The 57,671-nt window shown below is 27.7% G+C and carries 57 protein-coding genes (1 of these 57 running past the window's edge); 27 read left to right on the top strand and 30 right to left on the bottom strand.

Annotation, left to right across the window (positions count from 1 at the left end; translation table 11 throughout):
- The 4 genes in view from dapA to ACPKM0_RS08450 are tightly spaced (at most 7 nt apart) and all read left to right on the top strand, a layout consistent with a single transcriptional unit that may run on beyond the window.
- Window positions 1-80 carry the end of a 4-hydroxy-tetrahydrodipicolinate synthase gene (gene dapA, locus ACPKM0_RS08465; protein WP_472475108.1) on the top strand. It extends 844 nt beyond the left edge of the window, so only the last 80 of its 924 coding nucleotides appear in the window; the start codon falls outside the window, past its left edge; the stop codon is at window positions 78-80.
- Window positions 81-87: 7 nt separating this feature from the next.
- On the top strand, window positions 88-1,323 hold the full coding sequence (locus tag ACPKM0_RS08460; protein ID WP_472475106.1) for an LL-diaminopimelate aminotransferase: 1,236 nt from the start codon (window positions 88-90) through the stop codon (window positions 1,321-1,323).
- Window positions 1,313-2,572 carry a diaminopimelate decarboxylase family protein gene (locus ACPKM0_RS08455; protein WP_472475104.1) on the top strand — a complete coding sequence of 420 codons (1,260 nt, stop codon included), beginning with the start codon at window positions 1,313-1,315 and terminating at the stop codon, window positions 2,570-2,572. The genes ACPKM0_RS08460 and ACPKM0_RS08455 overlap by 11 nt, the downstream gene beginning before the upstream one ends.
- Window positions 2,572-2,949 (top strand): YbgC/FadM family acyl-CoA thioesterase, encoded by a 378-nt coding sequence (locus tag ACPKM0_RS08450; RefSeq protein WP_472475102.1) that lies wholly within the window; start codon window positions 2,572-2,574, stop codon window positions 2,947-2,949. The genes ACPKM0_RS08455 and ACPKM0_RS08450 overlap by 1 nt, the downstream gene beginning before the upstream one ends.
- 521 nt (window positions 2,950-3,470) lie before the next feature.
- Here ACPKM0_RS08450 and ACPKM0_RS08445 read toward each other — a convergent pair.
- The 3 genes from ACPKM0_RS08445 to ACPKM0_RS08435 are packed head-to-tail and all read right to left on the bottom strand — an operon-like array spanning window position 3,471 to window position 6,181.
- Entirely contained in the window at window positions 3,471-4,709 is a 1,239-nt protein-coding gene (locus ACPKM0_RS08445) for a Y-family DNA polymerase (protein ID WP_472475101.1), read from the bottom strand.
- Entirely contained in the window at window positions 4,709-5,107 is a 399-nt protein-coding gene (locus ACPKM0_RS08440) for a LexA family protein (protein WP_472475099.1), read from the bottom strand. The genes ACPKM0_RS08445 and ACPKM0_RS08440 overlap by 1 nt, the downstream gene beginning before the upstream one ends.
- Window positions 5,108-5,167: 60 nt before the next feature.
- Window positions 5,168-6,181, bottom strand: coding sequence for a hypothetical protein (locus tag ACPKM0_RS08435; protein ID WP_472475097.1), 1,014 nt, complete (start codon window positions 6,179-6,181; stop codon window positions 5,168-5,170).
- A gap of 249 nt (window positions 6,182-6,430) precedes the next feature.
- Here ACPKM0_RS08435 and ACPKM0_RS08430 point away from each other — a divergent pair, with 249 nt between their 5' ends.
- Window positions 6,431-7,105 carry a Sir2 family NAD-dependent protein deacetylase gene (locus ACPKM0_RS08430; protein WP_472475175.1) on the top strand — a complete coding sequence of 225 codons (675 nt, stop codon included), beginning with the start codon at window positions 6,431-6,433 and terminating at the stop codon, window positions 7,103-7,105.
- Between the two features lie 36 nt (window positions 7,106-7,141).
- Window positions 7,142-7,726: a carbohydrate-binding family 9-like protein gene (locus tag ACPKM0_RS08425; RefSeq protein ID WP_472475096.1), complete on the top strand. Its 585-nt coding sequence runs from the start codon at window positions 7,142-7,144 to the stop codon at window positions 7,724-7,726.
- On the opposite strand, the gene ACPKM0_RS08420 is transcribed toward ACPKM0_RS08425, so the two are convergent.
- The 4 genes from ACPKM0_RS08420 to ACPKM0_RS08405 are packed head-to-tail and all read right to left on the bottom strand — an operon-like array spanning window position 7,712 to window position 10,168.
- Window positions 7,712-8,536, bottom strand: a complete 825-nt coding sequence (locus ACPKM0_RS08420) for a tRNA threonylcarbamoyladenosine dehydratase (protein ID WP_472475094.1) — start codon at window positions 8,534-8,536, stop codon at window positions 7,712-7,714. The two genes, ACPKM0_RS08425 and ACPKM0_RS08420, sit on opposite strands and share 15 nt — an antisense overlap.
- Complete coding sequence (locus ACPKM0_RS08415; RefSeq protein WP_472475092.1) at window positions 8,505-9,158, bottom strand: TatD family hydrolase; 654 nt, start codon at window positions 9,156-9,158, stop codon at window positions 8,505-8,507. Before ACPKM0_RS08415 ends, ACPKM0_RS08420 begins: the two co-directional genes overlap by 32 nt.
- Before the next feature lie 4 nt (window positions 9,159-9,162).
- Window positions 9,163-9,480: an AzlD domain-containing protein gene (locus ACPKM0_RS08410; protein WP_472475091.1), complete on the bottom strand. Its 318-nt coding sequence runs from the start codon at window positions 9,478-9,480 to the stop codon at window positions 9,163-9,165.
- Window positions 9,473-10,168 carry an AzlC family ABC transporter permease gene (locus ACPKM0_RS08405; RefSeq protein ID WP_472475089.1) on the bottom strand — a complete coding sequence of 232 codons (696 nt, stop codon included), beginning with the start codon at window positions 10,166-10,168 and terminating at the stop codon, window positions 9,473-9,475. The genes ACPKM0_RS08410 and ACPKM0_RS08405 overlap by 8 nt, the downstream gene beginning before the upstream one ends.
- Before the next feature lie 74 nt (window positions 10,169-10,242).
- On the opposite strand from ACPKM0_RS08405, the gene ACPKM0_RS08400 reads away from it, so the two are divergent.
- Window positions 10,243-10,989, top strand: a complete 747-nt coding sequence (locus tag ACPKM0_RS08400) for a hypothetical protein (RefSeq protein ID WP_472475088.1) — start codon at window positions 10,243-10,245, stop codon at window positions 10,987-10,989.
- Window positions 10,990-11,004: 15 nt separating this feature from the next.
- Window positions 11,005-11,568: a TetR family transcriptional regulator gene (locus ACPKM0_RS08395; RefSeq protein WP_472475087.1), complete on the top strand. Its 564-nt coding sequence runs from the start codon at window positions 11,005-11,007 to the stop codon at window positions 11,566-11,568.
- A 62-nt stretch (window positions 11,569-11,630) separates the two neighbouring features.
- Here ACPKM0_RS08395 and ACPKM0_RS08390 read toward each other — a convergent pair whose 3' ends face one another.
- Window positions 11,631-13,001 carry a sodium-dependent transporter gene (locus tag ACPKM0_RS08390; RefSeq protein WP_472475085.1) on the bottom strand — a complete coding sequence of 457 codons (1,371 nt, stop codon included), beginning with the start codon at window positions 12,999-13,001 and terminating at the stop codon, window positions 11,631-11,633.
- A 277-nt stretch (window positions 13,002-13,278) separates the two neighbouring features.
- Between ACPKM0_RS08390 and ACPKM0_RS08385 the strand changes: the two genes are divergently transcribed.
- Window positions 13,279-14,292, top strand: a complete 1,014-nt coding sequence (locus ACPKM0_RS08385; protein WP_472475083.1) for an SDR family oxidoreductase — start codon at window positions 13,279-13,281, stop codon at window positions 14,290-14,292.
- A gap of 65 nt (window positions 14,293-14,357) precedes the next feature.
- On the opposite strand, the gene ACPKM0_RS08380 is transcribed toward ACPKM0_RS08385, so the two are convergent.
- The 14 genes from ACPKM0_RS08380 to ACPKM0_RS08315 form a co-directional block, all read right to left on the bottom strand.
- Complete coding sequence (locus ACPKM0_RS08380; RefSeq protein WP_472475081.1) at window positions 14,358-15,107, bottom strand: SDR family NAD(P)-dependent oxidoreductase; 750 nt, start codon at window positions 15,105-15,107, stop codon at window positions 14,358-14,360.
- A 14-nt stretch (window positions 15,108-15,121) separates the two neighbouring features.
- Entirely contained in the window at window positions 15,122-15,457 is a 336-nt protein-coding gene (locus tag ACPKM0_RS08375) for a cupin domain-containing protein (RefSeq protein WP_472475080.1), read from the bottom strand.
- On the bottom strand, window positions 15,454-17,418 hold the full coding sequence (locus tag ACPKM0_RS08370) for a heparinase II/III domain-containing protein (RefSeq protein ID WP_472475079.1): 1,965 nt from the start codon (window positions 17,416-17,418) through the stop codon (window positions 15,454-15,456). The genes ACPKM0_RS08375 and ACPKM0_RS08370 overlap by 4 nt, the downstream gene beginning before the upstream one ends.
- Before the next feature lie 13 nt (window positions 17,419-17,431).
- On the bottom strand, window positions 17,432-19,351 hold the full coding sequence (locus ACPKM0_RS08365; RefSeq protein ID WP_472475077.1) for a hypothetical protein: 1,920 nt from the start codon (window positions 19,349-19,351) through the stop codon (window positions 17,432-17,434).
- Window positions 19,352-19,356: 5 nt separating this feature from the next.
- Window positions 19,357-19,869 (bottom strand): hypothetical protein, encoded by a 513-nt coding sequence (locus tag ACPKM0_RS08360; protein ID WP_472475075.1) that lies wholly within the window; start codon window positions 19,867-19,869, stop codon window positions 19,357-19,359.
- 16 nt (window positions 19,870-19,885) lie between these two features.
- A complete protein-coding gene (locus ACPKM0_RS08355; RefSeq protein WP_472475073.1) occupies window positions 19,886-20,338 on the bottom strand; it encodes a hypothetical protein in 453 nt (150 codons plus the stop codon).
- A 1-nt stretch (window position 20,339) separates the two neighbouring features.
- Window positions 20,340-21,410, bottom strand: coding sequence for an ABC transporter ATP-binding protein (locus ACPKM0_RS08350; protein WP_472475072.1), 1,071 nt, complete (start codon window positions 21,408-21,410; stop codon window positions 20,340-20,342).
- A complete protein-coding gene (locus ACPKM0_RS08345) occupies window positions 21,403-21,846 on the bottom strand; it encodes a hypothetical protein (protein WP_472475071.1) in 444 nt (147 codons plus the stop codon). The genes ACPKM0_RS08350 and ACPKM0_RS08345 overlap by 8 nt, the downstream gene beginning before the upstream one ends.
- Window positions 21,839-22,381, bottom strand: a complete 543-nt coding sequence (locus tag ACPKM0_RS08340) for a hypothetical protein (RefSeq protein WP_472475070.1) — start codon at window positions 22,379-22,381, stop codon at window positions 21,839-21,841. Before ACPKM0_RS08340 ends, ACPKM0_RS08345 begins: the two co-directional genes overlap by 8 nt.
- A gap of 72 nt (window positions 22,382-22,453) precedes the next feature.
- Entirely contained in the window at window positions 22,454-24,532 is a 2,079-nt protein-coding gene (locus ACPKM0_RS08335; protein WP_472475068.1) for a type 2 periplasmic-binding domain-containing protein, read from the bottom strand.
- Window positions 24,533-24,574: 42 nt separating this feature from the next.
- Window positions 24,575-25,444, bottom strand: a complete 870-nt coding sequence (locus tag ACPKM0_RS08330; RefSeq protein WP_472475066.1) for a carbohydrate ABC transporter permease — start codon at window positions 25,442-25,444, stop codon at window positions 24,575-24,577.
- Window positions 25,445-25,453: 9 nt separating this feature from the next.
- On the bottom strand, window positions 25,454-26,419 hold the full coding sequence (locus ACPKM0_RS08325) for an ABC transporter permease (protein WP_472475064.1): 966 nt from the start codon (window positions 26,417-26,419) through the stop codon (window positions 25,454-25,456).
- A 252-nt stretch (window positions 26,420-26,671) separates the two neighbouring features.
- Window positions 26,672-27,460 (bottom strand): IclR family transcriptional regulator, encoded by a 789-nt coding sequence (locus ACPKM0_RS08320; RefSeq protein WP_472475062.1) that lies wholly within the window; start codon window positions 27,458-27,460, stop codon window positions 26,672-26,674.
- A gap of 337 nt (window positions 27,461-27,797) precedes the next feature.
- Window positions 27,798-29,282 carry an Lcl C-terminal domain-containing protein gene (locus ACPKM0_RS08315; protein ID WP_472475061.1) on the bottom strand — a complete coding sequence of 495 codons (1,485 nt, stop codon included), beginning with the start codon at window positions 29,280-29,282 and terminating at the stop codon, window positions 27,798-27,800.
- 218 nt (window positions 29,283-29,500) lie between these two features.
- Between ACPKM0_RS08315 and ACPKM0_RS08310 the strand changes: the two genes are divergently transcribed.
- Window positions 29,501-30,172, top strand: coding sequence for a response regulator transcription factor (locus ACPKM0_RS08310; RefSeq protein ID WP_472475059.1), 672 nt, complete (start codon window positions 29,501-29,503; stop codon window positions 30,170-30,172).
- Window positions 30,129-31,706, top strand: a complete 1,578-nt coding sequence (locus ACPKM0_RS08305; RefSeq protein ID WP_472475057.1) for a sensor histidine kinase — start codon at window positions 30,129-30,131, stop codon at window positions 31,704-31,706. The genes ACPKM0_RS08310 and ACPKM0_RS08305 overlap by 44 nt, the downstream gene beginning before the upstream one ends.
- Before the next feature lie 31 nt (window positions 31,707-31,737).
- Here ACPKM0_RS08305 and ACPKM0_RS08300 read toward each other — a convergent pair whose 3' ends face one another.
- The 8 genes from ACPKM0_RS08300 to ACPKM0_RS08265 all read right to left on the bottom strand — a co-directional run bounded on the left by ACPKM0_RS08300 (window position 31,738) and on the right by ACPKM0_RS08265 (window position 38,778).
- Entirely contained in the window at window positions 31,738-32,547 is an 810-nt protein-coding gene (locus ACPKM0_RS08300; protein WP_472475055.1) for a helix-turn-helix domain-containing protein, read from the bottom strand.
- Between the two features lie 495 nt (window positions 32,548-33,042).
- A complete protein-coding gene (locus ACPKM0_RS08295) occupies window positions 33,043-33,246 on the bottom strand; it encodes a twin-arginine translocase TatA/TatE family subunit (protein WP_472475053.1) in 204 nt (67 codons plus the stop codon).
- A 45-nt stretch (window positions 33,247-33,291) separates the two neighbouring features.
- Window positions 33,292-33,519 (bottom strand): Sec-independent protein translocase subunit TatA/TatB, encoded by a 228-nt coding sequence (locus ACPKM0_RS08290; protein WP_472475052.1) that lies wholly within the window; start codon window positions 33,517-33,519, stop codon window positions 33,292-33,294.
- Complete coding sequence (tatC, locus tag ACPKM0_RS08285; protein ID WP_472475050.1) at window positions 33,520-34,266, bottom strand: twin-arginine translocase subunit TatC; 747 nt, start codon at window positions 34,264-34,266, stop codon at window positions 33,520-33,522. It lies immediately after the preceding gene.
- Window positions 34,267-34,287: 21 nt separating this feature from the next.
- Window positions 34,288-36,090, bottom strand: coding sequence for an FAD-binding protein (locus ACPKM0_RS08280; protein WP_472475048.1), 1,803 nt, complete (start codon window positions 36,088-36,090; stop codon window positions 34,288-34,290).
- Window positions 36,087-36,725: a ferric reductase-like transmembrane domain-containing protein gene (locus ACPKM0_RS08275; RefSeq protein ID WP_472475046.1), complete on the bottom strand. Its 639-nt coding sequence runs from the start codon at window positions 36,723-36,725 to the stop codon at window positions 36,087-36,089. The genes ACPKM0_RS08280 and ACPKM0_RS08275 overlap by 4 nt, the downstream gene beginning before the upstream one ends.
- A gap of 1 nt (window position 36,726) precedes the next feature.
- Entirely contained in the window at window positions 36,727-36,942 is a 216-nt protein-coding gene (locus tag ACPKM0_RS08270) for a 4Fe-4S dicluster domain-containing protein (RefSeq protein ID WP_472475044.1), read from the bottom strand.
- A gap of 135 nt (window positions 36,943-37,077) precedes the next feature.
- On the bottom strand, window positions 37,078-38,778 hold the full coding sequence (locus ACPKM0_RS08265; protein ID WP_472475043.1) for a GGDEF domain-containing protein: 1,701 nt from the start codon (window positions 38,776-38,778) through the stop codon (window positions 37,078-37,080).
- Window positions 38,779-39,227: 449 nt separating this feature from the next.
- On the opposite strand from ACPKM0_RS08265, the gene ACPKM0_RS08260 reads away from it, so the two are divergent.
- The 16 genes from ACPKM0_RS08260 (at window position 39,228) to ACPKM0_RS08185 (ending at window position 57,273) form a co-directional block, all read left to right on the top strand.
- On the top strand, window positions 39,228-40,016 hold the full coding sequence (locus tag ACPKM0_RS08260) for a fimbria/pilus periplasmic chaperone (protein WP_472475042.1): 789 nt from the start codon (window positions 39,228-39,230) through the stop codon (window positions 40,014-40,016).
- A 16-nt stretch (window positions 40,017-40,032) separates the two neighbouring features.
- Complete coding sequence (locus ACPKM0_RS08255; protein WP_472475040.1) at window positions 40,033-43,581, top strand: hypothetical protein; 3,549 nt, start codon at window positions 40,033-40,035, stop codon at window positions 43,579-43,581.
- 126 nt (window positions 43,582-43,707) lie between these two features.
- Entirely contained in the window at window positions 43,708-44,025 is a 318-nt protein-coding gene (locus tag ACPKM0_RS08250; RefSeq protein WP_472475039.1) for a hypothetical protein, read from the top strand.
- Window positions 44,022-45,101, top strand: a complete 1,080-nt coding sequence (locus ACPKM0_RS08245) for a V-type ATPase subunit (protein ID WP_472475037.1) — start codon at window positions 44,022-44,024, stop codon at window positions 45,099-45,101. The genes ACPKM0_RS08250 and ACPKM0_RS08245 overlap by 4 nt, the downstream gene beginning before the upstream one ends.
- Window positions 45,101-47,083: a V-type ATP synthase subunit I gene (locus ACPKM0_RS08240; protein ID WP_472475034.1), complete on the top strand. Its 1,983-nt coding sequence runs from the start codon at window positions 45,101-45,103 to the stop codon at window positions 47,081-47,083. Before ACPKM0_RS08245 ends, ACPKM0_RS08240 begins: the two co-directional genes overlap by 1 nt.
- 26 nt (window positions 47,084-47,109) lie before the next feature.
- The gene (locus tag ACPKM0_RS08235) at window positions 47,110-47,451 is read left to right on the top strand and encodes an ATP synthase subunit C (protein ID WP_472475032.1); all 342 of its coding nucleotides are present in this window, start codon (window positions 47,110-47,112) and stop codon (window positions 47,449-47,451) included.
- Between the two features lies 1 nt (window position 47,452).
- On the top strand, window positions 47,453-47,752 hold the full coding sequence (locus ACPKM0_RS08230) for a V-type ATP synthase subunit F (RefSeq protein WP_472475030.1): 300 nt from the start codon (window positions 47,453-47,455) through the stop codon (window positions 47,750-47,752).
- 15 nt (window positions 47,753-47,767) lie between these two features.
- Window positions 47,768-48,379: a V-type ATP synthase subunit E family protein gene (locus ACPKM0_RS08225; RefSeq protein WP_472475029.1), complete on the top strand. Its 612-nt coding sequence runs from the start codon at window positions 47,768-47,770 to the stop codon at window positions 48,377-48,379.
- Complete coding sequence (locus tag ACPKM0_RS08220) at window positions 48,370-50,148, top strand: V-type ATP synthase subunit A (RefSeq protein ID WP_472475027.1); 1,779 nt, start codon at window positions 48,370-48,372, stop codon at window positions 50,146-50,148. Before ACPKM0_RS08225 ends, ACPKM0_RS08220 begins: the two co-directional genes overlap by 10 nt.
- Complete coding sequence (locus ACPKM0_RS08215; protein ID WP_472475026.1) at window positions 50,138-51,559, top strand: V-type ATP synthase subunit B; 1,422 nt, start codon at window positions 50,138-50,140, stop codon at window positions 51,557-51,559. Before ACPKM0_RS08220 ends, ACPKM0_RS08215 begins: the two co-directional genes overlap by 11 nt.
- Window positions 51,556-52,200, top strand: coding sequence for a V-type ATP synthase subunit D (locus ACPKM0_RS08210; RefSeq protein ID WP_472475024.1), 645 nt, complete (start codon window positions 51,556-51,558; stop codon window positions 52,198-52,200). Before ACPKM0_RS08215 ends, ACPKM0_RS08210 begins: the two co-directional genes overlap by 4 nt.
- Before the next feature lie 36 nt (window positions 52,201-52,236).
- Window positions 52,237-52,716, top strand: coding sequence for a universal stress protein (locus tag ACPKM0_RS08205; RefSeq protein ID WP_472475022.1), 480 nt, complete (start codon window positions 52,237-52,239; stop codon window positions 52,714-52,716).
- 135 nt (window positions 52,717-52,851) lie between these two features.
- Window positions 52,852-53,304, top strand: a complete 453-nt coding sequence (locus tag ACPKM0_RS08200) for a PTS sugar transporter subunit IIA (RefSeq protein ID WP_472475020.1) — start codon at window positions 52,852-52,854, stop codon at window positions 53,302-53,304.
- 17 nt (window positions 53,305-53,321) lie between these two features.
- Window positions 53,322-54,476 (top strand): leucine-rich repeat domain-containing protein, encoded by a 1,155-nt coding sequence (locus ACPKM0_RS08195; protein ID WP_472475018.1) that lies wholly within the window; start codon window positions 53,322-53,324, stop codon window positions 54,474-54,476.
- 138 nt (window positions 54,477-54,614) lie between these two features.
- The gene (locus ACPKM0_RS08190; RefSeq protein WP_472475016.1) at window positions 54,615-55,511 is read left to right on the top strand and encodes a DMT family transporter; all 897 of its coding nucleotides are present in this window, start codon (window positions 54,615-54,617) and stop codon (window positions 55,509-55,511) included.
- Between the two features lie 85 nt (window positions 55,512-55,596).
- Entirely contained in the window at window positions 55,597-57,273 is a 1,677-nt protein-coding gene (locus ACPKM0_RS08185) for an MBL fold metallo-hydrolase RNA specificity domain-containing protein (RefSeq protein ID WP_472475015.1), read from the top strand.
- The last annotated feature ends 398 nt before the right edge of the window (window positions 57,274-57,671 follow it).

The raw sequence follows: 57,671 nt of genomic DNA, 5'->3' as shown, positions 1-57,671 counted from the left end.
ATAATAGACATAAATTATATAGTGTTCTAGAAGAATTAGAAAAAAATCCAAGTTTTAATTATTGCTTATCAAGGAGATAGTAAAAAAATGGCGAAAATAAATAATAGTTTTAGCAAATTAGCAGCAGGGTATTTATTCCCAGAAATTGCAAGAAGAACAAATGCATTTTTAAGTGAAAATCCAAATGCTAATATAATGAGATTAGGTATTGGTAATACAACAGAAGCTCTTCCTCCAGCCTTAGTTAAAGCTATGAAAGATAAATTAGATTTACTTTCTAATAGAGAGACATATTCCGGTTACGGTGATGAACAAGGTGATACTCCATTAAGAGAAGCTTTAGTTAAATATTATAAGAATTATGGTGTTGAATTAGAATCAACTGAATTTTTTATCAGTGATGGTGCAAAAGCAGATGCAGCAAATATTCAACAATTATTTAGTAATGATAGTGTTGTAGCTTTTCAAGATCCAGCTTACCCAGTTTATGTTGATTCTAATGTAGTTGGAGGAAGAACTCCAGGTTATAGCGAAGAAATGCAAGGTTATCATAATTTTGTTTATCTTCCATGTACTGAAGAAAATGGTTTTGTTCCTGATATTCCAAATCAAAAAGTTGATTTAATATATTTATGCTCTCCAAACAATCCAACAGGTGCTGTAATGACTCATGAGCAATTAAAAGATTTTGTCGATTATGCTAATAAAAACGACGCAGTTATCATTTTTGATAGTGCATACAGTGAGTATATAAAAGATGAAAATTTACCTAGAAGCATTTATGAAGTAGAAGGTGCAAAAAGTTGTGCAATTGAAATAAATAGTTTTAGTAAAAATGCAGGTTTTACTGGTGTTAGACTAGGATGGACAATTGTTCCAAAAGAGTTATCTTGCCAAGATGGGGATGCTGGTGTTTTGAATTCTATGTGGAATAGAAGACAATGTACTTTCTTTAATGGTGCATCTAATGTTGCTCAAGCTGGTGGTATAAGTGCTTTATCCGGTGAAGGCTTAAAGCAATGTAGAGCTTTAGTTGATTATTATTTAGGTAATGCTGAAATAATTAAAGAAGGTTTAGAGAGTTTAGGTCTTGTTTGTTATGGTGGTGGTAATTCACCTTACATTTGGGCTAAAACACCTAATGGATTAACAAGTTGGGAGTTTTTTGATTACTTATTAAAAGAGTGTCATGTAGTTATTACTCCTGGTAGTGGATTTGGTCCAGCTGGTGAAGGTTATGTAAGAATTTCTTCTTATGGCCATAGAGAAAATGTAATACAAGCAATGAACTCAATTAAGGAGAATTTTAAAAATGTCAAATAAGAATATACCATTAGGTGAAGAAAAATTTTCACAATTAATTAAAGATATTGAAACACCTTTTTATATCTATGATGAAAAAGCAATTTTAGATAATGCTAAAAAGTTTAATGATTTATTTTCTTGGGCACCTAATTTTATAAACTATTTTGCTGTAAAAGCTTGTCCTAATCCAAGTATATTAAAAAGATTATTTGAATTAGGTTATGGTGCAGATTGTTCATCTCTTCCTGAATTAATGCTTTCTAAAGCTTGTGGGCTGGAAGGTAATAAAATTATGATGACTAGTAACGATACTCCAAGTGAAGAATTTAAATATGCTTATGATATAGATGCAATAATTAATTTAGATGATATTACTCATATTCAAGCTTTAGAACAATCTGTTGAAAAAGTTCCTGAAACTATTTGTTTTAGATATAACCCAGGGAGTGAAAGAACTGGTAATGCAATTATTGGTAATCCTGTTGAAGCGAAATATGGAGTTACTTCAGATCAGATTGTTGATTGTTATAGAATTATGAAAGAAAAAGGTTCAAAAAGATTTGGGCTTCATACAATGGTTGCATCTAATGAATTAGAAGCAGATTATATAGTTGAAACAGCTAGAATGTTATTTGAACTTTGCAACAAAATTTATAAAGAAGCAGGTATTAAAATTGATTTTGTAGATTTAGGTGGTGGCGTTGGAATTCCATATTCCCCAGATCAACAACCTATGGATTTACAATATGTAAGTGATGAAATTAAAAAATTATATCAAAGTCTTATTGTTGAAAATGGATTAGATCCTCTTCAAGTTTCTTTTGAATTAGGAAGATATATTCTAGGCCCTTACGGTTATTTAGTTTCATCAGTTAGACACGTTACAAAAAAATATAAAGATTATGTTGGACTTGATGCTTCTATGGCTGATTTGATGAGACCAGCTCTTTATGGTGCATATCATCATATTACTGTTTTAAATAAAACTGGGGAAAAACATATTTATGATGTTACAGGTAGTCTTTGTGAAAACAATGATAAATTTGCCATCGATAGAGAGTTAGTTGAAATTGAAAAAGGTGATAAACTTGTGATTCATGATGCTGGTGCTCATGGTCATGCAATGGGTTTTAACTATAATGCAAAGTTAAGACCTGCTGAATATTTATTAACTGTAAATAATGAAATTAAATTAATTAGAAGAAAACAAACTATCGAAGATTATTTTGAAACATTAAGATTTGAAGGTGCTGAGGTAGAATTATAATGGAACATAAATATTCTCAAAGGGTATATTTTTCTGATACAGATTGTCAAGGAATTGTTTATCATGCGAAGTATTTAGATTTTGCAGAACATGCTAGATCTGAAATGATTAGATTTGAAGTTGATCAAACTAAATTGCTTGAGGATAAAGTAGGTTTTGTTTTAAAAGAAATAAATGTTGTCTACAATATACCAGCAAAATTAGATGATATATTAGATGTTTATACTAGTGTTGAGAGTATGAAATTATTTAGCATTACATTAAAACAAGATATAAAAAGAGAAGAAGAGTTAATCTGCTCTATAAAAATAAAAATAGCTTGTATTAATTTAGAATCTAATAAAATATTAAAAGTTAAAGATTATTTTGGTAATTAATAAACAAACGGTAGGATTTTTATTATCCTACCGTTTTGTTGTCCCATAGGTTTAATATTTTTTTATTAGTTTATTAAATATTTTATTTGAAAATAATAGTACAAATAAAATACAACTTATCCAAAAATATGAATAGTTTAAATTATAAGCGTCTATATTTCGAATACTTAAAACACTTATAATTATTAATAAAAATAAAGCGAAATTTGATAAAATATTATGTTTTAATCTCTTATCAATTATTAACAATATACTTGAAATTAAAAAACAAATACTAATAAAAACAGAATTAGAAAAATTTATTTCTAAATAAATTACATTATCAGCGTATGTCTTTAAAATCAACAATTGTACACAAATAAGCATAGTAAAGAAGATGTCTAATAGACCTATGAGGTAGTTTATTTTTTTCATAATAGTTCCCTTCTTTATATTTAATGATAAGCTATCTAATAAACCATAGCAAGTTTTATTAGTGTGAATTGCAAGAAATATAACAAAGAATTACAAAAAAAATAAAATTAGCATTTAACTTTTGGTAAATCTTCCCATTTTGTTGTAAAAGAAGGTGATAATTTTGATCTAGTTTGTAAATCATTTTTAACTAAATTATTTGTTGCTGCACTAGAAATTTTGTTTCTACCATAGGTTTGTGAAATTTCATTTACAACTTTTGCAAGTTTATCTTGTTTTTCGATTAATTCATTTTCATGTTCTTCTTTGAATAAGTCTAATTGTCTATAACCATCATTAATTAAATCGTTAGCCCAAATTCTACAACCTTTATATTTACAGTTTTCTCTAAAAATTTTATATAATATTGTATTTGTAGCCTTAATTAAATTTGGAATATAATTAGTTGTTTCTTCAAGGTATATTGTTGAAATAGGGGCAATATAATTTTCTTCAAATCTATTTGTGAATATATTCAAACTTATTGTTTTTGTAGTTAATCCCTTATCAATTAATTTTTCACCAATTATAGTACAATGACAAGCTATTGCTTCTTCTAATTCTTTGATAGTTGATTTAGGTTTTGAAAATGTAATTCCACTACATATATTTTTATTTTTTGGCATTTCAACATTGATACAAGGAATCCCTTTTAACTCTTTCATAGTTTCAAGAGTAGTAACACTTAAATTTTTTCTAATCCATAATTCATTTTGCTGTATTAAATCATATGCTGTTAAGATATTATGAGTTTTTAAAAATTTTGCTTTTTGTCTTCCTATTCCCCATATATTTTCAACTTTAGTTTGACATAAAGCTTTTTTTTCCCATTCTTTTTTTAAATATAAACAATTAGAATCTAAATTTTTACCAATTTTATTTGCTATTTTTGCCAATGTTTTAGTTCTTGCAACTCCGACTGAAACATCTATTCCAATATTTTGTTTAATTTTATCTTTAATTTGCTCAGCACTAAGATGGCTTGGCATTCTAAAAAATGCTTCATCAATAGAATATGGAGTAATAAGGCCTACAAGTTCTCTTAAATAATCCATTACTCTATCTGAAATATCTTGATAAAGTGCATAGTTGGATGAAAAAACTTCAACATTGTTTTTTTCAATTATATTTTTACATTTAAAATATGGCGTTCCTCTTTTGATGTTTAAAGCTTTAGCTTCTTTTGAGAGCGCAACAATACACCCATCATTATTTGATAAAATAACAACGGGTTTATTTTTTAAATCAGGTCTAAATATTTTTTCGCATGAAGCATAAAAGCTATTACAATCACAAAGACCTATCATTAGCGAAGTGTCCTTACTACTGCTGTAATTACTCCAAAAAGAGAAAAATCATCTAAATTATTAATTTCTATATCATCAAAATCATTATTTTCTGGATGAAGATATATTTTATCATTTTTTATTTTTAATCGTTTTGCAGTAAATTCGCCTTCATATTCAGCAACAACTAAATCATTGTTTTTAGCATTTACGCTTTTATCAACAACTAATATATCCCCGTCATATATTCCACTTTTTTCTAAAGAATTACCACTTGCTTTTAAACAATAAGTTGAAGCTTTGTGCTTTAATAATAGTTCATTAAAGTCTAGAGGTGTTTCTCTACTATCTGCAGCAGGGGATGGAAAACCACACTTAATAGGGATTTCCATCAATACTGTTGGTTTATCGTTTTTCATATTGTTACTATGAATTGCTTTTTCCTATTTGTCAATGAAGCAGATAGTTGAAAAATAAATTTAACTTTCAGAACAAGTGATTATAATTTTTGTACTTCCAAGAGTTCCAGAAATTCCATCTATGTAAGAAAATAAGTCATATCTATGATCACCTTTGACAGGTAAAATTGTAAGAGTATTTGTAGTCTCATCTTCTACTAAACTTCCTTCATAATACCAAGCATATCTAATATCTGCTTCAGTATATCCATCTGGAATACTTGTAGGTGTAAATGTTAATGTCATATTTTGACCTTCAATAATTACTTCAGGGATTGATGTTATTACCCCTTGAATTGGAAGATGTGTATTACAAGTGAAGTTAATACCATAGTCTAATGTTGTATCTCCAATTACATATGTATTAGATCCAGTTGTAGTATGATTTGCAATTACTCTAATTTCTTCTGCAAAGCCAGATAATTCAGTAGAACCTGTAAATAGTTTTGAGGCTAATAGATAGTTACCAGCCGGTAGAGATGTTTTAACATTTGCATGACCTGCTTCATATGAAATGTTATCGATTATTTCATATTCACTAAAAGTGTTATTTTCTAATTTATAATAGGTCGTAATAATTCCTGTATTTTCTGGATCTACTTGGTTAGTATTCCAATATAAATCTATATCAATATCACCATTACCAACGATATAATCTAAAGTTATATTGACAACTGATTGAGAATTAAAAAGGTAATAAATTCCACTTCCTTCTACAATTGCTTCATTATTTACATTATATCCTGTTACACTAATATTCCATTTACCTTTAACTAAATTAGAAAGTTCTGTAGATTCCTTATCTGTCTCAAGTGTAAATGTTTTCTCATTTGGTCCAACACCTTCTACAATAAAGCTATATACAGTTAATTCCTCATTGCTAGGTGTAATACTTCTTGATGTATTTGTTTTAGCTTTACTATTAAATGCTAGTTTTAAATTAATTAAATCAGAACCATTTCCGTCTTGACATGATGGGAAAAATATTATTGAGAATAATATAGTAATAATTGATATTTTATTAAATTTTTTCATTTGCTCCTCCTAAAAAACAAATCTTATGTTTCTTTATTTATTAATTGAATAAATTACACTTTTGCTTGAAGTTTGGATAAATTAAATGCTAAAAAATATAAAAACATATATTATTTTAGAGGAAAATATTATATTTTATTGCTATTTTTTTATTAGGAGATCACATGAATAATGTTGAACAAGACTATAATAAGATATTGACTTAAATTAAAAAAAAGTAACAAAACTGTAGTTTTTTTATCTGAAGGAATTTCTAGAAAAAGTGGAGTTCCCAATTATAAACTCCCTCATGGAAAATTTGATGAAAAGTGGCAGGGTATAGATAATTCTAGACTTTTAACGTTTGATTTTTTATTAGCTAATACCACTTTATTTTATCAATGGTCACAAGATGTTTGGTTTAATATGCATAAATATCAGATTAATAGAGTTCATTCTTTTGTGAAAAAACTTCAAGATAATAATTTAGTAAATAAAGTATATACTGAATCAATTGATAATCTTTGCACTAAGGCTAAAATTAATGATGTTGAGGAGCTTAATGGAAATCTTTCAGCATGCTGTTTAAAATGTGGGAAACTTTTCCCATATGAAACAATATCCAATTTCGTAAATAAAGATGTGGTCCCATTTTGTGATAGGTGTGGTGCTTTATTAAAACCTTCAGTACTTCTAGATGAAGAGAAAATAAATCCTTTACTGCTTAGAAAATGGGAAAGTGATTTGAAAAGTAGTAATTTATGTATTTTTTTTGGTGAGCCTTCAACAAGAGAGGAGTATAATTCTTTCTTAAAATTAATTAATCCAGAAAAATTAGTAATAATTAGTGATAAAAATTTTTCTAAAGAAACTTCTGCTTTCTTGAAAATTGAAGGAATTGATGAGTGTATTGACTTTTTGGGTTTAAATATATTAAAGAATTAACTAAATTAAAAAATATAATAGGGCATATAAATAATAATGAAGATATATAATCAAAATAATAAAAGAGAGATTAAAGAACTAAAATTAGAACAGCGTTGGTCTAAAGAAGATGGAGTATTAGTTAATTTAAAACTATCTCATGACGATAAACATTTAATAGCTACTTTTGATATTTTTGAAAACGAAATTAGGAAAGATGCAACTTCTCATAATGATAAAGTATATGAAGATAGCTGTGTTGAATGTTTTTTACAAAACATAAATAGTAAAAATTATATTAATTTTGAATTTAGTGTTTCTTCCTTTATTTTAGCGGGGTATGGAAAAGATAGATATGAGAGAAAATTATTTGATCCTAATTTAATTGAAACTATTTTTAAAGATGTAAAAATATATAGCGAAGAAATAAATAATGCTCATTGGGGTATTGTTATATATATTGATTTATATAAATGGGGATTAGTTGATGAGAAAAAATTAACAAATCAAAAAATAAAGGCTAATTTTAATGAATGTGGTCATAAATTAAAATCAACCCATTATTTTAGTTTATTTGAAATAGATAGTGAAGTTCCGAATTTTCATATTTCAGATAGTTTTAAAGAACTATTTTTTGTTTAATTTTTTATATTGTTTAAATTTTTCTTTTGAATCAAATGCAGGTTCACCCCTAAATTCCTCATCTCCTAGAAGTTTTTTTAGTGCTAAATGAGCTAAGTTAAGCGCAAAAATACCAGTAATAGTAGGTAAAGAACCTAATACATTTCTAACTCTACCTCTCTCTAATATTTGTTCATTAAAATCAACATGTTCTTCTTCTTCAGGATTTTTATATTCAAACCGTATTACTTCAGGTGAATATATTACTTCTATTCCTCTATCTACACCTCTTCTTCTAAGTCTTTTTCTAACAAGTTTAGCAAGAGGACACCCATAAGTATCGAACAAATCTCCACTTTGAATAAGAATTGGATCGCGTCTTAATGCTGCTCCCATTGAGCTTATTATTGGAATATTATTTAAATAGCAATAAGAAAGAAGTGAACATTTTGGATTTAATGAGTCTATAGCATCAATTACTAAATCACAATCATTATCAATTAATGATGAAGCATTATCTTCACTAAAAAAACTTTTAATAGCTTTTACTTCACAATCTCTGTTGATGGATAAAACTCTCTCTTTAGCTACTTCAACTTTTACTCTTTCTAAAGTATCCCATGTTGCAATTATTTGTCTATTTATATTAGTTACACCTATTTCATCAAAGTCTATAATTGTGAAATGGCCAACACCACTTCTAGCTAATGCTTCTAAACATAAGCTACCAACAGCACCCATTCCGACAATAGTAACCTTTTTAGTATGTAGTTCTTCTACTGTTTTATCACCAATAAATCTAGAAATCCTCAAGAATTGATCTGAATTCATTATTTACATCCTTAAAATATGAAGCTCCATTTTCTTCTAGTAAATTAACAAAAGAAGAAAAATATTTATTATATCCTATGTCGCTTTTTTTATCCCAATCACTTTCTACTAAAAATCCAATTTTATCAAGTTCTTTAATGTTATTTATTAGCTTTGTATTAATTATTTTAGGATTAATACTAACTGTTGTATTAAATTGTTGTAAATCTTTAGCTAATTCAATGCTTTTGTTAAATCCATGATAGATAATATGTTTGGGTAATTGGCTTTTATTATCTCTTAATATTTTTAATAACAAATCATTGTTTTTTACTATGTGGATAGTAAATATACGATCATATTTATATGCTAGTTTAAGTGTCTGTATAAAAAAATCAGTTTGTTTTTTAATATTTTCAAATCTATTATCTAGGCCAATTTCACCAATATGAAGGGCTTTGTTATTTAATAAATACTCTTCCATTTTATCTAAATAAAAATTGTTTTTTTCATTTAGATTGTTAGCTAAAATTCCAATACTAAAATATTTTGCGCTATAATCCCATTCTTCAATTGAAGAAGTGTTATAGAGTGCATTATCTATTTTAGTTGAACTAGATATGTGGCGATGAAAATCAAACATATTTTTATAATAACATTAGTAATAAATATGTTGCAACAACACTTAATATAATTGATATAATCATATTAAATCTTAGATAACCAAAAATAAAAGCAATTAATACTCCTATTAATCCAGCTATCCACAAAGGATTAAAATCAATTAAGCAAAAAGGAAATATTAATGCTCCTAAAGCAGCTATCGGTAGTATTTTTAACATTTCTTTTATGGAGTTAGGTATTTTATCAATTAAAGGAGTAAAATAAGGAATAAATCTTGGGATCATAGTTGCAATTGAAGCTATTAAAATTATTGTTATCATGGGTAGATTAATATTAAACATTTTCACCTCTCAAAATAAAAGAACCTATTATTGTTGCACTAATCATTGCTATTACAAAAGACCAACCTATTGCAAGATTAATAATTAGTATTAAAAACGAATTAATAATAGCTGATATCATTCCAACAATAATAATCTTATATCCATGTTTTCTTGTTTCAGCACCCCACAAAGATGCAAACATTGCATATAATGTTATTGCCATAGCTAATTGTAAATTATGAGGTAAAGCAATACCTATGATATAGCCTGTAATAGTTCCTAATACCCATCCACTATAACTAGTTAATTCAAGTGAAAATAAATAATTAAAATTTAATTCTTGAGGTTTTAATATTGCAACAGAGAATATCTCATCAGTTGTTGAAAAAGCAACAATTACTTTTTGAAGCATAGTTATATTGTTAGGTAATTTTTGATTAAGGGAAGCTCCCATAAAAACATATCTCAGATTAATTAGTAATATTGAAATAAATAATTCGAAGATTAATGCACCATTAGAAAGCAAATTAACCATTAAAAATTGTCCACTTCCAGCAAAACTTGTTAAACTTATTAGAGTTGAATGAAGTAATGAAATATTTATATTTCTACATACAAGACCAAAAGCTATTGCTGTAGAAAAATATCCAAGGAATATTGGAAATCCATCTAAAAAACCATCTTTTTTTGTCAATTTTTTGTTCATGAAATTTATACTATTGGGTTATGCACTTTTCATCAATAGAAATTGTTGATATTATGGAGGCAAGTGGAGGAAATATGGCATTTTTTTTAGATAGTTTAGGTTTAAGTGAGCTTTCAAAGAATCAAAATGATATTATTGAATTATTCAATAATGTTAACAAAATTAGTGGTGAAGATTATGATTATAAAACTTATACCTATGATGAAGGTCTTGAACTTGTTGCACGTATTAATAGAGATAGTAAAGATTACGATTTTGTAGGTGTTGATTCACATTTTATAAATTCAAATAAATATATATGTAAACCAGTAATTAGTTTGGGACAAACTGCAGAAATTCCTGCTGTGCTTTTTTCATCATTAGATGAAAAGACAGCTTTTTTAGTGAATTTAGTACATGCAGGATTAGTAAAAGGTGAAATGAATGAAAACTCGATTGTAAGTTTACAATTATGTGCTTATCCATCATCTTTAGAGGTGTATGAAAATCGAGAATCTTATGAGTCAGCTGTTAATGATGCTGTTTTAAGAGATAAATCAGTTTTACCTTATTATTATATAAAAAGCTTAGAAAAAGATTTGACTGAGGAAGAGAAAAATAGATTTTTAGATAATATCTTATTTAATTTAATTGCTGCAAAAGTTATTGAAACTAAAGAATATAAGTTTGGAGAAAATCCTTGTTTTATATCTACCTTAGATACCGATTTAGGTAATTTAGATATTATCTATAGTAAAAATATTATAAGTAATCCTTTGACGAAAGACGCTTATGTGGTTGGAGCTTTTTATTTAAGTGCTGAATTTTCATTAACAAATTAAATAAAGAGTAAAATAATGGCAAATAATAATTTAACAAAAATAGCAATTGCGACATCAATTAAGAAACTAATGAAAAGCAAAAGTATAAGTAAAATTTCTGTATCAGATATTTGTCGTGATTGTAATATAAATAGAAAAACTTTTTATTATCATTTTGGTGATAAATATGAATTACTAATTTGGATTTTTAAAGAAGAAGTAATTGATTATACATTTGAAAAATGTGAATCTATTCACAGTTATGAAGGTGCTTTATGTTTTTTAACTTGTTTATATAATGATGCAAATTTTTATAGAAAAGCTTTTCAAGAAATGGGGCCACATAGTTTAAGAGATTATTTTGGTCAGATTATAAAACCTATAGTTGAAGATGTTATAGAAGCAGATGATTATGATATAGAAATAATAACATTATCTGAATCTTTTTCTGATTTTTTAGTTTCATCGTTTTTAAGATGGTTAACAGGATATCCTGTTCTACCACCTGATGAATATTTAGAACAGTTAATTAGTGTTGGATCTGTACTGTCTATAAAATTAGCTAAACTTTTTTATGATGTAATCAATAAAGATAATTAATAAAATTTATAAAAGTATTAAGAAAGAATCTATCAAGATTCTTTCTTAATCTTTGTTTTATATTATAATTTTATCCAACCGAAAACATTAGCAATTGAACTTACTAATATTACAATTAAACAAATTCCTGCTAGATATTTCATAAAGAAATTATAGACTTTTTTTCTTTTAAATTTTGAAGAAATTTCAACTTCTTCTGCAATTTTATCTAAACCAACAACTTTAAGTATTAATATAAGGGTAGCTAATGCTGCTATTGGCATCATTATTGAATTAGTAATAAAATCAAAGAAGTCTAAGAAAGTCATATTAATTATCTTGATAAACTCTAAATAACTAAATCCTAGTGCAGATAAAGTTCCGAGTCCAATTATAATTAATGCGACAATTATAGTACTTTTCTTTCTACTTAAATTAAATTGATCTTCGAAAGTTGAAGCACAAGTTTCTGCAAGTGAAATAGAAGATGTGATTGCTGCAACAAAAACTAGTAAAAAGAATATAAAACCAATAATTGATCCAAATCCCATGCTAGCAAATATTTTAGGAATTGTTATAAACATTAATGAAGGTCCAGCGTGTAAAGTTTCTAATTGACCATTAGAAAAAGCAAAAACTGCTGGAATAATCATTAGTCCTGCTAGAACAGCAACACCTGTATCAAATAATTCTATCTGTGAGGTAGAAGCATCAATATCTACATCTTTTTCTAAGTAAGAACCATATGTATATAAAATACCCATTGCTAGAGACAGAGAATAGAATAATTGTCCCATTGCTGCTACAAATGTCATCAAAGATAATTTGCTTAAATCAGGAATTAAAAAATATTTTACTCCTTCTAATGCACCTTCTCTTGTAATTGAATAAACACTTACAAAAATTGCTAACAGTAGTAATAAAGGCATCGCTATTTTAGAAACTCTTTCTATTCCTTTTTTTACTCCAAATAGTATTATTAATGCAGTAGCTAATGCAAAAATTACAAAATAAAGTTCAACTGATACTCCGTTAGTAATAAAAGAGGTAAAATAACCATCATCTGCGATAGAGAGAGTATTTCCTTTTATATAAGAAACAAGATATTTTAATACCCATCCACCAATTACACAATAATAAGGGGCTATTAACATAGGAACTATTGCATTAATCCATCCACCTACTTTAAAAGATGAGGTCTTTCCAAAACTTTGAAAAGCTCCAACTGGACTTTTTTTTGTCATTCTTCCTAATGCTGTTTCCGAAATTATTAATGCATATCCAAAAGTAACCATTAATATTAGATATACTAATAAAAAAGTTCCACCACCATATTTTGCTGCTAAGTATGGAAATCTCCAAATATTTCCAAGTCCTACAGCAGATCCTGCTACTGATAAAACATAACCCATTTTCCCAGAGAAAGATGCTCTAGTTTGTCCTTTTGTATTCATTTTAACCTTCTATATATAAAAATTTTGCAACATAACACTATCACTATAATGAATAGTTAATCAAGAGTATAATAATTAAATAGATTTAAACTTATTGTTTTGTGTTATATGGTAAAAAATAAGTTAATAATTTATTAAAAGCTAATTTTATATTTTAGAATACAGAAAGCTAAAGGTAAAAAGATAATAAACTATAGAGAAGAAATTTATGTTATATTATGCATTAGGTATTAAGTGAAACAATATTTATGCAATTAACTAATTTAGAGGAGAGTGTATGAAAATATTATTTATTGGAGGAACTGGAACTATAAGTTCTGCTATCTCAAAAAAATTAATTTCTATGAAAGAAGAATTATATATATTAAATAGAGGTTCTAAAAATAAAGAATTAGGTTCTGATGGTGTTACTTATTTAACTTGTGATATTAATGATGAAAAAAAAGTTAGTGAGTTAATTAGAGAATTAAATTTTGATGTAGTTGCTGATTTTATAGCTTTTAATCCAAGTGCTATTGAAAGAGATTATCGTTTATTTAAAGATAAAACAAAACAATATATTTTTATAAGTTCTGCTTCAGCATATCAAAAACCTCTTGTAGATTATAAAATTACTGAATCAACTCCTCTATCTAATCCTTATTGGCAATATTCGAGAAGTAAAATTGAATGTGAAAATTTATTGATGAAATTATATAGAGATGAGGGTTTCCCAATTACAATAGTTAGGCCTAGTCATACTTATAGTAATAAAAGTATACCTTTAGGTGTTCATGGTGATAATGGTAGTTGGCAAGTAGCAAAAAGAATGTTGGAGGGAAAGAGAGTTATTATTCATGGTGATGGTACATCATTGTGGACAATGACATCAAATAAAGATTTTGCGAATGCTTTTGTAGGCCTATTATCTAATGTACATGCAATTGGCCAAGCTGTTCAAATTACAAGTGATGAATCATTAACTTGGAATCAAATATATCAAGCAATAGCAGATGCCCTAAATGTTGAATTAAAACCTTATTATGTTGCATCTGATTTTTTAGATTCTGTTTCATCATATGATTTCAAAGGTGGTTTAATTGGAGATAAAGCTAATAGTGTTGTTTTTGATAATTCAAAACTAAAAAGGCTTGTTCCATCTTTCTGTAGTCAAATTAGATTTGACGAAGGTATAAAAGAATGTGTTTCTTATATTTTATCTCATCCTGAGTTACAAAAAGAAGACCCTGAATTTGATAGTTGGTGTGATTCTGTAATAAATGTATTAGAGAGTGCAAAAAAAAATATATAAATATGATATAAATCACCCTTGTTTAAATTAAAACAAGGGTGAAGTTTTGCTACTATAGTTTTGATTTATAGAAAATCTTGACCACCATTTACTTGAATAATTTCACCAGTAATGAAAGATGCATCTTCACTACATAAGAATTTAATTACTGAAGCTACTTCATCAGGTTGTCCAAATCTACCTAATAAAATGTTGTTTTTCCATGATTCGAAAACTTGAGGATTAGTTTGTTTGATATTGTCATGGAAATGAGTATCAATAGTACCTGGGCTTACTGCATTAACTCTAATGTTGAAAGGAGCTAGTTCTTTAGACATAGCACGTGTTGCAGTAACAATAGCTGCTTTACTAGCACCATATATTCCAGCACCAGGGCCACCACCATTATAAGCTGCGTTACTTGCATAGTTAATTATGCTTGCATTTTCACCTTTTTTTAATAGAGGGATGCATTCTTTAGTAATGAATACAGCACTATCAAAATTTAAAGCCATTACAAATCTGAAGAATTCCATATCCATTTCTTCAAATTTCTTTCTTCCACCAAGACCACCTGCGTTATTAATTAATACATCTAAATGATCATATTTTGCTTTGATTTTAACAAAAGCTTCTTTGATTTCTTCTTCTTTTGTTACATCAAAATGATAATAATCATTTTTAATATTTAGTGCATCTAAAGCTTTTTGAGCTTCAGCAGCTTGATCATCCATTATACCGTTAATAATAACAGTATATCCGTTTTTTCCAAATAGTTTAGCACATGCTAAACCCATTCCATCGGTTGCACCTGTAATTAATGCAATTTTTTCCATAATAAACTCCTTGTTTATTTATCGTTGATAAAATCTTCTCGCATAGGTGTGAAGATATCTATTAATTTGCCAGTTTCTAAACATACACATCCGTGCATGACATCAGGTTGTTTGTAAGTTGAATCTCCCGCTTTAAGTATTTTTTTAACGCCATCAATTTCGAATTCAAATACACCTGAAACTATATAAGAACATTGAGAGTGGAAATGTTTATGTAAGACTCCAATTGATCCTTTTTTAAATTCAATTTCACACACCATTAATTCTTTATTATGTGCTAGTACTTTTCTTGTGATTCCTTTTCCAACTGTTTCAGCTGCAATGTCATGATTGTAAAAGAATGATTTCATTTTTTTGTCTCCTTACATGTTAATTTCATTTCAAATTTAGGGTTTTCTATTTTGCTTCTAATTAAGAAACTTATTCGTTTAGTTGATACAGGATTATCCATTGTTTTCATTACATATAACTTTCCATCAATGGGTAAAGTAAATGATAAGTTAATGAATAATGAGCCATTTGATAGTAGTATCTCATTAGTATTTAATTCAAAAATATTTTCTAAATATTGGTAGCCATTATCTTCATATCCAAGATTATTAACTTTTTCTTTAAAGTAATTATCGCTTGAAATTTTGAATGGAGATTCTATATGAAAGATATAATCTTTAGTTAAAGTGTTTTTTGATTCAACAAAAAATTTATCTATAAAACCATTTTTAATTATTTCAATATTCCTTTTATAATTTATATCTTTATATATATCTGAGTGTTGTTTTATTTTTTCAGTATGATCAATTTGACTTGTGTAATTTATATTTTCATACATATCTTTATGTGAAGCTTCGATTTTATTGTTACTAATTTTAGCTATTCCTAGTGTTCTACTAGTGATGTTTTCACCACCACAAATTACTGTATTATGGCAAAATGTATTTCTGTGCCATTTATTACATAAAGTTGATTGATATCCAGCATTAGAAATATCTCTTGAAATCATAATATCTTTATAAGCTACTTCAATGTTTAAAATATCAGGATGAGCATGGCTTGGTCCATTTAGTCCATATTTAACAAATAGGTTTATGTTTTCATTTCTAAGCATTGCAAAATTACTTGTTTCATAATTGTAATTAGATTTATCGATTGGTTTAACTTTTGAATAATTATAATCTGTATTAAATAATAATCTTTCTAAGGCTATTTGATTTGTACTATATATAGATTCAGAAAGTGGTAAAGTAGTTCTAACATTATGTTTATTTTCAATTAGTTTAACTATATTTTTTATGCTATTTTCATCATCAAATACTCTAGCTGCCATATGATATATGTAGCTAAATGTTTTTAAATTTAAATTTGGCCATCCATCATTAGGGTTTGGAAGGATATCATTATCAAAAGAATAATTATAAGCTCTTTCAAGCATATGATTAATTATTCTTTTCTCACTAATCATAAATGGATGATTATGCACTTCACTTAAGAGCATTAAAGTTACAATACCTTCTAACAAAAAGAAATTATAATGAATAGAACCTTCAAACCAAAATCCATCTTTAGTAACACCTTTGTTGAGTTGATTTTTAACTCCAAATTCAGAATTATAACACCAATCATAAATTTTCGAATCATTGCAATAGAGTGCAATTGTTCCAATTGCAGCAATATTCCAAACTCTAATATTGTGAATCATATTTACCTGTGGAGTTAATAAATCAATCATAGGATATAATAAATTCTTTTTTACAGAATTTATAAAATCATATATTTTATCTTCTTGAATTAACTCTAAGGCTTGAACTATTCTGATTGCAATTATGGATTCATTTAAACCTTGTGGCATGATTTTTCCACAACCCCAAGACATGGATTCATAATCTTCAAATTCAAGTCCTTCTTTGTTGTGAATTACAAACTTATCATAGTTGTCACTATAGAAACCAATTATTTCCATAGTAATTAATTGATATTTTTCATCTTTTGTATAAGCATAAATTGTTGCTGATTTTAAAGCTTCTACTATAGCTTCATTTCTATACATATAGGTCCAAACGCCATCATATGGTTGATCTTTATAAACTTTATTACAAACAGAACAAATATGTTCTTTGGGCTTGTTAATATCAAATATTAATCTACCACCATCATTGTTACAAAAATATTGATGACCCCAGTTGCTTCTTGTATTAGGGGTATCATGAAAATTCTCAATAAAATTATTTACATCATTTTTGAACTCATTTATTACGTTTTTATATTCTTTATTATTATCTATTGCTGTTTTAAAATTACTATTTAAAAAATTCATATAACTTTTCCCTTTAGTTGTTTTTTTTGTATAAGGTATGATTAGAAACTATTAATTCATTATTAATAAATTTAATTGACGAACTATTATCGAAAGTAAAAATTTCAACCATATAAAACTTAGTTTCTTTATTTATAGTTTCATGTTTTAGTGACTGTATATTTACTGTACAAACCTTATCTGGTTCTTGTGTTGTCATTACGCTTTTAATTTCAAAACTAGTCTTAGTAGAACTCAAAATGTTATTATCTAGAGCAAAGGTATAGTAGTTAATATTAGTTTTTTCATATCTATATTTTAAAGCGTTTAATATAGTAGTATCATTTTTTACAGCTATAGCTTTTTCATTAGTGTTACAAATACAACTATATTTATGAGGTATTTCACTATCAAAAGCATTGATAAATGCTATGAATGTTTTATTATCAGTAAATACTTTTCTACCAACTTTTTTTAGCTTTAATTCTTTTGGGTATAATTTATGGGCATCACTTTCAAATTCTAAAAAGTTGTTTTTATAGTTTATATTTTTTATCTCAGCTTTATAATTTTCATTTTCTAGGTGAATGTTATTGTAATTATTATCTTGTACTCTTTTATTAAATGAACTTAGATAAACATCGTTAACATTATGTACATCACATAATTTATCATCTACTAATAGAGAACTATGATGATATTCCATAATATTTCTATTGTATCCATCTTCAGCAGTTAAATAATTTTCCCCATTGATAATAATATAACTTAGATGATCTGGATGATTGTGGGATAAGCCTCTATATTCATAACCTGTTTTTTCTTTCATTTCACCTAAAGTTAACCATTGTTTTTTTCCACCAGGATAACCACATTTAAAACTAAATACTTTAGCATCTTTTTCCCAGCTACTTCTGCTTGTTATCAATCCTAAATCAGGAAAATATTTAAATAATGGTAGATTATTTATATTTTTTTCAGAAATAGTTGGATCATAAAAGAGATACTCTAAAAAAGCTTCAGGCATTATTCCAGGTTTCACTTTGCTCATCTTAGCTTCTTCTTCTAATAAATTATTTATAACATATGAAGCTAAGTATTGTGCGAAGCTATTATTATATTCTTTTGCTACTAGCCTATAAATACAAGCAGGATGTCCACTATGAGTGTCATGAGTATCTCCAAAGTTGAGTTGTCTAGATAAATCAGGAGCACTTTGATATATGCGATAATATATTGTGTTTTCTAAAAATTTAACTTCACTAAATTTATCTATATTTTCTTCACTTTTTAGAAGATATGCATACATAAATAACCACATAGCTCCGTAACGCCAATATACTACGCCTTCATAATCTGAGCCATCTTCACTTAGTAATGGGTATACAATATCAAAATTATCTTTTGCCATTTGTATATAGTTTGAATTATTTAATACATATCCTGCAGCTGCTAAACCTGTAAAATTAATCCAGTTATGGTTTTGTAAATATTGAATTACCCAACCACTTGTATTGTTTTCATTAGCATAGTTATATAAAACTTCTGCTTGTAATTTTAATTTGTTTTTTACAATGTTATTCGTTTTATGATCTAGTGATTGAGATAACCAATCATAAGCTAAAGATAAACCAAATAAATTCCAAGATGCACTTAAATCAACGTTTACTAAATGAGCATGACCCCATTTTTCATATCCACAAACACAAAGCATCCATCTCTTTGCTTCTAATAAATATTTCTCATCCTTTGTTAATAAATAAGCAAGAGCTAAGTTTAATTGTGCAAAGGCCATAAATGTTGAACTACCTTTTGGATGAGTTGGGGAAAGCTTAATTGAGAAATAAGATTCACATTGATTTAATAATCTAATTAATTGTTTATCTCTATTTTCAGGGCATTTATCTAAATATGTTTTTAAATTTCCAATAAATATATAGTGTGATTTTTTCATTTAATTTACCTTATTTGTTTCTCATTTATATTTTTTACTGACATAAAAGGGGAAGGTAAAAGAGATAATAATTGGTAGAAAAAACAGTAAAATACTGCAAATAATATAGGTTCTCCTTTTAATATGATCGTATCTTTTGGAGCATTATTTATAGTGTTTAATAATAAGTTAATTAAATAATAAGTATAGAATGTAAAAATAACTGTTATAAAACATTTTGCAAATTCAAATAACTTCATTATTACACCTTGAACAACAGTTCTATTTTTATACAAACTATTTATAATTATCCCTCTTTTGGTAATATCAAACATCGAATAAATAATTGGATCAAATATAAAAATAGTAACTAATCCTAATGCTGTTGAGAGCATAAATATTAAATCTATTCCTGTAAGACTTTGACCAAGAGAGGATCCAAAAGCTAAAAAGAAATAAACAGCACCTGCAACCCAAGCTCTAATTAATAGAACTTTAGTGTTATCTTTGATTTTGTTTTTATTCTTTTTTTTATTCATTATTATTTCCATTTTTTTATCTCAATGTTTTTATGATTTGGACAATTAATGTAATTGTTCCAACTAAGTAAATGATCAGTTGATTTCTTAATAAAGTGATTGCATGAATTACAACTTCAGGATTATTTATTTTATTTTGTACGATGAAAGCATCATTATAGATTTTCAAAAGTTGATATCCTATAATCACTGTAATAATTACAATAATTAAATTACTAATTTGGCTAATAACTTTATCATTATGCATTCTTATAGTTTGAAATAAAGCTACGACTGACATTAAGACAAACATAAACATTATAAAGCCACAAATTGCATTTTCTAATCTTAGTAGAGCTTGAATGTATGGTGATGTTAATATAAGAGAAGAAAATGAAACTACTATTAATATGATTTTAGTAATGTTGAATAATGAAAAATCATGAGCAATTATTGATAATATATTAGTTATATTTTTATTAGTTTTCATATTAATTAATCCTTAGAGTAGTTTCTGTATCAAAGAAATGCATTTTATCTTGATTAATTTCAACATTAACTTTTTCTTTTTCCACGTTTGCTTTTTCAGATACTGTTGCAGTAATTTTATGATTTTCAGCTTCTAAAAATAATGAATAACATCCACCTAAATATTCTTTGTATAATACTTTTGCACTAAAACTTTTTTCATTAGTAGAAATTTCAACATCTTCACTTCTAAATCCTAGATTAATATCTTTGCCTTCATATGCTTTAACCGAGTTATAAACATTTTCATTTAATTCGATTTTTTTGTTTTTAAATATAAAGCAACCATTTTTTAGTGAACCTTTTATTATATTCATAGGAGGCATTCCAATAAAACCTGCTACAAATTGGTTAGATGGTCTATTATAAACATCTGTTGGTTTTCCAACTTGTTGAATTATTCCATTTTTCATAATTACAATTCGATCAGCCATAGTCATTGCTTCAATTTGATCATGTGTAACATATAATGTTGTAATATCAAGCTCTCTTTGAATTCTGACTATTTCACCTCGTGTAAAGGTTCTAAGTTTAGCATCTAAATTAGATAGGGGTTCATCCATTAAGAATAATTTTGGGTTTCTAGAAATAGAGCGGCCTAATGCTACTCTTTGCTTTTGACCACCTGATAATTGATTTGGGAATCTGTTTAATAATTCTTTAATTCCTAAAAATTCAGAAGTCTTCATTACTTGATCATATATTTCAACTTTTGGTTTGTGCCTAACTTTTAAACTCATTCCAACGTTATCGTAAATACTCATATTTCCATATAAAGCATAATTTTGAAATACTAAAGAAATATCTCTTTCAATTGGAGGAAGTTTATTAACAACTTTGCCATCCATACTAAATGTTCCAGAAGTAATTGATTCAAGTCCTGCAACCATTCTAAGCATTGTGGATTTTCCACAGCCTGATGGTCCAACTAAAACAACAAATTCACCATCTTTTATTTCTAGATTAAAATCATCAACAGCCTTTACACCACCGTCATATATTTTAGTAATATTAGAAAATTCAAGTTTACTCATTAATATGCTCCATTTCGTTTATGTATGGTTTTCTTTCATTTATTATTTTTAATGTTAATAATCCAGAAGTAATTAATAATGCTCCTAAAATTAAATTTAATAGTATATTTAATCCAATCTCTTGATATGGTTTTATTATTAAAGGAATAATAAATAAAGCTCTAAAAATTGCATAAATACCTACAATTAATGTATTTATTGCCCATTTTTTTGAATATACTTTTATTTTTACAGCTGCAGTAAATAGAGCAAAAAGTAATGCTATATTTACAAAAGTAATGATACCCATCATATAATTGACTTCTATTACATCCAAAATTGATAATGTGTACCAAAGTTCAAATAACGTTGAGCATAAAGAAATAAAATATGCTTTTGAGTTACCTTGGAAGAAAGATGTTAGAATAGTTTTTTCTTTTAGTTCCCTTTTATCCATTAATCATTCTCCTCTTAATTTTTTTATAAGTAATATGACTTTTTATTAGGGATAAAGCACTTATTAGAGATATAAGAAAATCAATTACAAAAATAATTACTCCAACTATGAAAGTTGTTGTTTTAATTTGATAATCAATAGCACCTTCTAAGCTTAAGCCACTAAAATCTAAAGAAAGATATGTTTTTTGTAAGCTAGGTAATTCAATTATGGAATAAACACAAAAGATACATACAACTAATAAAACTGAAGTTAATACAACGGTTGCTATTAAGTCTGGTATATATTTATTTACCCCAAAAATATAAAATAAAGCGATTAATACCACTCCATATAAAGTAAACCAAAATATTTGTTGATTGAAGTTTTGCATAAAAACATCATGAAAATAGGCTATATTTGAGTTTTGCTTAAGCATTAATCCAAATAAATCTTTGTAAGCTGTCATAAAACAAAGTGAATAAGAAAATGCTACTACAGCTATGATTATATATAGAGTCATCATAGTTTTTTGTAGTTGTAGCTGTTTTTGCATACTTGTTTTCTCCTTAATAAAAAGTAATGGTGTAGAAGAATGAGGGGGGGAGGGCCCCCCCTCCAAAAAAGTTTATTTCATATTTTGATAAGCATTTTGGTATGTGCTTATGTAAATATCTAAGCCTCTATCTGTGAAGAATTTTAAGTATTCATCATAATTCATTGCTACATCTGTTCCACTAGGAGCATTATTTAATGTTGCATAACGAATTACATTGAATATATATTCTGTTACATCGTCATCACTAGATAAACTAGAAGATTGATCAATAGTTTCACTTTGTCTTGGTGTTAATGAGTATGAAGGTGGAATTAATTTATAATAGTTAGGGTTATCTCCTTTAATACCATCACCAGCATAAGTTGGGAAATTTGTAGTAGAAGCTTTTAATAGAGCCCAACCTTCAAAACCTCTTTGACTTGTTGATTGATATTCGAATCCAATTTGTTTTGGGTAACCAATTGGCATTAGAGCACCTTCCCAGTCACGTAAGAATCTTGAAATATCGCCAGAAGCATATTTATTTGCAGCTTCTAATACCCAATCATCAAATTTAGGCCATTCTTTTCCAGCTGGTCCAATGTATTTTTCACTTTTATCAATATCTTCAAGTAATCCATAGTTTTGTTCAATTTGACCATCAGCAGAGAAATAATAATCCATAACTGTTGCAGCTCTTCTTATTTGTTTATCAGTTGAACCCGATTTTGAAATTACCCAACCATCATTTTTTATTACACGACTATTTCCAATATAGTATTGCCATACACCATTAACTTTTGCTACAGGAGGTAGAATTACAATAGTGTCAGAATTTAATGAGTCAGAAGTTGAAGATGCTATCCAGTCATAAGTTAAGAAACCATAACTTGCTGTTTCACTATCATCAGTACCCCATAAAATTGATCTGAAGTTTGATTTATTAGAAAGATCAAAACAGTCACTATATAGTAAACCTTCAGCAAATAAATCACTAAATCTAGCTAATGAGTCATACATTTCTTCAGTTGTGTATGTAAATTGGATTTGACCATTTTCATCGATATACCATCTTGAAGCATATGAATCAGAACCATGAACTTCAACGCCATCAAAATATGTTGCAAGGCGTAATAAATCTTCTCTATAAGATGATTTTCTTGTAAAGAATGGCCATACTTCATCTGCTTTTCCATCAGTTAAGTATTGAGGATTAGCTTTTACACATCTAAATAAAGCAATTAATTCATCCATATCATAAGCTGCTTTTTCACCAATAAATAATTCAGAAGGTGTATCATAATCATAGTTATTATCAATGTATTTAATAAAAGCTTGTGTTAAAGTTTTACCATTTTTAACAGATAAATTATTTTGGATTTCAATAATGGATTGATTAGTTTTTTTAGTAATTGATAAGCCTTCTTTTGGTGTTACTGTATTTTTTCTTGCATTAGAGTTAACAAAAAAACCATCATAATAAGTTGTAAATTTATCAGTATCATAATTAGCATAACTTCTATCTAAAAGGTCAGTTACCCAAGATTCTCTAATTAATAAAGTTCTAGCAAAGTTGCCAACTTCAGCAATATATGGTACTTGATAAATATTTCCATCATAAGTAGTTATTGATTTTTTAACATCTGGATTTGCATCTAAATATGCTTTGAAATTTGGCATTAAACCTTGATCCATTAACTCATTTAAAGCTACAAACTTTCCTTGAGCTCCATATGCCATTAATTCTGTAGCAATACTATTTCCACCAAAGATGTTTGCATCACTAAAGTTAGAAGCAGATGCTGTTTTTATCATATCAGTAGCTTTAGCATCTTGAATAGAAACATCATAAAATGTGCTATTTGTTTTTTCTGCTATATCACTCCAAACAGGTTTTAGCATACCTGCTGTAATTACGTCTCCATTTGATAATGTTAAAGGGGAACTTTGATTATAAGTCATAGTTCTAGATTTATTACCATAAGATAAATTGAATTTAAGAGTTATATTTTCACTTAAATCATCTTTAACAACGTCAACAACTTGTGTTGTTGCCTCTTGAGTTGTTGTGTCAGTTTCACCTGGAATTTCTTTAGATCCTCCAGCAAATACAGAAGTGAAAGATGCAGTAATTAATAAAGTAATTAAAGCAATATTTCTTTTTTTCATATAATATACCTCCTTTTGGTATAATAGTTTAATAATTTTTATTTAACCTTTTACTCCACCAACATTTACACCCTTAGTGAAATATTTTTGAATATATGGGTATATGATTAATACTGGTATAATTGAACAAATGATAATTGCATAAGCTAAACTGTCTGCCGAATAGGATAAAACAATAGGGGATTCTTCATATAATTTTTGGTAATTTTCTATTAATTGTCTAAGATATACTTGTAAAGGTTGATCGAAAGAAGAAGCTAAGATCATTCTTGCCCAATAATAACCATTCCATCTACTAATTGCATAAAAGAGAGTTACCGTTGCAATACTTGCTTTTGACATTGGAATAAAGATTCTAGAAAAAAGTTGGAATTCATTTGTACCATCAACTATAGCAGCTTCTTCTATTTCATGGGGAATACTTGAAAAGTAGTTTCTTAGTAATATTATATTAAATGCTTGAACACCGAACGCTACTATAATACCCCAACGATTAGTAATTCCTAATTGTTTGTAGTTTAAATATTTAGGTATCATTCCTGCAGAAAACCACATTGTAAATACCATAAAAAAATTCCAACCACGAGCAAAAAGTAATTTTCTGCTTTGAAGAGCATACGCTCCTGTTAAAGAAATAGCCATGCTCCATGCTGTACCGATTATAGTGTAGAAAAGAGTATTTGAGTAAGAAATCCAAAACCCTTTATCATATAAAACCATTTTATATGCAGTTAGAGTGAACTCTTTTGGAAGCAATACTACTTGTCCACTTTCATAAGCTAGTTTACCACTTACAGATACACTAAATGCATAAACTAAAGGGTATAATGCTATTAGTGAAAATAGAATAACTATAATGTAAGAAAAAATTCTAAATCCTAGTTCACTTTTATTAAGTCTATCATTAAACATATTTTTCTCCTACCAAAGTGATGTTTTTGAAATATTTCTACTAATAGCATTTGCACCAAGAACTAGAGCGAAAGCAATTAACGAATTGAAAAGGGAGGCTGCTGAACCAATACCATAGTTACCCGATAAAATACCAATTCTTTGTTCGAAAGTAGAAAGTACATCAGCCGTAACATATATATTAGGATTGTAAAGAAGTAATACTCTTTCATATCCAATAGTTAACATTTTACCTATTCTCATAATGATCATGATAATTAAAGTAGGTGCCATTCCAGGTAATGTTACATATCTTATTTCTTGGAATTTATTACCTCCATCCATTTTTATAGCTTCATATAGAGTTGGAGAAATTCCCATAATTGCTGCATAATATACAATGGATGAATATCCTGATTCTTTCCATATTCCTGTTATAATGTATAAAGGTCTGAAAAATGCTGATTGTTGAATAATTGAAGAGTTAGCATCAATAACATTAATATTAATTAAGAATTGTGCAATGATTCCTGTAGATTGTACTCCGTTATAAACTAACATTAATACTATACTTGTTATCGTAACTTCTGAGAGAAAGTGTGGAAGGTAAGTTATAGTTTGTGTAATTTTTCTTGTAAAATTATGAGTAATTTCACTAAAGAAAAGAGCAAGTATTATTGGAACAGGAAAACCAAATATTAAACCATAACTACTTATAATAAAAGTATTTCTAAAAGCTTGCCAAAAATCAACTTTATGAACACCCGTCATTAGATTTAAAAAGTTATCAATCCCTTTGAATTCACTATTTATTAAACCTAAAGTTGGATCATATCGTTTAAATGCCATTAATAATCCACCCATTGGTTTATACATCCAAACTAAATACCAAATTACCATTGGCATTAATAATACATATAGTCTCCAATCCTTTTTTATTGATGCTATTAGTTTCTTTGTAAAACGAGGGCGCACTATAATTTCTTGCTGATCCATATTCTCTCCCTTTGTGTGAATTATAATGTAAATTTATAATTATAAACTTAGTTTATATATAATGCTAAAAAAAATACTTTTTTGACTAAAAAACAAAGAAGGTGTATTTTATTAAGCAAAGTGTTTATATATATGAACTTAATTTATAAATATATAATAGCATGAGCTATTTTTTCTGTCAATATTATTTAAATTAAAAAAAGGCCTAATTTTATTAGGTCTTTTTTCTCTAAACATATGTAAATTGTTTTATTAATTATATCTTGTCATTTCATTTTCATAGTAAGGATTTGTAAAACCAAATGCTTTTGATATTTGTTTTCCACAATTAATTAAATCCTTAATAATAGCTTCTCTATCTTCGTCAGGATGTACAATGTCAGAAAGTGAGATTGCTGCAATAACGTTTCCTTTATAATCAAAAATAGGGACACCGTAACAAAGTGTTTTATTTTCATGTTCTTTAATATCTGTTGCATATCCTCTTTTTCTAGTTAGTTTTAATTCTTCAAGTAGGTTTTCTTTAGAAGTAATAGTATTTTCTGTTACTGATTTTAATTCTAATTTATTTATTATTCTATCTGTTGTTTCTTGATCTGAAAAAGCTAATGCAGCTTTACCTAAAGATGTTGCATATACTTCGTGTCTACTTCCTAGTGCACAAGAAGCTAAAACTGCTCCTTGTCCTACATATTTATGGACATAAACAATTACATCATTTTCTAAAATTCCTACAAATCCAGTCTTGTGATATTTTTCTGCTAATTGGTTTAAATAATATGCACTTTCTTCTACTATATTTTGTCCTTCTAAATATTTCATTCCAAGACTAAAAACTTTTAAACCTAGGCAATATCGTTTTTCATTAAACCGATGAGGGGTTATATATCCAAGCGTAAGTAGCGTTTGTAGTATTACATAAACACTACTTTTAGGAACATCTAATTCAATTGATAATTCTTGAAGTGTTAATCCTCTATCACTTTTAGATACTAATTGTAGTATTTTCATTGCTCTCTCTACTGTTCTATTTAAACCCATTTGTATTCTCCATAAAAATTCATTATTATATCTGATAAAATTCTATTTATAATAATAAAACTATATCATAATTATGAATTTGGCTACAATTTTTTATTAAAAAGCATTTTTTATTTGGGGTAAGAGATGGAAAAAATAATAAAACTAAAAATTGAATAATTGTAAAAATATACCTAAAATAATGTAAAACTGTGTTAAAATTATAAGTATATGAAGAATTAGGCTATCTTTTTATAAATCAATAAGGATTCAAAAAATAAATAAATACAAATGAAAAAAGTTAAAAAAATAGCCTGAGAAATATTATCTCAGGCTAGTGCCAATTTTTTTACTAAAATTATGTCCTATTTGGTATAGGATTTAAGGCACTATTAGAATCCATACCAAGTGCTTCTAATAATTCTTCTACGCTGATACCTAGAGTTTCTGCGATAGCATTAAAATCCGGCTGTCCTAGTTGAGGATCTCCAAAAGCCTCAATTAAGTCTTCTTCAGAAATTCCCAATATTTTTGCAGCAGAAGAAAAATCTGGTCCTTGTTGAGGAGGTCTTTCACTAGCATTAGGAGGAGGTGTTCCCATTCTCCCTTTATTATCTCCTAGAGTTGTATTCTCTTCATTAGGATTCATAGTTCTTTGTGCAGCATTTTGAGCTAAATTTTCATCTATTAAATTAACATTACCTTCTCTAACAAGTAATACATAGTTTTTATTTAATTTGTCATCGCTGATAGGATTTATTTTTAAATTGTTAATTTTATCTTTTTTATTGTATAAATTAAAACTAATACTCCAAGCTTCACTAAAGTTTAATTCTTCATTTGATAATTCTTTATTATTATTAGTTGTACTAGTCCAATAGAGTTGAGAGTTCATACTGTTTGTTTTTTTATTATAAGATGAAAGATTGAAATAAGAATAATCTAAAGCATTTGAGTTATTTGAATAATCTAATAGGCTAATTAGTTCATTTAAATTAGGTAATCTCCAGTCATCAAACCCAGATAAATTACTATCATTTGCATATGCTAAAGCTTCTTCCCATGTTAAAGCTGTTTTACTGTCTTCTTTACTCCACATTAAACCAGTAGCTTTATCACTTATTGTTCCATCTTTATTATCTATAAAATTGTTATTTAAACTTGAAACGTTAGATACACATCTTACATATGCTTTTGAATTAATTAATTCAATTATACCGGTTAAATTATTAATAGCGTAAAATAGGTTTTGATTTAAATTTGAAATATAATTATCACTTGTAAAAGTATATTGAGAATCATCCTTTGGTAATAAAAAATAGTTTGTATCGAAGCTAGCTGTTTTTGAAATAGTATTTCTAATAGACCATAGTTCTTTTACGGTTGGAAGTCTCCAATTGTTAATTCCACCAGTATCCAGATTTGATGCATATTCTTTAGCATCTTCTATACTCATAGTTTCTTTAGATACCTCTTTTGTCCATACTAATTTTGTAACATTATCTGTTATAGTTCCATCTTTATTATCGACATAATTTGCCATTATAGATGCATATTGTGCATCCTGACCGAAAAATAAATCACTTTGTGAAGGAAAATTGATTATCTGATTATTGTTATAACACATTCTTTGATCTGTATCAAAAATTGGGTAAGAAAATATATTAATCTTTTTATCCATAAAATCATTTTTATCTATACTTTCTTCAATTAGTATTTCAGTTTCTGATATTTCTTCGATATCTTGTTCTTCATTATTTCCACCAGCTATAATAAATTGAAATGATAATAATAAAGATAATATTATGAGTATTAACTTTTCTTTTGTTAAAGAGATATTCATTTATTTGACTCCTATCAAATTATTTATTTACATTTTAAGATAGTAATGTGATGATAATGTGATATTTATATATTGTTTTTTCGTATTTTTTTCTTTTTAACATTTAATAATGATAATTTAAAATTTATTTACTTTAGACTTATGTTATAATTAATAGATAATAATATGTATTATTTTATATTCATGTAATTATTTTTATCAAAAATAAAGAGGTTAATATGATTAATATTTTATACGCTGATGATGAAGGGAGATATAGGAAATTAGTTACTGTTTTTTTGGAATCTGCAGGCTTTAATGTAGTTTGTGTAGAAAATGGAGAGATGGTAATAGAATATATTGCTGATAATATTAATAATATTGATTTAGTTTTGTTAGATGTTATGATGCCAAAATTAAATGGTAAGAAAGTATGCAAAATTATTAGAGAAATATATGATATACCAATAATTCTGCTTACAGCATTATGTGATAGTGCTAATGAAGTAGATGGATTAAATTTAGGTGCTGATGATTATATAACGAAACCTTTTTCGAGAGATACCTTAGTTGCAAGAATAAAAAGTGTACTTAGACGTGTTAATAAACAAAAAGAAAAAATATATAAATCACAAGGTTTTGAATTCTTTTTTGATAAAGGTGTATTATTAATTGATAATAACAAAATCTCATTGACCCCAAAAGAATTGCTATTACTTCAATACCTTTTAAATAATATGGATTGTGTTTTATCAAGGGAAAAAATATTGGATAATGTTTGGGGATATAATTATTTCGGAGATCCTAGAACTGTAGATACTCATATAAAAAGTTTGCGTTCTAGTTTAGGCAAATATGGGAAGAATATTGTTACTGCAAGAGGAAGAGGGTATTATTATCAAAGTGTTTAAAAAAAATCATTTAAAGTTTAAATCATTTTCTACAAAATTAAGTTTAACTATTGCATTAATTCTTTGTATTTCAATTTCATTAATTCTTATTGCTAACTCTATATTTTTAGAAGATTATTATGTAAATAATAATAAAAATGTTTTTTTAAAAGAATATAATGAAATAAAAAAAGAGTTTAGCGAACCTAATGATGAAATTATAAGCTTATTGAGTAGTAGAGATAGTAAAACAGGTTTTTTATATTATATCAGTGATTTAGAAAACTTAAGAAATAAAAAAATAATTCTTGCATCGAATCCAATTCCTTTACCTATGGGTAATTTTATGATGAGAGCGATGCCTAATTCTTTTAATGAAATGCCAATAAAAGAATCAATGATTCCTCAAGTTCAATCTGAGTATATATTAAGTAATTTAGATATTATAAAAACTGAAGGCTATATTTTTAGTCAAGTTCATCGTGTTGTACCAGGTTCAAATGAATTTGATTTAGTTTTTGCTGGAGAATTAGAAAATGAATATTTATTATTAATAATTAGACCAGTTGAGCAATTAGCAGAACAAACTGCTATTACTAATAAATTTTTATTAATTATAGGCTTTATTTCTTTGGTTTTTTCGATTTTTGTGGCTCATTCCCTAGCAAAAACTATTGTTAAACCAATAAAAGATATAACTAAAATTACAGGCAAAATTGCGAAATTAGATTTTTCTAATAAATATGAAGGAAATTCTATCGATGAGATAGGGGAACTAGGTAGTAGTATTAATGAAATATCCTATCAATTAGATAAATCTATCAGTGAATTAGAAGATTCAAATAAGAAACTTGAAATAGAAAATAATTTACAAAAGAAATTTTTTGCAGGAATATCTCATGAGTTTAAAACTCCAATTGGTTTGATAAGTGGATATGCTGAAACTTTAAAATTAGGTTTAGCAAAAAACACTCAAGAAAGATATGATTATACTAATATTATATTAGAAGAAACTGATAAATTAAATCATTTAGTAAATGATATATTATTTTTGATTAAATCTGAATCTACGGAATTTATTCTAAATTTTAAAGAAATAAATGTAATAACTTTGTTACAAAATTCTGTAAAAAAGTATGAAAATATTATAAAAGAAAAAGATATTTATTTAATAATGAATATGTCAAAATGTTTTACTATTAATGGAGATAGTATAAGACTGAGCCAAATTTTTGAAAATATATTAAGTAATGCCTTTAGATATACTAATAATGGTAAAAAGATAATCATTAATGCAACTGAAAAAGAGAATAATGTATTAATTGAATTTATTAATGAAGGTTCTCAAATAGATAATGATCATATTGTTCATCTCTTTGACCCTTTTTACAGTGCTTATGAAGCTAGAGATCGATTTAGTTCTGGCACAGGCTTAGGGCTTTCAATTGTTAAAAATTTAGTTAATAAACACAATGGAACTATAAATATTGAAAATTATAATGACAATGGTATTATAGGTGTTAGAGTTTGGGTATTATTCCCTTCTATAAAATAGTTTCATCTCTATTAGATTTTAAGTATCATTTTTAACTTGCAGATTCAATTTGTTTAATTAATTGTTTTGGTGTTATATTTTTTTCTTTCTTCATAGCATTATAGAAAGATGAAGATCCTTTAAATCCACATTCATAAGCTAACCCTATTATTGAAAAATTATTATGTTCGCCATTTACAATTAGTTCTTCAAATTTATTTATACGGTATTTGTTAATAAAATTATAAAAGGTTGAATTACAGCCTTCTGTTATAATATTTGATAATTTATGTCTTGAAATACCAATCTGCATAGATAGCTTATCTAAAGTTAATTCAGAATCTAAGAAAGGCTCATTTTCTTGCATAAATGATTTTAATTTTTCTGTGTTTTCAATTAGCTCTGTATTTGCTTTTAATGTGGTTGTTTCAGGTTTTTTTATTGGAAGAGCTTTATCTATCGTAATTACTTTTTGAGTAGGGCAATGTAATATGAAATCTAAAATAAAAAATGCTAGTGGAATATTTAAGATAAATTCAGCAGGTAGGTAATCTGTAAGTATTCTTGGAATATGTAAAAAATTTGGTCTAAATAAAAATAATGTTAAAAAAGATGTTGCAAAAAGGATTATATAACCTATTGAAAGTCCTTTTAACCAAGATAAAGTTATATTAGTCTCATGAGATGAAAATTGGTTATCTATGTGTTTATTGTATTTTAATATATCTCTAAATATAATAATTCCATATGATAAAACAGAGAAAGATCCACCCCATATTAATAAAAAGTCATGCAATCCATCTGATGTATTATTTGATTTAGAATGAATGATATTATAGATAAAAATAACTAAAAATGGCACAAAATGGAGTACACCTCTTTTTAAACTTTTTATTTGTTCATTCAAAATTTCTTTACAAAAGATATATAACAAAGGACCATATAAGAAAATAACTGTATATGAAATTATATATAATAATTTATTTTCTATATGCAAATAAAAACTCAAAATTTTAATTATAAAAGTAATACTATATATAAGAAGAATTGAATACGAAATCATTTTTCTAGGAGATTTAGAATTAAAATTTCTTCTTATTAATATAAATCCTAAAAAGGACCAAGATAGGGAAATAAGGGATAAAATCATATTTAAATCAAGTGCTATTCTCATTTGTATTATTTTATAATCAATTATTATAAAAACGCAATATAATTGTAATTAGATTATATTTATTATTGTGTATTTAAGAAGTTTTTTTATAAGAAAATATAAACAAAACCTCTTCTCCCATATAAGAATATGGGAGTTAATTATAAAACAAAGGTTATTAAATAAGAAATTAATTTTAATTAATTAATCTTTTTTAACTTCAGATGTATTTGCATTTGTGATATTTTCAGCTTTATCAGCATTTGCTAAATCACGTGCTTCTTTCATCCCTTTATCAAATTCCATTCTAGCTTTACCAATATTTCGTGCAAATTTAGGTAATGCAGATGCTCCAAATAGAAGAACAACGACTCCAGAAATAACGATAACTTCAGTAGTTCCAATCATAGTGAATCTCCTTATTAATACTAGTTTTATTACTAGTTTTTTATTTTAATTGATATGATTTTGATATTTTGTATCTTCAAAATCTTTTATTTCAGTTATTTTTAAATCTTCCTCAAATTTATGATAAGATTTTTTTACTTGATTAACTTGTCTCATTATATTTCCATATATTTTTCCAAGTTTTCTTACGATTTTAGGTAAATCTTTTGGATTTAACAAAAGTACAATAACAATAATTAATGTAAATATTTCTGATATTCCAAATCCAAACATTTATTCCTCCCCAAATTTAAATATTTTCGCGATAAATAATGTTATATAAAATAGTACTGTCATTGGGAGTGCTAAACCTATTTGTGTTATAAAATCAGGTGGTGAAAGTATTGCTGCAACAAAGAAGAATAATACTACTAAGTATTTACCAATACTAAATAGAGTTTTTCTTTGTACTACATTTAATATCATCATTAGTTCAAGAATTACAGGGAGTTGAAAAACAATTACAGCCATTAGGATGAATTGAAGAATATAAAAAATATTACTACTAAAATTTAATAATACCCCAGTATTTTCAGGAATAAATCCATGTCCAGTTAGAAAGTCTATCGAAATAGGTATTATTGTATAATATGTATAATAAAAACTACCTATTACTAATAGAAAACTACAGAAAAGAGTTATTGCTAAAATACGTCTTTCTTTTTTTAATAACCCTGGAATTATGAATCTTATAATATTAAATATATGGATTGGAGAAGAAAATATAAAACCAGCAAATACTGAGATCTTTAATTGAACAACTAATCCTTCTGCAACTGTATTTACAAATAAAACATCATCACTGAGAGATGTGAAATTTAATTGCATAAATGGTTCATAAAGAAAATCAATTATATAATCATAAAAGCCAAGAGCTATAAAAAAACCTATTGCTAATGCTATAGCAGATGTAACTAATCTATATCTAAGTTCTTTTAAATGTTCAAGCAAAGGCATTACTGAATCATTTTCACTAGCCATATTTAACTTCTCCTATTGTGATTAAGCTTTTGTCCAACTACCAAAAGGTACCTTTTCAAATTTCATTTCCCCGTTATTATCTTTGTAAAGATTAATCCATACCTGCCAATTAATATAATCAACATTAGGGTAGTCTAATCTATAATGACTACATCTACTTTCTTTTCTCATTAACGAAGCTCTTAATTTCATTTCAGCATTAATTATCATATTTTCAGTTTCATGAGCTAATCTTAATTCGTGTAAGTTTGCAGCTCTAAGCATTGGCATATGATGATCTCTAAGTTCTTCAACATAAGCTAAAGCTCCATTTAATAAACTTTCTTTTTTGATATATAAAACAAAGTTTGGTATCATAATCCCTTGTAAAATTTGAGTAACCCATGCTGGACTATATCCTGAGTCTCTTTTTAAAGGAGCTAATATTTCAGTTTTGATATTTCTGATTTTTGTTGCTGATATATTTTGTAGAGTTACTTTTTTACAATATTCAGCTGCAGCCTCTGAGACTATAGCACCTTGAACAGCAGAACCAGCTAAGGAAGATCCAACTTGTGTATATATAGCACCAGCCATATATGAACCAAGAGCATCTCCTGCAGCGTATAAACCAGGAATAGTAGACTCTCCTTTTAAATTAATTGGAGCTATTCCTTCTGATTTATGGATTGCCATACCAGCAGAAGCTCCACCAGTTGTCGCTCCCATATTACCTGGGCCACCCTCAGCTGGAGCACCGCCTTCGCTTGGAGGATCTGAAGGTCTCTCTCCATTAGCTTCACCACCAGGAGCACCACCTTCACCACTAGGAGCCCCACCTTCACCGCTAGGAGCACCACCTTCCTGTTCCATTTGTCTATTGAACCCATCAGGTACATATGGTCCGCCTTCAACAGTTGTATTATTTCCAGGCATCATAGAGACAGGGTTTCCAAGCACATATGCTTTATAATTTGCATCAACACCTAAGTCATGATGAACTTCTACTGTATTAGTTGAAGGTTTTCTATCAAACATACCATGCCACCCAGTATAGCAATCAGCTGGATTAGTTGCACTTGCAGAGTGACCATCATTCCATTCTTTACCCGTTATTTTAGCTCCTATTTTATATGCCATAATTGATCCATCATGTGTTAAGTCGCAAATAGGGAAGCCATTAGGTTTAAAGCCACCAGCACCTGTACATAGAACAACAGCTTTTGCTTTGAAGATATGAATAACAGGATTATCAATACTAAAACCAGCAGCTCCTGCAATTCTCCCATTTTCTTTAATCAAATGGGTAATCATTATTCTCTCTTTTACTTCAATATTACGTTTTTTAATGGGTTTACTAAAAGATTTGTGATAAAGAGGTGAATCAAAAAATCCCCATTGCTTTAATTCATCTACTCTTGCTTTTGAATTTTCAGCCATTTGTTTAGTATATTTTTCATTATTAGTGTTTATAGCTGATTTTGATACAGTTGCTACAAATTCATCAATACTTACATCTTCTTTTGTTGCATCATATGAAAATATTCCTTTAGCAAAAGGAGTTGAACCTGAAGATCCAATACGACCTTTAGATACTACTAATACTTTTGCCCCAGCATCATGACCTTTTACCGCTGCAAATAGTCCTGCCATACCTCCACCAATAACTAAAAGATCTGTTTCACTTTCTTTTGTTGTTATAGTTGAAAGATCTATTTCTCTTTCATTTTTAGTGCCTTTATTATATTTAAAACCAATGCTAGCTAATGTAGCAGCAGCTACAACGCCACCTGATAATCCTAAGAATTGTCTTCTTGACATCCCTTTATCTGATTTATCACTCATTTATTTCTCCTTCTACTTTGATTAAAGAAGTAAAGTCTAATTAAAAATACTATACCTATTGATGCCATAACTATTGTATATGTTGATAAAAAAGCGTCCATATGTCTTCCTAAATCAACTACATGCCAAGTTGCTAATATTATAAAAGCTAAAGATAAATACCCGTGTATATATCTCCATGTTGTATATTTAATTTTTAAGTGCTTTCTTAATATGGATAATAATCCAATTAGTAACATAAGAACCATTGCAATTATTCCAAGAATAATTCCTTTAGATCCAAAATTTGTTATGATTAAGGTGAATGCATCTTTTAAATCTATGCTTGCTTCAAAATAGCGGGGTAGAATTATAAGAAATGGATGTATAAAAATAATTGGTATTGCTATGTATCCTATTACTTTGTGTAGGTTTATAACTTTAGAAAATTTATGTCCTTTAATATTAACAATGTTAGCTCTAGAAAGATAAAACTGTCCTAAGAGAATAAAAAACGCACCAACAGTTGCTAAAGAAATTATTTCTTTGAGAATTGTTCTAGATTGAAAATCTCCTACAATCATATATATTAAAGGTATAGCTAAATATATTACTGCTCCAGGTAGTAAATATTGAATTCTTTTTTTGCTTTCCATATTACCCCCAAGAAACCATTACTGGTATTGTTTTTTCAGAATCGATTGTTATTGCATCTACTGGACAACTCATTCTACAAAGATGACACATTTGACAATCTTGAGGATAAGCGATATACGCTTTTCCATTAATTGAACTTAATCTGATTACATCTGTTGGACAGGCTTGAACACATTCTCCACAGCCTATGCAACCATCAATACTTCGAATTGACATAATTGAACTCCTAATAAAAAAAGTTTTCAAAATCTTTTTGATTAATGAAAAAATACTTTATTTTTATTATTGTGACGTCCAAATAGCCCTAAATGGAGAAAATTTGGGATAATTTTTATTTGATTTAGAGAATTTTTACAAATTTAAATAATTTTTTGGAGTTATATAATTCTTCTTAATATATTCTTTTTGATGTTTTTTTATTAGATACATCTTTTTATCTGTTTTCTCAACTGCATTGCTTATTGTTAAATCTTTATGTTTTTCATAATAGTGATATCCAATAGCTATGCCATATTCATTTTCATTAGGATGGTATTTCTTTTGAAGATCTTTTGTGAGTTTAATAAAATCTTTATGGCTTATAGAATAGATAATTCCTAAAAACTCGTCACCACCTATTCTATATAATTTACTATTATTAGGAAGATCTTCTTTTAATGAATTAGATAAAGTCTTTAATAATTTATCACCATATTTGTGTCCATATAAATCATTAATAATCTTTAAACCATTTACATCCGCTAAAATAATACCAAATGAATCGTAAGTATTTCCTTCCTTTTGCAAAAATCTTTCGTATGAGTTCCTATTTTCAACTAAGGTAACAACATCAGTATATGCCATTTTTCTTAAAATATTTGCTTCGCTTTGTTCTATTTTTTTTGCAATTGTAATATTAAAACTGTGGTTGATAAAAATGCAAGCAGCTAAAGTTAAGCCAAAATATAAAATCGATATATTGTATATGTCTATTTTTAGAACAAGTAATATTTGTTCAAGCATAATTGAAATAAAAATGCCAATTAGAGCAAATAAACATGATTTTATGGTCTTTTCCCCATTTATATAGATTTTTATTGCTGTAAATAATAACAATAGAGCATATATTAATATTAAGCTGCCAATAAATGTTAAATATTTTGTGTATGATACTCCGAAAAAAGTACTAATAGTTATTGGTAAATATAGAAAAAAGATAGTATATGAAAAATATTTTAAAGATTTATATTCATTTATTTTTGCATAGTTTGTTTTGAGATAATACCAAAGACTTATTGGTATTGAAAACATACAAAAAAAACTAATTATCATAGGTAGGGCGGGGTTTGTTATATTTAATATTTGTCTTGCACTTGTTTGAGTGACAATCCATCCTCCAATACAAAGCAGTAATATAGCCAATGATAAGATATATGGATTGTTGTTTTTACCTGAATTTAAGTAAACCCAAATTAAAAAAAGTAGAGAAAGAAATATCAAAATTATTCCGAGGATTAACGGGATGAAACTATAAGAAAAACTGTGTTTTAATAAATATCCTTTATTGCCTATATATATTGGGGCTATTCTTTGAGAAAATGGATTGTTTGTCGGGCATAATAATTCTATTTTAATTTCTTTACCGTTACTATTTTCTGGTATCTTAATGAAATGATGGTAGCCCCCACCATAATCTTCAACATTTTCATAATAATATTTATAAACTTCTTTATTATCTATATTAACTTTTATACTATATCCTGATAGTTTCATTGATAAAAATAAATTATCAATCTCTTCATCTTTAGGTATCGTTGAAATTAATTCAATTTTCTTATTTTTATTTGATGATGAAAAAATGTAAGGAAGTTTTGAATTTGTTATATAATTTCCATCTATATATATATCAAAATTAATATCAAACTCTTTTCCAAAATCATTATTATAAATGCTTGGTGCTTTAGTTGATAATGTTTGTAGCATATTAATAATAAAAAATAAAAATATAATTATTGTCATATAGGATGCTTTATTTTTTCTTTTGAAAATTGAGGATAATTTATTAAAGTTCATATTGAGTATAGTAATCTAATTAAAACTTTGTATCAAGTTTTATTTCTTTAAATATATTGCTTATTGTAATTGGATATAGGTAACAATTTTTTGTAATAAAAATCATATAGAGTGGAATTTTATAAATTCTATTTTGTTAATTAAAGTGAAAATATATTATTTTGTAGTGAAAAATCTATAAATATATGATATTTTATAAAAAGAAAGATTTTTTTTATAGTTATTTTAAATTAATCTTTGGACATAAGTTTATTTGATATATTTGTGTGTTTTTATGATATTTAGGAAACAACTTACTATATGTATAGTAAATATATTATTTTATTAGATTTTATATAATAAATGTTAATTTTTATTATGAAATTTATGCCATATTAGATTTGTTTTTATTGTATAAATAAAAGATTTTTCGTATTATAATTAAAAGAGATTAAAAAGGGATGGTCGTCATGAAGGAAAAATTAAAGAAAAGATTATCATTAATGATATTACTTATTACTTTTGTTTCAATAGAAATGTTTGCTTTTCAATTTTCGCCACTTGAACAAACATATACTCCAACTGGAGCTGGAAACACAAAAACTTATACTATAGTTAATGATAGTAATGATTCAATTGCTGTTGAAATATCTGCTCTAACAAGAAGTCAAGATTCATTAGGAAAAGAGGTTAATTCTCCTGCAACTCAATATTTTTCTATAGTACCAAATAAAACTATTATAAAACCTCAAAGTTCTCAAATAATAAGAGTACAATACAGAGGCCCACAAACAACAACCTCTGAATTAAGCTTTAGAATTAAAGCAGAACAAGTTCCTTATTCTAAAGGTAAAAATGCTGATGATAATAGTATGTTTAATTTTCTTTATGTATATACAACAAGTGCATATGTTGAACCTTCTCAAGTCACAGAAAATGTTACATTAAGGCAAGTAGCTCCTTCTTATAAGATTGTAGAATCTACTGATGATGAGGGTAATGTAAATAAAGAAAAAATGGAGACAATGGCAGTTACTTTATCTAATTTAGGAACTGTTCACCAATTATTAACAAATGCATCTCTTATTGTACAAGATAGTAAAGGGAATACAGTGAAACTTGAGGGTGATCCTCAATTGTCTGGATTAACAGGAACTAATATTCTTGCTAGAAAAACTGTAACACTTCATATTCCATGGCCAAGTGATTTATCTCGTGAAGATGGTGTGAAATATAAGAGTAAGTTTGACTATCAATAGATAACCGGAGAAGATATTGCGAAATATCAAAAAAACAGGAGTATCGAGACTTTTCAAATTAACATTTTTGTTAGTTTTCATATTTTTAGTAATTATTGTTTTAGCTAAATCTTGCTTTGATAATGCTAATATTTTGAACTCTAGTGAAGATGCTTCTGTTTTAATTGAAAAAACATCAATCATAAATAATGGTAAAATAAATGTAAATCAAGAAAGATATTTTTATGATTTAGGTTTATTACCAGAATCTGAATTACCTGAGATATATCAAGTTAGTGAGAAAACTGAAATTGCTAAAGTTGATGAGGTAAATTTTGTTGATGTTGTTTCTGTTAAAGAAAATGTTGATATTAATATTTTTGATGATTTAGAATTGCGTGTTGATTTTGATCAAATTCAAGAAAACGTTTCTAAATCAATAATCGAACAAGAAATTATAGAAGAGATAAACCAATTAGAAGAGATTAATCAAAATGTTGATTTTGATGATGATTTCTTTGGTGATGAAGATTTTGATGATGATTTCTTTGGTGATGAAGATTTTGGCGATGATTTCTTTGGTGATGAAGATTTTGGCGATGATTTCTTTAGTGGAGGTTTTGATGATGGTTTTGGAACTCCGTTTGAACCTTTATTATTTGAACCATATATACAAACTCAAGAAGAATATGATTTATTTAATCCTATAGTGGAAGAATCTTCTGAATTAGATGACTCTTTTTTTGATGATTTCTATATCGCCGGTGAATCAGATGAAGCTCTCTTTGAAGATGGAATTTATTATTTAACTTTATATGTTAATGATGATAGAGTAGGTGATGTTGAAACTGTATTTGAAGGTTCAGTTTATTCGATTAGTGCTAATAGTTTATATGATAATGTAAAGGGCTTATTAAGTGATTATGGAATAAACCGGTTGTTTAATACAGGTGTAGATTACTATACTATAGAAGACCTTAATGAATTAGGGGTACAGGCAGAAATTGATGTAGTAGCTTTTGAAATCTATTTAATTTTTGGTGTTGATGATATGCCAATTCAATATCTTCCAGTTTCAAGTGTTGAAAAAAATACTTTATTAGAAAGAAATGAAAAATATGGTATATCAGATGCTATTGTTATTGAACCTGATTTAATTTCTGGTGTAACTACAATAAACTTAGCTAGTTCTTATACTTATGGTGATTCTGTTTCTGAACCATATTTTGATAATTCATTAAGTTTGAGTAATTCAATTAATATTGCAGATATTGAATTTACATTTACAAATGACTTTGATTATACAATTTATCCTACATATTCAGAATTTGAATATGATGCAAGTAGTTGGGATGGTACTTATTACTTTAGAGATAAAGATTTGAAATTGACTTTTGGTAATGTGGGATCTTATTTAGGAACTGATGGTACATCAGTTGGTTTTACTTTAGATAAGAGTTATTCATATGGAAGTGGAGAGGCTCTAAAACATCAATATAAACGCCATTATCTTCTTGAAGCAGATTCAATTATGTATATTTACATTAATGATGATGAAGAAATAGTTAAAAGACTTAGAAAAGGTGAATATATATTACAAGATTTCCCTCTAAGTCAAGGTGCAAATCATGTTAGAATTAAGATAATTCCAAATGAAAAAATATATCCTATTATTTTAGATGAGTTTGATATACCTTATGATTCTAGATTATTATCAAAGGGTGATTATTTATATGGAGTAAGTGCAGCTATAAGTAAAAGTGTAAGAGATGATGATTCTACTTCTATTTTAACTTTGCCTTATCTCGACTTAAATTGGTATGATTATGATTTATCAGATTTTGATACTAAATTTTATATAGATGTTGGTCTCACACATTATTTTACACTAAATAGTTTATTTGCATTTAGTTTAGAAGAATTTAATGCTTATTTCTCAGGAATTTTAGCTACAGCTAGTGGTCCATTTACTGGAACATTGTTATTAGATTTCTCACTTGATTATTCACCTCAAGTTGAAACTTCTATATCACATACAATAGATACTATAATTGGAGATATTAGTGCAACATTACAATTAAATTTACCAATATGGGATGTTAGTGATGATAGTTTATATACTTCTAGTGAAATAGGATTAAGCTTAGGGCATAGCATTGATTCAATATTTGGTTTCCCATTAACGACTTCAATTACAAGTGTTATCAATGATGAAGGACTGGATTTAAGTATTTCCTTTAGTTCTAATTATACTCCTAATAAAGGGGTTAGTTTATCAAGTTCCTTATATTTGGATAAAGATGCAGGTGAAAGTAATTTTGATTTCTCTCTATCGTTGAGTGTTGGTTATAATTTATTGAGCAACTTAACCTCTTCTAAAACTATTTCAACATCAGGTTCAAGTAGTTTAACTTTATCATATAAACCAACTTCTTCAGATTCACTAAATTTCACATTAGGTGGTTTATCGTATTTTGAAGATACACAACCTACTATTAGTACTTATTGGCAACATATAGATACAATTTATTCTATATTATTGAAACATAGTATTTCTGATGATTTTGAATATAATACTACTTCTGCTACTTTTTCAACATCATTGTTCTATGCTGGAGGTTTATTTGCATTAAATCAAAGTGCTTCATCTAATTTTATTATTATTAAACCAGAAGGTGAATTTGCAAATAATCCTATTTCAATTGGTAAGACAAATAGTTCTACATTAGTAAGTATTGATCCAACTTTTGGTAATGTTGTTTATACTAAATTAACTGCAAATTCTAAAAATAATTTAATTGCATATGGTACAACAGAAAGCTTATATAGCTCAGGTTCTTCTTTCTCTTATGAGTTAACTCCAACAACAAGTAGCGGCTTCTCTCAAAAAATTTCATCTCCAGTTTCATATACAGTTAGTGGGGTATTGTTGCAATCTGATGGAACTCCTTTTGTTCAATATTCTTCTCCAATATATGATTTATTAGTTGATGAAAATGGTGTAGAATATTTACAAAATAATGAAAACTTATACTTGTTTACTGATTTAGATGGTCGTTTTATATTATCAGATGTACCAGAAGGAACTTATTTGTTTGATATGGATTCTGGTACTAATAGTTGGTATGGTCTATATTTTGTTGTAAAGAAAGAAAAAGGTAAGGATAAAGAAGTTATTTTATTAGAGGACTATATGCTTCCAAGCATTGATGAAAATGTAGTTTCTTTTGAAATAGAGAGCGAAGAAGGAAGCGAAAGTGAAAATGCTTTTGGGGATTCTTTTGCTTCTGATTATATTGATATAGTTGAAATAAAAATTGCTGATTTTATGAAAGAAGATGATTTCTGGAATACTATATTCCCACCAATTGATGAAAGTGTTGATGACTTTGCATTTGAAGATACTGCAAATGATTGGGAGAATTCATTGGTTGAGGATGAAGAATATGATGAATCAGAAATATTTGATGATTCAGCATTTACTGATACTGCAGATGATTGGGAAAGTTCTTTAGGTGAAGAATTGATTGAAACAGTAGTAGTAGAAGAGACATCAACAAATCCAAACTATACTTATGTACCATAAAATATTTTAATAATTTATGTAAAAAATATGCTATAATGTAAAATAAGTATTTGAAAAATATAGAAATACTATATTGACACAATTTGTTCAAAAAATTAATACTTATTTATTATAGGAGTGATTCATATGCAAAGTGATATTATTTCAGAGATTATTGAAGTTGAAGAAACTGCTACAAAAGTAGTTGAATCAGCGCGTCAAGAATCTAGTAAGATGATTAATGAAGCTCAAATTAAGGCAAATACAGCCTTAAAAAAAGCTGTCAAAGACAGAAGAGCCGCTAATAATTTGAAAATTGAAGAATTACGAGATGAAAATAAAAAGAAAATAAAAGCATATGAAGAGAAAGTAAAATCTTCTGTATCAATTAATTATGAAAAAATCGATGTTGTTTCTGAAAAAATAGCAACTAAAATATGTAATTCATCGGTGTTTGATAAATGAAAAGAGCAGTAGATACTTATGGTTTTATAAACGCAAAGCTTAGAGCAAAGATTGGAAATATAAGAAATACTCAATTACAAGACGACTTATTAAAAGCCGGAAGTTTAGTTGAGGCTATAGGTATTTTAAAAGAACATGGATATGAAAATGCTGCTGAGGTCTATGATAAAACAGGAGATTTACAGTTAGTCGAACTTTCTTTATTAAATGATGAAATAAAAGATTTAATTAATGTTCAAAAATATTTGAATGGATATCCAAAAGAATTAATTATTTGCTTATTAACAAGGATAGAAGCAGAAAATGTAAAAAATTCAATTAGGTTGTGGTACTCTTCAGCTATTCATAAAAGACCTATTTCTTATCGTAGTGCTTATATAATAAAAACTAAAATAGTAAATGATATTAATTATACATCAATAATAAACGCTATTACTTTTGATAATATAATTGATGCTGTTAATAATACTTTTTATGAAAAAGTACTAAGTGATTTTACTTTAGAAGATATTCAGCAAAATGGTCTATTTTGGTTAGAATCTGCTATAGATTTAAAGATAGTTGATTTAATATATGAAGCTACATCTAAATTAAAAAATGATGATTACAATATAGCAATGAAATTATTTAAAATGGAAATCGATCTAAAAAACATAATAATGTTAATTAGATATGGTTGGTTTCATAAGCTAGAAAGTGAAGAATTGAATAAAATTCTATATCCGTATTCAAGTGTATTTAAAGATCCAATTACAAAATCTTATATTAATTCAAATCCTAAAAATAGGAATGTTGAAAGTTTATTTAAAGGTAAATATGGTGAATTATCTAATTTAGTTAATAATACTGTAACTGATAAGAATAATAGAAAAATTAATCAAATAAGAGATTTAGAAAAATATTTATATAAAAAAAAGGGAAAACTTTTTGAAAACTGTTTAGGAGGAAAGCCTTTTACTATTGGAACAGCTTTAGCTTATTATTATTTAAGAGAACAACAATATACTATTATATGTGGTATTCTAGGTAGTAAATATTATGATGCTGATGTACAAGATATTAAAGGATTAATGTGATGAGTTTATTTACAGAAAATATGCGCTTATTAACAGCCGTTGTTATAGAAAATAAAAGTGATGAAGTTATAAAAGCTTTATTAAAAATTGGGGCTTTGGACTTTGTTCAAATAACTAATTTGCCTCCAGAACAATTGGCTAAATTAAGTAAAAAAAGGCCTAATTCTGATAGATTAGCAATTGAAGATACAAGACGTCGTATCGACAATTTGCTCAGACAAAGTGGAAGACCTATCCCTAATTCTTCACTGTTAAAAGTTGAAGATATGGAATTCTTAGATATAAAAAATTATAGAAAAACATTAGATGAATTTAGTGCTTCAATTTCAGAGATAAAAGAACAACAGAAAAGAGCTAATCAAGATTTTGAAGTTCTAAATGAAATGAAACATTATCTCGATATTGGTAAAAGAGAATTTATAGAAATACGTGTTGGTAATGTTTCGTCAAAAATAGAAAGGGTTAAAAAAAATTTAAGTGAATTTGGAGTTGTAATTTTAGAAAAAGATGAATATATAACAACATTAAGTTTAAAAAGAGATTCCGCAAATATCACTCAGATATTAGATATGTATAGTTGGGTTGAATGTGATGATAAGCAAATTCAACAAAATCTTTCTTTATCTGTTGTAGAAAAACTAAATGATGAAATCGATGTTATTGCCGAAGATAAAGAAAAATTAAAACTAAAAATTCAAGATAAAATTCAAGATAAAGAACCAACTTTAGTTAAAATTTGGTGTAATTTAAGATTGCATGAATTATCAGATCAAATCAGATCATATTTTAAATATACAAAAAATACTACATTATTTTCAGGGTGGGTTCCTGAAAAGGCTGCTTCAGATGTTGAAGAAGCTATTTTTAGTGCTTCAGATGGTCAATGTATTATAGATCAAAGTGATGCTAATGAAGTTGAAGTTAAAAATATACCAGTAGAAGTAAAAACCCCTAAGTTTTTCAAACCTTTTGAAAAAATGGTAACTAATTATGGGATTCCAGAGTATGGAACTATTAATCCTACATGGTTTGTAGCAATTGCCTATTTATCAATGTTTATGTTGATGTTTGCTGATTTAGGACAAGGCTTTATATTATTAATAATTGGTATTCTAACAACTAATTCTTATAAAAAGAATCCTATGAAAAAAGAAGGTTTAATAAATAGGGGTGTTTCAAAACTATTAATATATCTAGGAATAGCATCAATGATTGGTGGACTTTTATTTGGATCAACTTTTGGTTTTAGTATTTTCCCACCACTTTGGTTCAATTATCACTCCGTTGTAAATGGTGAAGCCGCATTAGGTACGAGTGTTCAAAATGTATATGATATTTTAGGTATCTCAATAAAATATGGAATAGTAATTGTCTTTACTGGATTAATAATAAATTGGATTAATTTAATTATAAAGAAAAAATATATAGATTTATTATTTAATAGAACTGGTATTACAGGTGCTATTATGTATTCAGTTGGTATTTATATTGGGTATGCATATATAAAGAGTGGTTATAAAACATTCCCATCTGATAATTGGATTTTTATCTTACTAATTATTGGTGCAATTTGTTTATTAATTAAAGAGCCATTAGAATATTTAAAGCACAAGAGAGAAGGTAAAACTGTTGAAAGTTTTAATTCTATGATAGCAAGTTCATTAATGATGTGGCCAATTGAATTATTAGAAACATTTACAGGATATATGTCAAACACTTTATCTTTTTTACGGGTAGCAGGTCTTGGAATTGCGCACGTTAGTTTAATGGGTGCGTTTGAAACCTTGGCAGAGGGCCCTGGAATGACTTCAGTTTTTGGTATTTTAATTTTAATATTTGGAAACGTCTTAGTAATAGCATTAGAAGGACTATCTGCAGGGATACAAGCTTTAAGGCTTAATTATTATGAATTCTTTACGAAATTTTTTACTGGAAAAGGTATTGCTTATTCTCCAGTTAGTTTGCGCTCAAAAGAGCGATAGATATATTTATATAGGAGGGTCTTTATATGACCAAAATTGCCTTTGAAAGAAAGGTTAAACTTTCAGTAATTGCAACTTTATTTATGATGTTTGCATCTGCATTTGTATTCACTCCAAGCATTTTTGCATCAGGTACTGTAAGTAGTGCTAATCCTCAAACAGGTATGATTTGTCTTGCAGCTGCTATAGCTTTTGCAATGGGTGCATTAGCTGCTGGTATAGCAATTGGTAACGTTGGAGCTGCTGCTATGGGCGCAATTAGTGAAAAGCCTGAATTAGCTTCTCAAGCATTAATTTTTATTGCTTTAGCAGAAGGTTTAGTTGTTTTTGGATTCATCATTGCTTTGATGATCTTAGGTAAAGCATAATATGCGATACTTTGTTATAGGTGATGAAGATACTGTATTAGGGTTTTCCTTAGTTGGTGTATCTGGAATCCAAGCAACAAATGCATCTCAAGCGAAAAAGGCTTGGGATAAAGCTTTAAGTGACAAAGAAAATGGAATAATTATCATAACCGAGCCAGTGGCTAATATGATTAGAACAACAGTTGATAAATACTTATTTTCTGAAATGTTTCCATTAGTAGTTGTTATATCCGGCCCTGATGGTCAAAAAGGAAAAGACCTTAGGGTGTTGGTTAATGAAGCTATTGGAGTTAGCCTATAAATATGGAGATTAGTTTTGGATACTGATAATAAATTACTAAAGGGGATTGGTTTAGAAGCTGAGGGCAAAGCAAAGAAGATAATAGCTGATGCTGAAAAAAGAGTTGAATCAATCTATTTGCAAAATGAGCATAAAATAGAAAAAGAATTATCTAAAGAAGATAAGGATTTTGAAAATCGTGTTCAAATTGAAAATTTAAAAGTAAAATCTGCAAAAAAAGCTACAGAGAGAAAAGCTGAACTATCTATTTTAGAAAAAAAGTATAATTATCTTTTTTCTTCAATTAAAAAGAAAATTTATTCAAATATTGAGGGAAAAGATGGACAACCTTTATTAGAAAAATGGATACTAGAAGCTGTTCTAGGTTTAGGTTTGTCAGAAGCTAAAATAGCTTTTTCATCTAACTGTCCAGTTGATGATAAAATGTTAGCTAATGTAGTTGAAACAGCAAAAAATGATTATAATTTAGACTTACATTTGCAACTTGATTCTAGAAGATTAATAGATTCTGGTATTGTTGCGACCTCTTTAGATGGAAAAGTATCTTTTAATAATCAAGTAGAAATAAGAATGAGAAGATTTGATCGAGAGATTAAAAAAGCTGTTCAGGAGGGCTTATGTCCGTAAGAATTATAGGACATGTTAAAAGAGTAAATGGCCCAGTAATTACAGTATGTGATATCACTGATGCACAAATGCTCGAACTTGTTAGAATTGGGGAACAACAATTAGTAGGTGAAGTTGTCAAATTGTTTGATGATGAAGCTGTAATTCAAGTATATGAAGATGCAACAGGAATCAAACCTGGTGATAATGTATATGGTTCAAATATGCCTTTATGTGTTGAACTTGGGCCTGGGATAATTGGTTCAATTTATGATGGCATACAAAGACCATTAGAAAAATTAGAAGAAGCTAGTGGTACATTTATTGCTAGAGGTTTAACTTTTGATGGTATAGATCACAAAAAATTATGGACGTTCAAGCCTTGTGTAAAAGTTGGAGACAAAATATCAAAAGGTATGATACTTGGAGAAGTACAAGAAAGTGAAACTATTGTACATAAAGTTCTTGTTGACCCAACTATAAATTCTGCTACTGTAGTTAAAGTTGTTGAAGAAGGTAAATATACTGTTGAAGATACTTTAGTTGTAGTCTCTCAAGATAGTGGTTTAGAAAAGAAGTTATGTATGCTTCAAAAATGGCCAATTAGAAACCCAAGACCTGTCAAAAATCGTTTGCCTTTTAATGCTCCTCTGATTACCGGATTAAGAGTTATAGACACACTTTTTCCAATAGCTAAAGGTGGAACTGTTGCTATTCCTGGTGGTTTTGGAACCGGTAAAACAATGACACAACATGCTATTGCTCAATGGTGTGATGCAGATATAATTGTTTATATAGGATGTGGAGAAAGAGGAAATGAAATGACAGATGTTCTTAGAGAATTTCCTCAATTAATTGATCCAAAAACTAACAAAAGTTTAATGGAAAGAACTATATTAATTGCTAATACGTCAAATATGCCAGTATCTGCTAGAGAAGCTTCAATTTATACAGGTATTACTATTGCAGAGTACTATAGAGATATGGGATATGATGTTGCAATTATGGCAGATAGTACATCAAGATGGGCCGAAGCTCTTAGAGAATTATCAGGCAGAATGGAAGAAATGCCTGCAGAAGAAGGCTTTCCTGCATATTTAGCTACAAGAATTGCTGAGTTCTATGAGAGAGCTGGTTTAATGGAAACTTTATGTGAAAAAGAAGGTTCTGTATCAGTAATCGGAGCTGTATCTCCACCAGGTGGTGATTTCTCTGAGCCAGTTACAATGCATACAAAGAGATTTGTAAGATGTTTCTGGGGCTTAGATAGAGCTTTAGCTTCTTCTAGACACTATCCTGCAATTAGTTGGACTCAAAGTTATAGTGAATATTTAGACGATGTTAGGCCATGGTGGAATGAGAAAAGCGAAGATACTTGGCAAAAAAATAGAAAAGAAATCATGGAATTATTACAAAAAGAAGAAAGACTACAACAAATAGTAAAACTTGTTGGAGCTGACGCTCTTCCTGATTCTCAAAATTTTATTCTAGAAGTATGTAATTTGTTTAAAAATGCTTTTTTACAACAAAATGCTTTTGATAAAATAGATAGATATTGTACCGTTGATAAACAAATTAGAATGTTGTCTTGTATATTAAGATATTGGAATGTTGGTCTTGAAGCTATTAATAAAGGAGTTCCTTTAGTAAAACTTAGAAGACTAAAAACAGTTCAAGAAATTTCTAAAATTAAATTTTCAATAAGTAATGATGAAGTCAATGAAATCGATAAGTTAGAATTGAGATTAGAGAGAAGTATCGAAAAGCTTGGAGGTATTTATGAAGACTAATGATGATAAGTTAGATCAAAGGTTATTAGCTGGACGTGAATACCGAGGTGCTAGTAAAATTGATGGTCCTTTAGTATATATGAAAAATACTCATCCAATTGGATATGGGGAACTTGTTGAAGTTGTAGCTCCTGATGGTAGTCGAAGAAGTGGTCAAGTTTTAGATACAAGTGATGATGTTGTATGTGTTCAAGTTTTTGAAGGCACAACAGGATTAACACTTCCTGGTACTGGTATGCACTTTTTAGGTGAACCCCTTACGCTTTCGGTTAGTGATTCAATGTTAGGTAGAGTTATGAATGGATTGGGAAAATCAAGAGATGGCTCTCCAATTGCACAAGGCGAAGAAGATAGAGATGTAAATGGATCTCCTATTAATCCAACAGCTAGAATATATCCAAGAGATTTTATTCAAACAGGTATATCTGTAATTGATGGGATGACAACCCTAATTCAAGGTCAAAAATTGCCTATATTTAGTGGTAATGGTATGGCCCATAACCAACTTGCAGCTCAAATAGCAAAACAAGCTAAAGTTCGTGGCGGGGATAGTGATTTTGCTATTGTATTTGCTGCTATGGGTGTTAAATATGATGTTGCGAGATTTTTTATTGATTCTTTTGAAAAAAGTGGTGTAATTGATAATGTTGCTTTATTCTTATCTCTTGCAGATGATCCTTCAATTGAAAGAACAATTACTCCTAGAACAGCTTTGACTTTAGCTGAGTATTTAGCTTTTGATTTAGAAAAACAAGTATTAGTTATAATGACAGATATGACAAACTATTGTGAATCACTTAGGGAGATTTCTACTCTTAGAGGAGAAATTCCTTCAAGAAAGGGATACCCTGGATATTTATATTCTAATTTAGCTGAATTATATGAAAGATCAGGTAAAATAAGGGGAAGTAAAGGGTCAATTACACAGTTACCTATATTATCAATGCCAAATGATGATATTTCTCACCCGATTCCTGACTTAACAGGATATATAACGGAAGGGCAAATAGTATTTGATAGATCTCTTCATTCAAGAGATTTATATCCACCAATTAATCCATTACCATCACTTTCAAGACTTATGAAAGATGGGATTGGTGAGAATATGACACGTGAAGATCATCCTCATTTATCTAATCAGTTATTTGCTTCGTATTCTCACGTTCAAGATGTTAGAAACTTAGCATCAGTTATTGGTGAAGAAGAACTTACATCTATAGATAAACAATATTTAAAATTTGGTCAATTTTTTGAAAATAACTTTATTGCACAAGATTTTGATGAAGATAGAAGTATAGAAGAAACACTTAATATTGCATGGAAAGCCTTAAGCTATTTACCAGCGGAAGAATTACAAAGATTAAGTGAAGATGAGATATATGAATATTGGCAGGAGAATGAAGACGAATGAGTACAAATTTAGCTCCTACTAGATCAAATTTGATGAAATTAGAAGATAATTTAAAGTTTGCTACATTAGGTTATGAGCTATTAGATCAAAAAAGACAAATATTAATTTCTGAACTACTCGCTTTAGTTGATCAAGCTATTGATTATCAAAGCAGAGTAGATAAAGCTTTAGATGATGCTAGAGAAACACTTAGTAAAGCTATTATAGAAATGGGGAGATTAAAAGTAGGTAATTTATGTGGCTCTACTAATATTGATTATGATATTAGAGTATCTCAGAGAAAAGTTATGGGTGTCGCTGTTCCAGTTGTTGAAACACATTTTAATGACAAAGGACCATATTTTTCACAAGAGAGTTCTAATATTATTGCTGAACTGAGCATTCAACAATTTAGTGAAACCCTTGAATTAATGGGGCGTCTTGCTGAATTAAAAGTTTCAATTATGCGATTAAGTCGTGAAGTAAAGAAGACTATAAGAAAAGTAAATGCACTTGAAAAAATTTCTATTCCTGAAACACAAGCTACAATAAAATATATGAAAAGCCGAATTGAAGAAAGTGAGAGAGAAAGCTTTATTTTATTGAAAAATGTTAAAGATAGATTAGAAAAACAAAAAGAAGAAAAGAAAAAAAGAAAATAAATAAGTATTTATTCTGTTATAAATGAGGAGGAATCTATGGCAGTACCTTTTAAACATATTTTAGCTTATATTGATGGTAGTGAAGAATCTATGTCAGCTATGATGTATTCAATTCTATTAGCAAAACAAAATAAAGCAAAATTAGATGTTATGTATGTTGTAAACACAAGGGCCTTATCAGATCTTGTAAAAGCTGGTATTTTTCTTGATTTAGAGAGAACAGAATATCAACAAGATTTACAAAACGATGCTCAAAGATATCTTAAGCATGCAACAAAATTAGCGAATATGAAAGAAGTTGATATAGACTGTATTGTTGAAGAAGGTTCTGCTCATAAGATTGTAAGAGAGTATATAAGAAAAAATGATGTGGATCTTATTTTAGTCGGTGGAATAAGCGGAATTAGATCTAGAAGAGATGAGCTAAATAGTGAAGCTGATAGGATATTAAGAACTGCATCTTGTCCTGTTTTGGTTATACGAGATGATGAAGATATTTGGCAAGAATTTGAATAATTGTTAATTATTTATTATATTTGTAATGTTGTGTTAATATTTTGATAATTTTATTTGAATTGTTATATAAAAAGCAATATTATAATAATATAAATAAATAGAGATATATAGAAATTTTATAGATAGGATTATATTATGAATTTAACTGACGTATTAGAAGAGAATTTAATTAAAATTCCATTAGAAAGTACAACTAAAGATGAAGTATTAGAAGAATTAGTTGATGTACTTGCTGATGGGAAAAATTTAAGTATTACAGAAAGAAATTTAGTGTTAGAAGCTGTTATAAATAGAGAAGCATTAGGTTCTACAGGTATAGGAAAAGGAATTTGTATTCCTCATGCACAAAGCGAAGCTATAGATAACATTTGTGTTGTAGTTGGAGTATCGAATAATGCAATTGATTTTGATTCTCCTGATAATTTAAAATCTAAGATATTTTTCTTAGTTGTAGCTTCTACTGATGCAGCATCTTCTCATGTAGAAGTTTTAGCTGCTATAGCTCGTTCATGTTCTTCAGGGGTTTTTAGAAGAATGTTAGAGCAGTGTAAAGATGCTAGTGAAGTTGTTCAATTATTCTCAGAATAATTATTTAGGAGTGATTTGTGAAATATGTAATTAAGGAAGGGGTTTGCTTTGTTAAAGTAAAGGGAATTTTATATGACCAAGAGATGGAAAATATAGTAAAAGTACCTAAAGATAAAAAAATAACCTCATTTGAAGTTCCTGAAGAAATTGTATCTATTGAAAAATCAGCATTTAAGAAAAATAAAAATTTAAAAGAAATTTCTTTTTCAAAAAATATGAAACAAATAGGTAGTAAAGCCTTTAAAAAATGTAATAAATTAAAAAATATCATTATTCCTAAAGAAGTATTAAAGATTGGGAAAAGTGGTTTTGAAAAATGTGCAAAATTAAAAAGGGTAGAGTTTGAAGGAGAAAAACTTGAATTAGGCAAAGCTGTTTTTTCTGGCTGTCGTAATTTAAAAGAAATAAAACTTCCAAGTGAACTTGAAAAAATACCTGCTTATTTCTTAAGTGAATGTTCTTCATTAGAACAAATTGATTTACCCTACAGTGTTAAAACAATTTGTGATTCAGCGTTTGTTACTTGTTCAAGCTTAAAATCAATTAAGCTACCTATGAACTTAGTAAAAATTGGTGATTTATCATTTGAAGATTGTTCTAAACTATCTAGTATTGAATTTAATGATAAAATAAAAGATTTAGGAAATAGAGCCTTTAAGGAATGTACTTCTTTAGAAGAAGTTGTAATACCTGATACTGTAGAGAAAATAGGTATTGGAGCTTTTGAAGATTGTAAACATATGAAATCGATAGTTGTACCTAAAAACTTAACATTGATTGATGAGTTAGTTTTTCATGGTTGTCACGATTTAGAAAGTTTTGACTTTCCAGAAACATTAAAAACAATTAATAGTTTTTCTTTTTCAAGTTGTAGAAGTCTGAAAGAAGTTAATTTTAACAAAACTTTAAAGAAAATTGATAGTTGTGCATTTATTGGATGTGTATCTATAAAAAAAATCGTAATTGATGAAGAGCTAGAAGAGCTAGGAAATAGTTGTTTCCAATATTGTAGTTCATTAAAAGAAATTACTGTAAAATCAAAAGATGTTAAATTTGGGTCTTTGGTTTTTGATAGCTGTGATGAAATTAAGAAAATTAATCTTTATAAAGATTCAACAGCTGAACAATATTTTATAAACAAAGGTTTTGAAGATAAAATTAATTATTTATAAAAAAATGTAGATAAATTATTCATTTCTTTTTTAATATATTTCGTTTTTATTAATGAAATATAATTAAAATAAGAAGTGATTTTTTTTTATACTATTGACTTGATTTCTTTCTTCATATAGATAATTAGCAGGTGTTTTATGAATAATTATGTTAAAGGTGTTTTAGTAACTAGTTTTGCTTCTATTTTATTTGGATTAAATCCATTATTTGTTAATTATCTTCAAGGAAGTGATATAAATCTTTATTGGACTCTTATTATTCGCTTTGGTGGAAGTTTTTTGATTTTTTTAATTACCGTAAAAAAGAGAAAATTAAATACCAAGCTGAATTTAGAAATCTTAGATCAATTTAAAATTTTTATGTGTGCTGTTTTTTTCTTATTGACATCAGTTTTTTTAGTATATTCATATTCTAGAATACCTTCAGGATTAACAACTGTATTGCATTTTATCTATCCAATAATAATTACAATCTTTAGTGTAAAAGCTAAACGTAATTCTTTTAATTTAGCACTAGCTATTTCAATTATTTTTTCTATTTTTGGTGTTTATTTAGTAACAAATCCATCTTCAATGGTTTTTGATTTTCGAGGTATTTCTTCTGCTTTCTTATCTGCTTTGACAATAAGTATTTATTTATTTATCTTGAACGATAAAAAGATTAAAAAAATAGATAATAATATTTTTGTTTATTATGTGAATTTTTATGCAATTATTTTACTATTAATTTCTTCATTTTTTATGAAAAATCACTTTTTAAAGATACAAGATATAAATTTTGGATTAACTTCAATTTTAGGCATTGTAGGCTATATTTTTGCATCAGCTTATGGCGGCTCGTTATTTTCTTATGGGTCAAGAATAGTTGGAGGTCCCATAGCTGGTACACTTGGAGCTTTTGAGCCATTAACTGCAGTATTCGTTGGATTATTGTTTTTAGGTGAACATGGTTCTAAATTATATTTTTTTGGTGTCTTATGTATATTAGCATCAACTGTTATTACTTCAATATTTGGTTCGAAAAAACGAAATTAATGCAACAAATAATCTCCTGCACTATATAATAATTTACTTCTAAAAAAAATAGGTGTATTCTTATTGTATAAACATAGGAGATTATATGGATATTACTTTTTATGGTGCTGCGAAACATGTAACAGGAAGTTGTACTTACATTAAATGTGGTGATGTAACATTATTAATCGATTGTGGTTTACCACAAGGTCGTGATGAAAAAGAAATGGGGAAAGATTTCTTTTTTAATCCTGCTGAAGTTGATTATGTATTATTAACTCATGCTCATATAGATCATAGTGGAAGGATTCCACAATTGGTAAAAGAAGGGTTCAAAGGTGAAATTTGGGCTACTTCAGCTACAAAGCGCTTATGTGAAATTATGTTAAGTGATAGTGGGCATATACAAGAAATGGAAGCCGAATGGAAAAGTCGAAAGAGTATAAGAGCAGGTAAAAAAGGTGTAGAGCCTTTATATACCGTACAAGATGCTTTAGATAGTTTAGACTTTTTTCATTCAAGTGACTATGATAAACGTATTAAGTTAACCGATCATATTAGTTGTAGATTTATAGATGCAGGACATTTATTAGGTTCAGCGTCTATAGAACTATGGTTAGAAGAAAATGGTAAAAAAAGAAAATTAGTATTTAGTGGTGATATTGGAAACTTTGACCAACCAATAATCGAAGATCCTCATTATATTGAAGAAGCTGATATAGTTATTATGGAATCAACTTATGGTGATAGATTGCATAAAAAGCCAGAAGGGGCTGTAGGAAATAATGTACCAACAATTGTTAGAGCTAGAGAATTAGCCAAAATTGTGAGAGAAGCTTTTGATAAAGGTGGTAATGTTATAGTACCAGCATTTTCTGTTGGAAGAACACAAGAAATCCTATATTTGTTTAGATATATAATAGAGAATGATTTATTAAGCGAATATCCAAAATTGCCTGTATTTGTTGATTCTCCTTTATCAGTTAAAGCGACACAAATATTTGCATCATCAATTCAAGGTTATTATGATGATGAGGCTATGAAACTAGTTGAGCAAGGGATTAATCCTATTTTATTTTCTTCATTAACCACAATTGTAGATGTGGAACAATCAAAAGCTCTAAACGCAAGAAAGGAGCCTTGCGTAATTATATCAAGTAGTGGAATGTGTGAAGCTGGTAGAATTAAACATCATTTAAAACATAATTTGTGGAGAGAAGAATGCATTGTCTTATTTAGTGGATATCAAGCAATAGGAACTTTAGGTCGTTCAATTTTAGATGGTGCTAGACATGTTACAATATTTGGGGAACAAATTGATGTAAAATGTAAAGTTAAATCGCTTCAAGGAATATCAGGTCATGCTGATCAAGAAGGACTACTTCAATGGATAAGTAACTTTAAACAAAAGCCAAAACAAATTTTTATAAATCATGGTGAAAGTGAAGTTGCCACTTATTTTGCTTCTATTGTTACTAATAAATTAAAAATAAAAGCATTTGCCCCTGAATCATTAGAATCATTCTCATTGTTAGATACATCAGTTTTACCTATGCAAAAAGAATCCAGGCTTCCAAGTTCAGTTCAAATGCAGTTGCATGAGGCTGTTTCAGAACTTGTTAAAGAAAGAGGTTCTCTTGAAAGCGTAGTTTCTAGAATGGTTTTAGCAAGTAAAAAAGAAGAGCTCAGTGAAAAAGATGCTGTTCGTTTAGCAAATGCTATTGAGAGGTTAAGAAGTGATATAGAATACTTATCTATCAAATGGTGTGGTGATTGTGATTAAAATTGATATCTGCATTGAAAAATGCAGATATTTTTTTATATTTTAATTCTTTAACATATATAGATTTATATATATAATTTAAAATTAAATATATTTTTTTAAAAAAAAGTGTTTACAAAAAATTAATCTCGTGATATATTCTCGATTGTGTTCAGCGAAAAGAGCTAAGCGTTGAAAGTTACATTATTAAATAATTGGATTTTCAAAGTTTGGTATCTATGTCGAACATTTTTTTATGATTAAGTTAAATTAATTATAATTGTTATTTGAAATTACGAGCGTAAGGGAAGAGAAAATAGGAAGCTAATTATGGCAATGAAAATTGCAGTGTAGAGGGCTTTCTGTCAATTCAAAATAGAACAAGATGAAATAAGCTAATGTTCGTTAAAAGCGAGTGA

Origin of the sequence: Pleomorphochaeta sp., assembly GCF_050031695.1 — a bacterium.
Taxonomy (GTDB): domain Bacteria; phylum Spirochaetota; class Spirochaetia; order Sphaerochaetales; family Sphaerochaetaceae; genus Pleomorphochaeta.
This window is presented reverse-complemented; position numbering and strand designations above follow the sequence as displayed.

Bases quoted from the DNA above. Each gene is read 5' to 3' on its own strand.
- ACPKM0_RS08220 (WP_472475027.1), top strand. From the start codon at position 48,370: ATGTCCGTAAGAATTATAGGACATGTTAAAAGAGTAAATGGCCCAGTA.
- ACPKM0_RS08400 (WP_472475088.1), top strand. From the start codon at position 10,243: ATGGCATTTTTTTTAGATAGTTTAGGTTTAAGTGAGCTTTCAAAGAAT.
- ACPKM0_RS08405 (WP_472475089.1), bottom strand. From the start codon at position 10,168: ATGAACAAAAAATTGACAAAAAAAGATGGTTTTTTAGATGGATTTCCA.
- tatC (WP_472475050.1), bottom strand. From the start codon at position 34,266: ATGGCTAGTGAAAATGATTCAGTAATGCCTTTGCTTGAACATTTAAAA.
- ACPKM0_RS08340 (WP_472475070.1), bottom strand. From the start codon at position 22,381: ATGCAAAAACAGCTACAACTACAAAAAACTATGATGACTCTATATATA.
- ACPKM0_RS08240 (WP_472475034.1), top strand. From the start codon at position 45,101: ATGAGTTTATTTACAGAAAATATGCGCTTATTAACAGCCGTTGTTATA.
- ACPKM0_RS08245 (WP_472475037.1), top strand. From the start codon at position 44,022: ATGAAAAGAGCAGTAGATACTTATGGTTTTATAAACGCAAAGCTTAGA.
- ACPKM0_RS08190 (WP_472475016.1), top strand. From the start codon at position 54,615: ATGAATAATTATGTTAAAGGTGTTTTAGTAACTAGTTTTGCTTCTATT.
- ACPKM0_RS08455 (WP_472475104.1), top strand. From the start codon at position 1,313: ATGTCAAATAAGAATATACCATTAGGTGAAGAAAAATTTTCACAATTA.
- ACPKM0_RS08215 (WP_472475026.1), top strand. From the start codon at position 50,138: ATGAAGACTAATGATGATAAGTTAGATCAAAGGTTATTAGCTGGACGT.
- ACPKM0_RS08335 (WP_472475068.1), bottom strand. From the start codon at position 24,532: ATGAAAAAAAGAAATATTGCTTTAATTACTTTATTAATTACTGCATCT.
- ACPKM0_RS08250 (WP_472475039.1), top strand. From the start codon at position 43,708: ATGCAAAGTGATATTATTTCAGAGATTATTGAAGTTGAAGAAACTGCT.
- ACPKM0_RS08315 (WP_472475061.1), bottom strand. From the start codon at position 29,282: ATGAATATCTCTTTAACAAAAGAAAAGTTAATACTCATAATATTATCT.
- ACPKM0_RS08355 (WP_472475073.1), bottom strand. From the start codon at position 20,338: ATGAAAACTAATAAAAATATAACTAATATATTATCAATAATTGCTCAT.
- ACPKM0_RS08185 (WP_472475015.1), top strand. From the start codon at position 55,597: ATGGATATTACTTTTTATGGTGCTGCGAAACATGTAACAGGAAGTTGT.
- ACPKM0_RS08445 (WP_472475101.1), bottom strand. From the start codon at position 4,709: ATGATAGGTCTTTGTGATTGTAATAGCTTTTATGCTTCATGCGAAAAA.
- ACPKM0_RS08375 (WP_472475080.1), bottom strand. From the start codon at position 15,457: ATGAAATCATTCTTTTACAATCATGACATTGCAGCTGAAACAGTTGGA.
- ACPKM0_RS08325 (WP_472475064.1), bottom strand. From the start codon at position 26,419: ATGGATCAGCAAGAAATTATAGTGCGCCCTCGTTTTACAAAGAAACTA.
- ACPKM0_RS08295 (WP_472475053.1), bottom strand. From the start codon at position 33,246: ATGATTGGAACTACTGAAGTTATCGTTATTTCTGGAGTCGTTGTTCTT.
- ACPKM0_RS08320 (WP_472475062.1), bottom strand. From the start codon at position 27,460: ATGGGTTTAAATAGAACAGTAGAGAGAGCAATGAAAATACTACAATTA.
- ACPKM0_RS08210 (WP_472475024.1), top strand. From the start codon at position 51,556: ATGAGTACAAATTTAGCTCCTACTAGATCAAATTTGATGAAATTAGAA.
- ACPKM0_RS08235 (WP_472475032.1), top strand. From the start codon at position 47,110: ATGACCAAAATTGCCTTTGAAAGAAAGGTTAAACTTTCAGTAATTGCA.
- ACPKM0_RS08200 (WP_472475020.1), top strand. From the start codon at position 52,852: ATGAATTTAACTGACGTATTAGAAGAGAATTTAATTAAAATTCCATTA.
- ACPKM0_RS08410 (WP_472475091.1), bottom strand. From the start codon at position 9,480: ATGTTTAATATTAATCTACCCATGATAACAATAATTTTAATAGCTTCA.
- ACPKM0_RS08345 (WP_472475071.1), bottom strand. From the start codon at position 21,846: ATGGATAAAAGGGAACTAAAAGAAAAAACTATTCTAACATCTTTCTTC.
- ACPKM0_RS08435 (WP_472475097.1), bottom strand. From the start codon at position 6,181: ATGAAAAAATTTAATAAAATATCAATTATTACTATATTATTCTCAATA.
- ACPKM0_RS08390 (WP_472475085.1), bottom strand. From the start codon at position 13,001: ATGAATACAAAAGGACAAACTAGAGCATCTTTCTCTGGGAAAATGGGT.
- ACPKM0_RS08280 (WP_472475048.1), bottom strand. From the start codon at position 36,090: ATGAGTGATAAATCAGATAAAGGGATGTCAAGAAGACAATTCTTAGGA.
- ACPKM0_RS08205 (WP_472475022.1), top strand. From the start codon at position 52,237: ATGGCAGTACCTTTTAAACATATTTTAGCTTATATTGATGGTAGTGAA.
- ACPKM0_RS08265 (WP_472475043.1), bottom strand. From the start codon at position 38,778: ATGAACTTTAATAAATTATCCTCAATTTTCAAAAGAAAAAATAAAGCA.
- ACPKM0_RS08260 (WP_472475042.1), top strand. From the start codon at position 39,228: ATGAAGGAAAAATTAAAGAAAAGATTATCATTAATGATATTACTTATT.
- ACPKM0_RS08460 (WP_472475106.1), top strand. From the start codon at position 88: ATGGCGAAAATAAATAATAGTTTTAGCAAATTAGCAGCAGGGTATTTA.
- ACPKM0_RS08230 (WP_472475030.1), top strand. From the start codon at position 47,453: ATGCGATACTTTGTTATAGGTGATGAAGATACTGTATTAGGGTTTTCC.
- ACPKM0_RS08370 (WP_472475079.1), bottom strand. From the start codon at position 17,418: ATGAATTTTTTAAATAGTAATTTTAAAACAGCAATAGATAATAATAAA.
- ACPKM0_RS08365 (WP_472475077.1), bottom strand. From the start codon at position 19,351: ATGAAAAAATCACACTATATATTTATTGGAAATTTAAAAACATATTTA.
- ACPKM0_RS08440 (WP_472475099.1), bottom strand. From the start codon at position 5,107: ATGAAAAACGATAAACCAACAGTATTGATGGAAATCCCTATTAAGTGT.
- ACPKM0_RS08395 (WP_472475087.1), top strand. From the start codon at position 11,005: ATGGCAAATAATAATTTAACAAAAATAGCAATTGCGACATCAATTAAG.
- ACPKM0_RS08330 (WP_472475066.1), bottom strand. From the start codon at position 25,444: ATGTTTAATGATAGACTTAATAAAAGTGAACTAGGATTTAGAATTTTT.
- ACPKM0_RS08385 (WP_472475083.1), top strand. From the start codon at position 13,279: ATGAAAATATTATTTATTGGAGGAACTGGAACTATAAGTTCTGCTATC.
- ACPKM0_RS08270 (WP_472475044.1), bottom strand. From the start codon at position 36,942: ATGTCAATTCGAAGTATTGATGGTTGCATAGGCTGTGGAGAATGTGTT.
- ACPKM0_RS08415 (WP_472475092.1), bottom strand. From the start codon at position 9,158: ATGTTTGATTTTCATCGCCACATATCTAGTTCAACTAAAATAGATAAT.
- ACPKM0_RS08380 (WP_472475081.1), bottom strand. From the start codon at position 15,107: ATGGAAAAAATTGCATTAATTACAGGTGCAACCGATGGAATGGGTTTA.
- ACPKM0_RS08290 (WP_472475052.1), bottom strand. From the start codon at position 33,519: ATGTTTGGATTTGGAATATCAGAAATATTTACATTAATTATTGTTATT.
- ACPKM0_RS08275 (WP_472475046.1), bottom strand. From the start codon at position 36,725: ATGGAAAGCAAAAAAAGAATTCAATATTTACTACCTGGAGCAGTAATA.
- ACPKM0_RS08420 (WP_472475094.1), bottom strand. From the start codon at position 8,536: ATGAATTCAGATCAATTCTTGAGGATTTCTAGATTTATTGGTGATAAA.
- ACPKM0_RS08310 (WP_472475059.1), top strand. From the start codon at position 29,501: ATGATTAATATTTTATACGCTGATGATGAAGGGAGATATAGGAAATTA.
- ACPKM0_RS08350 (WP_472475072.1), bottom strand. From the start codon at position 21,410: ATGAGTAAACTTGAATTTTCTAATATTACTAAAATATATGACGGTGGT.
- ACPKM0_RS08450 (WP_472475102.1), top strand. From the start codon at position 2,572: ATGGAACATAAATATTCTCAAAGGGTATATTTTTCTGATACAGATTGT.
- ACPKM0_RS08360 (WP_472475075.1), bottom strand. From the start codon at position 19,869: ATGAATAAAAAAAAGAATAAAAACAAAATCAAAGATAACACTAAAGTT.
- ACPKM0_RS08425 (WP_472475096.1), top strand. From the start codon at position 7,142: ATGAAGATATATAATCAAAATAATAAAAGAGAGATTAAAGAACTAAAA.